At 72.1% G+C, this 57,671-nt stretch carries 39 protein-coding genes (2 of these 39 running past the window's edge); 21 read left to right on the plus strand and 18 right to left on the minus strand.

Annotated features, from left to right (window positions below; genetic code table 11):
* The 6 genes from QEZ54_RS19205 to QEZ54_RS19230 all read left to right on the plus strand — a co-directional run.
* Nucleotides 1–824: the 3' portion of an extracellular solute-binding protein gene (locus QEZ54_RS19205; protein ID WP_281306030.1), read on the plus strand. Its footprint begins 457 nt before the window's first position; only the last 824 of its 1,281 coding nucleotides appear in the window; the start codon falls outside the window, past its left edge; the stop codon is at nucleotides 822–824.
* Nucleotides 825–886: 62 nt separating this feature from the next.
* Entirely contained in the window at nucleotides 887–1,816 is a 930-nt protein-coding gene (locus tag QEZ54_RS19210) for a sugar ABC transporter permease (RefSeq protein WP_281306031.1), read from the plus strand.
* On the plus strand, nucleotides 1,813–2,637 hold the full coding sequence (locus QEZ54_RS19215; RefSeq protein ID WP_281306032.1) for a carbohydrate ABC transporter permease: 825 nt from the start codon (nucleotides 1,813–1,815) through the stop codon (nucleotides 2,635–2,637). Before QEZ54_RS19210 ends, QEZ54_RS19215 begins: the two co-directional genes overlap by 4 nt.
* Nucleotides 2,638–2,944: 307 nt before the next feature.
* Complete coding sequence (locus tag QEZ54_RS19220; RefSeq protein WP_281306033.1) at nucleotides 2,945–3,598, plus strand: hypothetical protein; 654 nt, start codon at nucleotides 2,945–2,947, stop codon at nucleotides 3,596–3,598.
* A gap of 70 nt (nucleotides 3,599–3,668) precedes the next feature.
* The gene (locus QEZ54_RS19225; RefSeq protein WP_281306034.1) at nucleotides 3,669–3,923 is read left to right on the plus strand and encodes a hypothetical protein; all 255 of its coding nucleotides are present in this window, start codon (nucleotides 3,669–3,671) and stop codon (nucleotides 3,921–3,923) included.
* A 62-nt stretch (nucleotides 3,924–3,985) separates the two neighbouring features.
* Complete coding sequence (locus QEZ54_RS19230) at nucleotides 3,986–5,221, plus strand: mannosyltransferase family protein (RefSeq protein WP_281306035.1); 1,236 nt, start codon at nucleotides 3,986–3,988, stop codon at nucleotides 5,219–5,221.
* A gap of 9 nt (nucleotides 5,222–5,230) precedes the next feature.
* Here QEZ54_RS19230 and QEZ54_RS19235 read toward each other — a convergent pair whose 3' ends face one another.
* Nucleotides 5,231–6,109 carry an alpha/beta hydrolase gene (locus tag QEZ54_RS19235; protein WP_281306036.1) on the minus strand — a complete coding sequence of 293 codons (879 nt, stop codon included), beginning with the start codon at nucleotides 6,107–6,109 and terminating at the stop codon, nucleotides 5,231–5,233.
* Nucleotides 6,110–6,150: 41 nt separating this feature from the next.
* On the opposite strand from QEZ54_RS19235, the gene QEZ54_RS19240 reads away from it, so the two are divergent.
* Nucleotides 6,151–6,717 carry a TetR/AcrR family transcriptional regulator gene (locus tag QEZ54_RS19240; RefSeq protein WP_281306037.1) on the plus strand — a complete coding sequence of 189 codons (567 nt, stop codon included), beginning with the start codon at nucleotides 6,151–6,153 and terminating at the stop codon, nucleotides 6,715–6,717.
* Between the two features lie 82 nt (nucleotides 6,718–6,799).
* A complete protein-coding gene (locus tag QEZ54_RS19245) occupies nucleotides 6,800–7,576 on the plus strand; it encodes a DUF6193 family natural product biosynthesis protein (RefSeq protein WP_281306038.1) in 777 nt (258 codons plus the stop codon).
* A 37-nt stretch (nucleotides 7,577–7,613) separates the two neighbouring features.
* Here QEZ54_RS19245 and QEZ54_RS19250 read toward each other — a convergent pair whose 3' ends face one another.
* The 7 genes from QEZ54_RS19250 to QEZ54_RS19280 all read right to left on the minus strand — a co-directional run bounded on the left by QEZ54_RS19250 (nucleotide 7,614) and on the right by QEZ54_RS19280 (nucleotide 12,534).
* Nucleotides 7,614–8,159, minus strand: a complete 546-nt coding sequence (locus QEZ54_RS19250) for a hypothetical protein (protein WP_281306039.1) — start codon at nucleotides 8,157–8,159, stop codon at nucleotides 7,614–7,616.
* Between the two features lie 58 nt (nucleotides 8,160–8,217).
* Nucleotides 8,218–8,967: a hypothetical protein gene (locus QEZ54_RS19255; protein ID WP_281306040.1), complete on the minus strand. Its 750-nt coding sequence runs from the start codon at nucleotides 8,965–8,967 to the stop codon at nucleotides 8,218–8,220.
* Nucleotides 8,960–9,475: a SigE family RNA polymerase sigma factor gene (locus QEZ54_RS19260; RefSeq protein ID WP_281306130.1), complete on the minus strand. Its 516-nt coding sequence runs from the start codon at nucleotides 9,473–9,475 to the stop codon at nucleotides 8,960–8,962. The genes QEZ54_RS19255 and QEZ54_RS19260 overlap by 8 nt, the downstream gene beginning before the upstream one ends.
* An 11-nt stretch (nucleotides 9,476–9,486) precedes the next feature.
* Nucleotides 9,487–10,122 (minus strand): hypothetical protein, encoded by a 636-nt coding sequence (locus QEZ54_RS19265; protein ID WP_281306041.1) that lies wholly within the window; start codon nucleotides 10,120–10,122, stop codon nucleotides 9,487–9,489.
* 154 nt (nucleotides 10,123–10,276) lie between these two features.
* A complete protein-coding gene (locus tag QEZ54_RS19270) occupies nucleotides 10,277–11,116 on the minus strand; it encodes a hypothetical protein (protein ID WP_281306042.1) in 840 nt (279 codons plus the stop codon).
* The gene (locus QEZ54_RS19275; protein ID WP_281306043.1) at nucleotides 11,113–11,628 is read right to left on the minus strand and encodes a SigE family RNA polymerase sigma factor; all 516 of its coding nucleotides are present in this window, start codon (nucleotides 11,626–11,628) and stop codon (nucleotides 11,113–11,115) included. The genes QEZ54_RS19270 and QEZ54_RS19275 overlap by 4 nt, the downstream gene beginning before the upstream one ends.
* A gap of 144 nt (nucleotides 11,629–11,772) precedes the next feature.
* Nucleotides 11,773–12,534 carry a maleylpyruvate isomerase family mycothiol-dependent enzyme gene (locus tag QEZ54_RS19280; RefSeq protein WP_281306044.1) on the minus strand — a complete coding sequence of 254 codons (762 nt, stop codon included), beginning with the start codon at nucleotides 12,532–12,534 and terminating at the stop codon, nucleotides 11,773–11,775.
* A 158-nt stretch (nucleotides 12,535–12,692) separates the two neighbouring features.
* Here QEZ54_RS19280 and QEZ54_RS19285 point away from each other — a divergent pair, with 158 nt between their 5' ends.
* Entirely contained in the window at nucleotides 12,693–13,196 is a 504-nt protein-coding gene (locus QEZ54_RS19285; protein ID WP_281306045.1) for an NUDIX domain-containing protein, read from the plus strand.
* 20 nt (nucleotides 13,197–13,216) lie between these two features.
* On the opposite strand, the gene QEZ54_RS19290 is transcribed toward QEZ54_RS19285, so the two are convergent.
* The 6 genes from QEZ54_RS19290 to QEZ54_RS19315 form a co-directional block, all read right to left on the minus strand.
* On the minus strand, nucleotides 13,217–13,450 hold the full coding sequence (locus QEZ54_RS19290) for a hypothetical protein (RefSeq protein ID WP_281306046.1): 234 nt from the start codon (nucleotides 13,448–13,450) through the stop codon (nucleotides 13,217–13,219).
* 70 nt (nucleotides 13,451–13,520) lie between these two features.
* Nucleotides 13,521–14,537, minus strand: a complete 1,017-nt coding sequence (locus tag QEZ54_RS19295) for a BadF/BadG/BcrA/BcrD ATPase family protein (protein WP_281306047.1) — start codon at nucleotides 14,535–14,537, stop codon at nucleotides 13,521–13,523.
* A gap of 167 nt (nucleotides 14,538–14,704) precedes the next feature.
* A complete protein-coding gene (locus QEZ54_RS19300) occupies nucleotides 14,705–16,780 on the minus strand; it encodes a DUF4185 domain-containing protein (RefSeq protein WP_281306048.1) in 2,076 nt (691 codons plus the stop codon).
* Nucleotides 16,777–18,888, minus strand: coding sequence for an N-acetylmuramoyl-L-alanine amidase (locus QEZ54_RS19305; RefSeq protein WP_281306049.1), 2,112 nt, complete (start codon nucleotides 18,886–18,888; stop codon nucleotides 16,777–16,779). The genes QEZ54_RS19300 and QEZ54_RS19305 overlap by 4 nt, the downstream gene beginning before the upstream one ends.
* Before the next feature lie 47 nt (nucleotides 18,889–18,935).
* On the minus strand, nucleotides 18,936–20,375 hold the full coding sequence (locus tag QEZ54_RS19310; RefSeq protein WP_281306050.1) for a VCBS repeat-containing protein: 1,440 nt from the start codon (nucleotides 20,373–20,375) through the stop codon (nucleotides 18,936–18,938).
* Nucleotides 20,376–20,643: 268 nt separating this feature from the next.
* Nucleotides 20,644–21,648 (minus strand): LacI family DNA-binding transcriptional regulator, encoded by a 1,005-nt coding sequence (locus QEZ54_RS19315; protein WP_281306051.1) that lies wholly within the window; start codon nucleotides 21,646–21,648, stop codon nucleotides 20,644–20,646.
* 274 nt (nucleotides 21,649–21,922) lie between these two features.
* Here QEZ54_RS19315 and QEZ54_RS19320 point away from each other — a divergent pair, with 274 nt between their 5' ends.
* The 8 genes from QEZ54_RS19320 to QEZ54_RS19355 all read left to right on the plus strand — a co-directional run bounded on the left by QEZ54_RS19320 (nucleotide 21,923) and on the right by QEZ54_RS19355 (nucleotide 31,741).
* Nucleotides 21,923–24,514, plus strand: a complete 2,592-nt coding sequence (locus QEZ54_RS19320; RefSeq protein ID WP_281306052.1) for an FG-GAP-like repeat-containing protein — start codon at nucleotides 21,923–21,925, stop codon at nucleotides 24,512–24,514.
* A 229-nt stretch (nucleotides 24,515–24,743) separates the two neighbouring features.
* Nucleotides 24,744–25,424, plus strand: a complete 681-nt coding sequence (locus QEZ54_RS19325) for an SIS domain-containing protein (RefSeq protein WP_281306053.1) — start codon at nucleotides 24,744–24,746, stop codon at nucleotides 25,422–25,424.
* Entirely contained in the window at nucleotides 25,421–26,449 is a 1,029-nt protein-coding gene (locus QEZ54_RS19330) for a ribokinase (RefSeq protein WP_281306054.1), read from the plus strand. Before QEZ54_RS19325 ends, QEZ54_RS19330 begins: the two co-directional genes overlap by 4 nt.
* A 109-nt stretch (nucleotides 26,450–26,558) precedes the next feature.
* Complete coding sequence (locus QEZ54_RS19335) at nucleotides 26,559–27,923, plus strand: sugar ABC transporter substrate-binding protein (RefSeq protein ID WP_281306055.1); 1,365 nt, start codon at nucleotides 26,559–26,561, stop codon at nucleotides 27,921–27,923.
* Nucleotides 27,924–27,963: 40 nt separating this feature from the next.
* The gene (locus tag QEZ54_RS19340; protein WP_281306056.1) at nucleotides 27,964–28,953 is read left to right on the plus strand and encodes a sugar ABC transporter permease; all 990 of its coding nucleotides are present in this window, start codon (nucleotides 27,964–27,966) and stop codon (nucleotides 28,951–28,953) included.
* Nucleotides 28,943–29,776, plus strand: coding sequence for a carbohydrate ABC transporter permease (locus QEZ54_RS19345; protein WP_281306057.1), 834 nt, complete (start codon nucleotides 28,943–28,945; stop codon nucleotides 29,774–29,776). Before QEZ54_RS19340 ends, QEZ54_RS19345 begins: the two co-directional genes overlap by 11 nt.
* A 21-nt stretch (nucleotides 29,777–29,797) precedes the next feature.
* Entirely contained in the window at nucleotides 29,798–30,889 is a 1,092-nt protein-coding gene (locus tag QEZ54_RS19350) for a glycoside hydrolase family 172 protein (RefSeq protein WP_281306058.1), read from the plus strand.
* A gap of 210 nt (nucleotides 30,890–31,099) precedes the next feature.
* Nucleotides 31,100–31,741 carry an HAD family phosphatase gene (locus tag QEZ54_RS19355; protein WP_281306059.1) on the plus strand — a complete coding sequence of 214 codons (642 nt, stop codon included), beginning with the start codon at nucleotides 31,100–31,102 and terminating at the stop codon, nucleotides 31,739–31,741.
* A 10-nt stretch (nucleotides 31,742–31,751) separates the two neighbouring features.
* Here QEZ54_RS19355 and QEZ54_RS19360 read toward each other — a convergent pair whose 3' ends face one another.
* Both QEZ54_RS19360 and QEZ54_RS19365 read right to left on the minus strand, forming a co-directional pair.
* Nucleotides 31,752–32,159, minus strand: a complete 408-nt coding sequence (locus QEZ54_RS19360) for a nuclear transport factor 2 family protein (RefSeq protein WP_281306060.1) — start codon at nucleotides 32,157–32,159, stop codon at nucleotides 31,752–31,754.
* Nucleotides 32,160–32,602: 443 nt separating this feature from the next.
* Complete coding sequence (locus QEZ54_RS19365; protein WP_281306061.1) at nucleotides 32,603–35,860, minus strand: DUF2961 domain-containing protein; 3,258 nt, start codon at nucleotides 35,858–35,860, stop codon at nucleotides 32,603–32,605.
* A gap of 274 nt (nucleotides 35,861–36,134) precedes the next feature.
* Here QEZ54_RS19365 and QEZ54_RS19370 point away from each other — a divergent pair, with 274 nt between their 5' ends.
* From QEZ54_RS19370 to QEZ54_RS19385, 4 genes are all read left to right on the plus strand, one after another.
* Nucleotides 36,135–44,126 carry a SpvB/TcaC N-terminal domain-containing protein gene (locus QEZ54_RS19370; protein ID WP_281306062.1) on the plus strand — a complete coding sequence of 2,664 codons (7,992 nt, stop codon included), beginning with the start codon at nucleotides 36,135–36,137 and terminating at the stop codon, nucleotides 44,124–44,126.
* A 24-nt stretch (nucleotides 44,127–44,150) separates the two neighbouring features.
* Nucleotides 44,151–50,951 carry a neuraminidase-like domain-containing protein gene (locus QEZ54_RS19375; RefSeq protein WP_281306063.1) on the plus strand — a complete coding sequence of 2,267 codons (6,801 nt, stop codon included), beginning with the start codon at nucleotides 44,151–44,153 and terminating at the stop codon, nucleotides 50,949–50,951.
* A 10-nt stretch (nucleotides 50,952–50,961) separates the two neighbouring features.
* Nucleotides 50,962–54,240, plus strand: coding sequence for a hypothetical protein (locus tag QEZ54_RS19380; RefSeq protein WP_281306064.1), 3,279 nt, complete (start codon nucleotides 50,962–50,964; stop codon nucleotides 54,238–54,240).
* A gap of 98 nt (nucleotides 54,241–54,338) precedes the next feature.
* Nucleotides 54,339–55,085: a hypothetical protein gene (locus QEZ54_RS19385; RefSeq protein WP_281306065.1), complete on the plus strand. Its 747-nt coding sequence runs from the start codon at nucleotides 54,339–54,341 to the stop codon at nucleotides 55,083–55,085.
* 139 nt (nucleotides 55,086–55,224) lie between these two features.
* On the opposite strand, the gene QEZ54_RS19390 is transcribed toward QEZ54_RS19385, so the two are convergent.
* Nucleotides 55,225–56,757, minus strand: coding sequence for an alkaline phosphatase D family protein (locus QEZ54_RS19390; RefSeq protein WP_281306066.1), 1,533 nt, complete (start codon nucleotides 56,755–56,757; stop codon nucleotides 55,225–55,227).
* On the minus strand, nucleotides 56,757–57,671 hold the 3' portion of the coding sequence (locus tag QEZ54_RS19395) for a hypothetical protein (RefSeq protein WP_281306067.1). It continues 204 nt past the right edge of the window; 915 of the gene's 1,119 nt are visible here — the last part of the coding sequence; its start codon lies off the right edge, out of view — the gene reads right to left on this strand; its stop codon occupies nucleotides 56,757–56,759. The genes QEZ54_RS19390 and QEZ54_RS19395 overlap by 1 nt, the downstream gene beginning before the upstream one ends.

Below are 57,671 nucleotides of genomic sequence, written 5' to 3' on the forward strand. Positions count from 1 at the left end.
TCATCTACCGCAAGGACCTGCTGGCCGAGGTGGGCGTCACCGAGCCGCCGACCACGTGGGCCGGGCTGATGGAGCTGGTGAACAAGCTCAACGCCAAGCACGCGGGCGACCCGACGTTCAGCTCGTTCTTCCTGCCCGGCCAGCACCAGTACGCCGCGATGCCGTTCATCTACGACGCCGGCGGCCAGGCCGCCAAGCTCGGCGCCGACGGCAAGTGGGACGCCACCTTCAGCACCCCCGAGGGCATCACGGGCCTGAAGAACTGGAAGTCGCTGATGGACGCCGGCTACAAGGGCGACCGCACCATCAACGACCTCACCGCGTTCAGCACCATGGTCGCGGGCAAGGCCGCCATGTTCTACGACTCGGCCGGCCAGATGAAGAAGGTCTTCGGCGCCGACGGCGACCCGAAGCTCAAGGAGCAGATCGGCACGTTCCGGCTGCCCAGCCCCACCAAGGCCGACGGCTTCGTGCCGGCCTTCATGGGCGGCTCCGACATCGCCGTGACCGCCAAGAGCAAGCACCAGGAGTGGGCGCGCGCCTGGATCGCGGCGTACCTGGGCAGCGCCTCGCAGCAGGCGTTCGTCGACGCCGGCTTCCTGGCCAACACCAAGGGCATCGTGCCCAGCGACCCGCAGATGAAGGGCTACGTCGACAGCCTCGCCGACACCTGGACGCTGCCGCCGGCAAAGAACTGGGCGGCCGTGGAGAAGAACAAGATCGTGCTTAACATGCTCGTGGACATCGCCACGGGCAAGCAGACCGTCGAAGCCGCCACCGACGCGGGCGACAAGGCCATCGAGGCGTTGCTGAACGCCGCCTGATCCACCCGATGCGGCGGGCGCGGATCGTCCGTGCCCGCCGCATCACCGTACGAAAGGAAGCCGTGGCCGTCACCGTCGCCACCCACGCCGCCGCCGGTCCGGCGCCCGCGCCGCGCCGACCGCGCCGCCCCCGGCTGCCGTTCCTGCTCATCGCGCCCGCCGCGGTCATCCTGCTGCTGGTCCAGGCATACCCGCTGGCCCGCGTGGCCGCCCTGTCCTTCCAGAGCTGGGGCCTGGCCCAGATCTTCTCCGACGAGGCCGCCCCGTTCGTCGGCCTGGAGAACTTCCAGCGCATCCTGTCCGACCCGTTGTTCTGGGCCGCGCTGCGCCGCACGCTGGTGCTCACCGCCGCCATGGTCTCCCTGACCATGCTGTTCGGCGTCGGCATCGCGCTGCTGATGGAGCGCCTGCCCGCCTGGCTGCGCCGCGTGGTCATGTCGGTGCTGGTCATGGCCTGGGCGGTGCCCACCTTCGTGTCGACCCAGGTGTTCGCCTGGATGACCCAGCAGAACTTCGGCGTCCTCAACCACCTGCTCGGCCTGGGCCAGCACAACTGGTACGTCAACCCGGTGGAGGGCCTGTCGGTCGCCACCGCCGTGGTCGTCTGGGGCGCCGTGCCGTTCATCGCCGTCACCACCTACGCCGGGCTCACGCAGGTGCCCGGCGAGCTGGTCGAGTCGGCGCGGATGGACGGGGCGTCCGGGCTGCAGGTGCTGCGCCGGGTCACGCTGCCGCTGCTCAAGCCGGTGCTCGGCATCCAGATCGTGCTGTCGGTCATCTGGGACTTCCAGGTGTTCAACCAGATCTGGCTGCTGCGCAACGCCTCGCCGGAGCCGGAGTACCAGACCATCGGCATCTACGCCTACATGCAGGCCTACCAGGGCCACGACTACGGTTACGCGGGCGCCGTCGCGCTGGTGAACGTGCTGCTGCTGGCCGTCGTGCTCGTCGTGTACGTCCGCCAGCTCATCCGGATGGGAGATCTCGCGTGAGGCGGGTGCGCAACGGCGTCTACATCCTGCTCGGGCTGCTGGTGGCCGCCGTGTGGCTGTTCCCCGTGTACTGGATGGCCACCACCGCGATCAAACCCGGCCGCGACATGTACTCCGCGCAGCCGCAGCTCATCCCCCTGCACCCGACCATGCAGCACATCAACCGGGTGCTCGACGACCCCGCGTTCTGGCAGGCGCTGCGCAACAGCGCCACGGTCACCGCGATCACGGTCGTGTTCGCGATGGTGGTGGCGTTCCTGTCGGCGGTGGCGGTGGCGCGGTTCGACTTCCGCGGCCGCAAGGCGTTCCTGGCCTCGGTGCTGGTCGTGCAGCTGGTGCCGCACGTGGCGCTGATCATCCCGCTGTTCCTGGCCCTGAGCGGTCTCGGCTTCGCCGACACCCTGACCGGGCTGGTCATCGCGTACCTGGCGTTCGCGATGCCGTTCGCGGTGTGGACCATGCGCGGCTTCGTCGCCGGGGTGCCCCGCGAGCTGGAGGAGGCCGCGATGATCGACGGCTGCACGCCGCTGCAGGCGTTCCGGCGGGTGACGCTGCCGCTGGTGCTGCCCGGCCTCATCGCCACCTCGATCTTCACGATGATCCTGTCGTGGAACGAGTACCTGGTGGCGTACTTCCTGACCAGCAGCCCCGACCGGTACACGCTGCCGCTGTGGCTGACCCACTTCATCACCTCGGAGGGCGCGGAGTTCGGGCCGCTGATGGCCGGGTCGACGCTGATCGCGCTGCCGGTGGCGATCTGCTTCGCCCTCGCCCAGCGCAACCTCGCCCACGGCCTGACCGCGGGCGCGGTCAAGGGCTGACCCGGTACCGCAGTCTCCACCGCCGCAGCCCGCGACCAAGGTCGTGGGCTGCGGTTCTGTCGCGGGCTGGCAGGCGCGCGGCAGCGGTGCTGTCGGCTCGATCGCCGTCTGCGGTCATATCGGACGGTTCAGGCCCACGTCGTGACCGCAGACGGTGATCCACCGGGGTTCGAGTCGCGATGATCGCCGCCGCAGATCGTAGGCGCGGGTGCCGACAGATCGCCGGGAACCAGCGGTATCGATGGGACGACTACCCGTGACAGGGCGCTGACCGGCCGGTGACGATGGACGGCGGAACGGGGGTGGCATGACCGCGTGGCAGTACGTCGTGCTGGCCGGGCTGGGCGCGTTCCACGGCCTCAACCCCGGCATGGGCTGGCTGCTCGCCGTCGCCGCCGGGCTGCGGGAGCGCAACCGGGTCGCGGCGCTGCGGGTGCTGCTGCCGGTCGCCGTCGGGCACGCGCTGTCGGTGTTCGCGGTGGCGACCCTGGTGGGCCTGGCGGTGTCGGTCGGCGGGGCGCAGCAGGCGGCGGTCGTCGGCGGGGTGCTGCTGCTCGGGTTCGGCCTGTGGCAGCTGCGGGCCGGGGGACACCTGCACTGGCGCGGGCTGCGCCCGACCGGGCGGCACCTGCTGGGCTGGTCGTTCCTGATGTCCTCGGTGCACGGGGCCGGGCTGGTGCTGCTGCCGGTGCTGGTCGCGGTGCCGGTGGCCGCACCGGCAGGGCATCACCACGCCGGGGCGGCGGCCGGGCAGGTGTCGGCGCTGACCGGGCTGGCCGCGACCGCGGTGCACACGGCGGCGATGGTCGCGGTGTCGGCGGTGATCGCGCTGGCCGTGCTGCGGGTGCTGGCGGTGCGCGCGCTGCGGGTGTCGTCATGGCTGGACCTGGACCGGGTATGGGCGGTGGCGCTGATCGGCTCCGGCGCGATCACGATCGCGCTGGTCCTGCTGGGGCACTGACACCAGAATGCCATGATTTATAACCATTAGAAGGATTCCATGGGCGTCGATGGCGGGTACGGTTGGCGGCATGTGTGATCTGAACGAGCAGGAGACCGCCACCGTCGTCGAAGCGCTCACCGGCATCCGCGCCCTGGCCGACCGGCTGGGCGAGCACGTCACCTCGATCACCGCGACCAACTACATGCGGCACGAGGAGCTGGCGGTGCTGCTGGCCGAGCTCAGTGCCGCCGCCGAGTCCGCCCGCGAATGGGTCGCCGCCAAACCCCTCGCGCACGCCGGCCACGAGCACCACCAGCACGAGGGGCACGACCACCACCACTGACGCGGCCCCGATCGGCCGTTCGTCTATGTCCAAAAGCGATGATCGCCGCTATCGTCGCCGACATGTCTGAAGCGACAGCGGTCGATGCGGCGGCCGCCCCGGCGGAGCAGCCGGCCGCCGCCGAGGTGGAGCACCCGGTGGCGGCGGGCTGGCGGGAGTCGGTCCGGGCCGGGCTCGCCACCTGGGCGGCGGGCCTGCTGCTGTACGCCGCGACCACCTACGTCGCCTGGCTGCCGGTGCAGGACCTCCCGGCCAAGGCGGGCAACCCGCCGACCGGGCTCGACGGCGCGCTCGACGCCTGGAACCGGTGGGACGTCGCCTGGTACCTGCCGATCGCCGAGACCGGCTACCAGCCCGATCCGCTGCGGGCCGCCTTCTTCCCGCTGTACCCGATGCTGGTCCGCGCCGTGAAGACGGTGACGACGCTGACCACGTTCCATGCCGCGATGCTGGTGTCGGTGCTCGCGTGCCTGGCCGCGCTGATCCTGGTGCACCGGCTCGCCACCGACCTGCTCGACGCCGGGCACGGCCGCCGGGCCGCGTTCTACCTGCTGGCCTTCCCGACGGGGCTGTACCTCGTCGCCGCGTACAACGAATCGCTCTTCCTGGCGCTGTCGGTGGGCGCGCTCTACTGCATGCGGCGCGGCCGCTGGTGGTACGCGGGCCTGCTGTGCTGCCTGGCCGGCGCCACCCGGCTCACCGGCCTGCTGCTGGGCCTGGCCTTCGTCTACGAGTACCTGCGCCAGCGCGACTGGTCGATCCGCCGGGTCCGCTGGGACGTGCTCGCGGCGCTGCTCGTGCCCGTGGGCGTCGGACTGTACGCCCTGCACCTGCACAACGTGCTCGGCAACGCGACGGCGTTCCTGGACGCGCAGAAGCACTGGTTCCGCGACGGCTACCAGGCGCCGTGGACCACGTACCGCGAACTGCTCCGGCTGATCTCCGAGGGCACGGCGTACCACCCGGACACGGTCCGCAACACGGTGAACCTGGTGGTCTCGCTCGGTTCGCTGGTGCTGCTGGCGCTCGCCGTCGCCGGGCCGTGGAAGCTCGGGCGGGGCGGGCACTACCTGGTCGCGTTCGCGCTGCCCGCGATGCTGCTGCCGGTGGTCAACCCGGTCCACAACTACTACCCGCTGGCCTCGGTCTGGCGGTACTTCCTCGAATGCGTGCCCGCGTTTCTGGTGCTGGCCAGGATGGGCCGCAGCGGGAACTTCGACCGGATCTACCCGGCTGTCGCGATCGGACTGCAGGGGGTCATGGTCGTGGCGTTCGTCCAGAACAACTTCGTCGGCTGAACGCGAGCCTCACCGCTGGGCCAGGGCCCGCATCTCGCCGACGAGCTCGGCCCACTGCGGTTCGGGCAGATCGTGACCCATGCCCGGGTACCCGACCAGGCGCGACCCAGGGATCGCCCGGGCCAGTGCTTTCGGGCCGCTCGGGCGCACCAACGGATCGTCCTGCCCGTAGACGATCAGTGTGGGCGCCTTTAGCCGGCCCAGGTCCAGCTTCTGCCGCCGGCTCCGCCCGGCCGCCAGCTGCCGCCGCTCGGCGCGCGGGTCGAACGGCCGCCGGTCGTAGCCGCGGGCCGCCACCTCGCGCGCCCACGTCTCGTCGAAGGCGCCCCGGGGTGAGGCGAGCATCCGCAGCAGGTCGACTATCCGCTGCTCCTGGCCCGCCCGGTCGGTGCCGTGCCGCATGCGCCCCATCCGCAGCACCGACCCGAACCTGATGTGGCGCAGGGCCAGCAGGCTGCCGGAGGCGGGCATGCTCATCAGCGCGGTCAGGCTGCGCACGCGCTCGGGGTGGCGTACCGCGATCATCTGGCCGATGGCCGAACCCATCGACGCTCCCGCGACGTGGGCGGACTGCCAGCCCAGGGCGTCCATCACGGCGACCGCGTCGTCGACGAAGGCATCCGAGGTGTACGGCGGACGCCCGCCCCCCAACAGCGCCTGCCACCACCGCTGGTCGGGGCTGTCGAGGTAGGTCGACATGCCGGAGTCGCGGTTGTCGAACCGGGCGACGTGGAAGCCGGCCGCGACCAGGGCCTCGCAGAAGCGGTCCGGCCACAGCAGCATTTGGTGTCCGAGCCCGGTGATCAGCAGCAGCGGTTCGCCGGAGGCGTCGCCGAACGTCTCATAGGCGAGCTGGATTTCGCCGTTGCTCGCGAACTCGACCGCCATGCCGCACCTCCATTTTTCCGATACGAACGTATCATATAAGCATGCCGAAGATCGTCGACCACGAAGCCCGACGCGCACTCGTCGCCGAGACCGCCGTACGGATCATCGGCACGCGCGGCATCGAGGCGGCCTCGGTGCGCGTCGTCGCCGCCGAGGCGGGCGTCTCCGCCGGTGCGGTGCAGCGATGCTTCGCCACCAGGCAGGAGCTGCTGCGGTTCGTCCTGCACCACCTGAACGCGCGCTTCACCGCCCGCGTGCTCGCCCGGATGGCCCGCACCCCGGACCCGGCCGACCAGGCCGTCGGGCTGCGAATGATCATCGACGAGATGCTGCCGCTGGACGACGAGCGGCGGCTGACCTCCGCGGCCACCACGGCCCTGCTCGCCTACAGCGCCACCGAGCCGGCCGCCGCCGACATCATGCGCGCCGCGTACGCCGGGGCCTACACGTTCTTCGAGCGGGCCTTCGACCGGGAGGCCGCGATCACCCTGTATGCCCTGGTCAGCGGCCTTCAGGGGCCGCTGTTGGTCGGGGCGGTGACGCCCGCTCAAGCGTGGTCCATCGTCGACTCGGCGGTGTCGTCCGCCCGGTCCACCACGCCGCGGTGAGATCCGTAGCCGGCCGACCCGCGGCAATTCCACCCGGGGGTGGGCCGTGACCAGGCGGAACCATGCGGCAGACTCGCCAGTCATGTCGACGCCTCCGGACCGGGCCACGCTCTATCCCGAAGTGGCCGCCGAAGGCAGCCTGGCCGCGTACCTGCGGACCGAAGCGCTCGCGCAGGGGCTCGATCTCGTCGCCGTCCCCGACGCGTCCGACCCCGTCGGCCGAGCGACGGTGGCCTCGACGATCCCCGGTCGCGAGCCGCTGACGGTCCAGGCCTGGCTTCGGGAGAGACAGTGGTCCGTCAACGGCGAGAGCCGCGGCCTGGGTGCCCGCATCCCGCTGAGCATGATCGAGGGGCGGACCCGGCGGCTGAGCGACGTTCCGGCGCTGGCCGTGGCCTGGCGGGACGGCGGGACGTTGGCGCAGGTCGCCGACGCCGCCCCGTTCGCGGCGCTGACCGGGCACTACGAAGTGCCGGACGACAGCCCCGGGCACTACGTCGCCTCCCAGTGGGGACGGCTCCGCAGAGAAGCGCAGGATGTCAGCCGGTCGACCTATCGGGAATTGATCGAGGCAGCCTACGCCCAGCCCGTGCTACGTGGTCTGTTCGCGTTCAACAGCATGTGGACCCTGCGGTTCACCACCGAGGTGCCGACCGGCCTCGGCCGGTCGACCCCGCGTGCGGACACGGGCGGGTTCCAGGTGGAGAAGGTCATGTTGAACACCACCCGCCAGGGTACGTTCACGCTGCGGCTGGGCTGGGAGGAGCCGGTTCTGGCTGAGGCTGGGACGGCGGAACAGATCGTGGCGTACGTGGTGGACAGGCTTCCGGCCGACCTCGGCCCGGCGGTGTGGGCATGACCGGGGCGTGACCCGAGAAGATCCGGCGCGGCGGCACTCACGGCTGCGGATCATCGGCACCGAGCATCCAGGCCCAACCGGGGTCGGCATCCAGCGCCTCGGGCTCGGCCAGCGTCGCCTCGTACGCCGCGCGATCGAAGGTGAAGGGCCCGATCGGCAGCTCACCCCACTCCTTCCGGTGCGGCTGGACGAATGCCGACCATGTGACAGTGCGCTCGTCGACCCTGATCGCGGCCAGCAGCGGCCAGCACTCCCAGTCCCCGCAGGTGCTGCAGCCCAGCAGGGGCACTCGGCCATCCCACAGGCCGTGCGGGCGCCGGTGCTCGTCGTCCGGCTCGCCGAGCAGCAGCCGCGACGGCGCACCCAGCTCGGCGGCCCAGAGGTGGCAGTGCTGGTCAAGCACGAACCGCCACGCCAGCTCCGGATCGTCCTCGCTGGTCAGCTCGGCCAACCAGAGGTCGCGAGTCGCCTCGGCCGCCACCAGCCGCAGGTCCTCGCCGTTGACCCGGAAACCCAGGCGCCGTGGGGCGGAACCCGCGCGGCGCCTGCGGTTCGGGTGGGTGAACAACACGACCTGGTCCACCCGGCAAGCCAACCAGCCGCGCCGGGCGCCTGTCGAACCGGATTCGCAGGGGCCGGCTTCAGTCGAAGGGGTCCTGGGCCTTGCCGCGCACGATGAACGTCAGCGGAGTGCCCTGGCCGGGCGCGACAGCGGCCACGCCGGTGCCGGTCACCGCCAGCGCCCGGCCGCCGAGCAGCACCTCGAACGGCGGTCCGCCCCGACCGAGGGTGACCCGCTGCTCGTCGCGTGCCGCATCGCAGGCGACGATCGCCACCCTGGCCGCCTCCAGCGCCGCGCAGCCCGGCTCGCCCCAGGTCGCGATGGTGCCGGTCTTCAGAAGGTACTCGTCGGCGCCGGGGGAGAGAGGAACGAGCGCGAACAGGGCGCCGTCAGTCGCGCCGTCCATCGTCGTGGTCGACACCGTGCCGTCGGGCAGGGCCGTGAGCAGGGGATATCCGGCGGTCGCGGTCGCCTGCAGCCAGACCGCCCGGTCGCGGGCCGGAATCCCGGCACCGGGCACTGCCGACGGGTCGACCCTCGGTGTCACCGAAGGAGACGGCACCGCGGAGGGCGAGGCCTGTGGGGGTGCCGTGGCCACCGGTACGCCCTGCCCGCCGGGCTGCCCCTGCCAGGCGAACACCCCGGCCGTCAGGGCCGCCACAGCCAGACCGGAAGCCACGACGCCGAGCCGGGCGTTCCGGCGCCGCCGCTCGCCCCGGTGCCGGACCTGCTCGGCCGGGCGCAGCCGACCGATGCGGGTGCCGTGCCCGGCGAGCGCCGCCAGGCCCCGGCCGAGACCTGTCTCGTCGTCGCCGTGCTGCTCAGCCATGTCTGCTCTCCTTTCCTCGGGACTGTCGCGGGTCGTCGTCGGTCAGCCGGGCGGCCAGGGCGCGGCGTCCCCGCAGCAGCCACGCCTTGACCGTGTTCGGTGGGGCGCCGACCTCGGCCGCGATCTCGGCGACGCTCAGGCCGACCAGGTGGTGCAGCACCACCGCGCGACGCTGGTCGGGCGGGATCTGGCGCAGCGCGTGGACCAGGGCCACATGGTCGGGGCCGAGACCGGCCAGGTCCTGGTCGGGCGTGGCGCGGTGGTGTGCGCGGATCCGGTTGACGGCCTTGCGCCAGGCGCTGATCGCGATCCGGGACGCGGTACGGCGTACCCACGCCTCCGGGCTGTCGCAGGCGCGGACCTGGCGCCAGCGCTGCCAGGCCCGGGCGTAGGCCTCCGCGACCGCGTCCTCGGCCTCGACCCGGCTGCCGGTCATCGCCCACAGCTGCCCGAGCACCCGCCACGACGTGTCCGCGTAGAAGGCGTCGAACTCCCCGGCGTCGTCCATCCCGATCCGATCTACGGCCACTGGCCCACGGTGCCCGCCGCGATGAACCGGAACACGGTCTTCGCGCCGGTACGGTGCCGCACCAGCGAGATCTTGCCATCCTGGCCCACCTCGACGTCGTACTGGCCGAGGACGAGCCCGTACGTCGCCGCGGTCGCACCCGGCGGCAGGGTCACCCGCTGGTCGCGGTCGGCGGCGTCACAGGCCATGGTGTACGGCTGGTCCCCCTTGACCCCGACGCACCACGGCTCGCCGCCGACGCGCAGCACAGCCGTCTTCAGCAGGTACGTCGTCGCGCCCGGCGACAGCGGGGACAGCACGAACCGCTCGCGGTCGCCGGTGTCGGCTCCGCCCGGGTACGTGCCGATCCGGCCGCTCGCGGTCACCGTCAGCACGGGATCCTCGACCCGGTCCACCGCCTGCAGCATGAACGCGTGGTCCGGGGGCGGGACGGCGGCCGGGCTCGGGGCAGCCGCGGACGGGCTGGGGGAGCCGGGGGCGGACGCGGTCGCGGAACTCGGGGCCGACGCGCCGGCCGGGGCCGACGCGGGGCCGTCGGCGGCCTGTCCGGCGCAGCCGGTGAGCGCCGCCAGCATCATCGTGCCCAGCCACAGTAGCGTGACCGGGCGTTGCGGGGTGCGGGCCATCTTCGTGTCCTCCTGGGGTCGGCCGGTGCCGTCATGAGCGCACCACTGACGCCTGTACCCGGTCGGCGGTTGCACCCACTCGCGGAGAATCACGGCGGGTGCCCCCGGGTGACCCGCTGGGCGGGCGGCCACCGCGCGGTGACCGCCCGCTCCGTCACTGCTTGGCGGGTGCGGACGCCCCGGCCTCCGGCGGGGCCGCCGCCGACGTCGGCAGCGGAACGGCCGAAGTCGGGATGAGGTTCAGCAGACCCTGGTCGGTGACGACGGCCTTCAGGTCGTCGATGCTGATCTCCGAGACCGCCTCCAGACCGTTGCGCTCCAGCACCACCCCGCGGTGGTCCGGGTAGACGGCGCCGACGGTGACGGTGGTGTTCGAGTACGCGGTTCCGTAGAGCAGGGGCTGGGAGCCGGCGGCCTCCTGGCAGAACAGGACGCTCTGGTCCGCCGTGGGAGCCGTGGCGTTGAGGTCGGCGCAGGAGCCGGGCACCCAGGCGGCGGTCTCGTGGACGTACAGGTTCACGGTCAGATGCCCGTGCTCCCGGCCGTGGCCCAGGTTGATCACGGCGTACGCGTTGGAGATCCCGGACTCGCCCCAGTTGCAGAGGTCGTAGGTGTTCTGCACGACGTAGTCGCTCCGGGCGGGCAGCAGGTCGAGGACCAGCTGCACGTACTGCGGCCAGTGCTCGGCCGCGACCTCCTTGGTCGTGGGGTTGACCATGGGCGCGTCCTGGCATTCGCCCAGAATCGGCGGCGTGGCGGCGAAGTCGACCGGAACGGCGTCGACCGGCGAAGCGGCGGGCGGACCCTGGCGGAGCGCGAAGGGAACGGACAGGGCGGCCACGACGCCGACCGCGGCCAGTGCCGTCACCGCACCGCGCACGCGCCGCCTGCTCCGGGCGCCCCGCAGCGCGGCGTCGGAGAGGTCGGCGGGTCCGGCGACGTCCGACAGCCGCTGCAGGGCGGCTTTCAGCTCAGGTTCGTTCGGTGAGTTCATACCAGTTCCTCCATGGTTCTCAGCTCCGGACACAGCTCACGAAGGCGGGTCAGCGTGCGATGGACCTGACTGCGCACGGTCCCGACCGAGGTGCCCATCAGCGCGGCCACCTCGGCCTCGGGCAGGTCCTCGTAGTAGCGCAGGACCACCACCGCCCGCTGCTTGCGGGTCAGTTCGCCCAGCACCCGCGACATCGCCAGCTTGAGGACCGCCGCCCCGGCCGGGTCCTCAACCGATCTCGGCTCGGGCAGCTGCCCCGTGGCGTGTTCGCGGCGGTTCCTGGCGACCCGCCAGACGCTGATGTGCTGCCGGTACAGGACCTTGCGGATGTATCCGTCCGGCGAACCTGAGCGATGCACCCTGGACCAGTGCAGGGCCAGCTTCGTCAGCGCGACCTGGAGCAGGTCCTCGGCGTCCTGGTGGTGCCCGGTGAGCAGGTAGGCGACGCGGTAAAGCGACCCCTGCCGCAGTGCCACGTACTCCCGGAACTCCCGCTCGGCGAGTTGGTCCATCAGGCTCCTCCCTCGTGTCTACCCACCTACACGCGGCCGCGGGGGCGCCGCTATGTCGTTGGAGGGAGCCGATTCCGGGATTCGGTGCGCGGTGAGCGGTGATCAGAGTTTCGAGGGCCGAAGTGGTACCGCGGCTACGTCCGACTACTCCGGTTCCCAGGCGATGAGCTGCTCGAAGACGCGCCGGTCGCCGTCGAAGGGCATCAGGTCCAGCGGAGTGCGGCCGTACATGAAGAGGACCAGTTCGCCGGCCGTGCCGGTGGCCGAGACGTCGGCCTTGTCGGCGTACGGCTCGGTCAGGTGCGTGACCTGGGCGCCGTCGGCGGACAGGAGCACGCGCCAGGAGCGGCCCTCGGTGGCGTGGTAGTGCACCGTGGCGGGCTCGTGCGGCCAGGGGCTCGTGGTCGCGCAGCAGGTGAACAGGAAGTCCTCGACGCCGTCGAGGGCGACCTCGGCGGGCAGCGGCTGGCTGTCGCCGACGGTGAGCTGCGCGTCGTAGGTGTGGACCGTGACCTCCTGGAGCTGGTGCCGGGCGACCGCACCGCAGGTCTGCGGCGACTGCGAGGTGTCCCACCACGTCCAGCAGGCCCGGTCCGGACCGGCCTCGCGCAGCGCGTCCAGCAGCTGCCGCGTCGAGGCGGCCAGCCAGGCGAGCAGGGCTTCCCGCTCCCTGGGCGCGGCCGATTCGACCTTCACGCGGCCGGTGGCGGCGGGGCCCGCGGCGACGGTGGCGGCCCAGGAGCGCCGGCCCCCGCCCAGATGCTGCGCCAGGTCGAACAGCGTCCACTCGGGGCAGGTCGGCACCTGCGCATCGAGGTCGGGCGCGGCGGCGATGGCGGCGCGGAAGGCGGCCGACCGCTCGTCGATCAGCCGCAGGAGGTCGGTGAACTGCAGAGTGTTGTGCACCCGGGCTGTCTACCACCATGATCCGGTGAGCGACAGCGATTTCGGCCGCGGCCGGGCCGGGTCGTGTCCGTCGGCGTCTGGTACGGAAGGGCAGAACAGACGCGGTAGTCTGCTGCGGTGCTGATCGTCATGCGTCCTGCCGTCGCGTCCGGTACGCCATGACGCCGAGCCTGCGCCGGTCCGTACGCGCGATCATCCTGGATGAGGACGACCGCATCCTGCTGTGCCGGTTCGTCTTTCCGCACCCGGCGGTGCCGAATTCGGCGAAGGTCGTCTGGGCGGCCCCGGGCGGCGGCATCGAAGCCGGTGAGGACCGGCTGACGGCGCTGCGCCGCGAACTGCGCGAGGAGACCGGTCTGGCGGTCACCGCCGATGTGCCGCACGTCTGGCACCAGGAGGTCGTGGCCGTCGACCACGCGCCGGGCTTTGACGGCATCGTCAACGACTACTTCCTCGTCCGCACGAACCACTTCCAGCCCCGCGGCGAGCTGACCGACGACCAGCTCGCCGCCGAGAACCTGGACGCCTTCCGGTGGTGGCGGCTCTCGGAGATCGCCGGATACACGGGACCTGAGCTGTTCTCGCCTCGTGACCTCGCGACGCCGCTGACGGCGCTGCTGGCAGCGGGGGCGCCGGACCAGCCGGTCCGACTCGGCCTCTAGGCCGCCGCCTGACCGGTGGTCTACCGGGTCGACCCGGCCGGCGCATCCTCGTGCCGTGTCAGCCGTCGCCATCGGGCCCAGGCGACGAGCGACGAGCTCAGCGCGAAGTGGATCCCGATCAGACCGCCCGCGGGCGAGGCCGATCGGCTGCCTCTGTCCATGGCGTCTCCGGGCAGGGTCAAGAATGCCGCGATGAGGGCGACGAACGCCAACCCCCACAGCGCCGAGGCCCAGCGCGGCACGGCGGTCAGCATGTCCGGCAGGAGGCGAAGGCGCCAGCCCCGCCCGGACCGGGCACGGGACGCACGAGGCGCTGCCCCGGTTTCACGAGCGGGCAGACCACGGCAGCAGGTCGGCGTGGATGCGGGCGAGGGCCGAAGCGTGGCCGGTGCGTCGCAGTGCGACCATGGCCGCACCCAGCTCGCCCGGTCCGGCCAGGGACACCGCGTATGCCGGTTCGGCTGCGGTGAACCCGGCGGTCACCAGCTCCGCCAGCAGGGTCGGACCGGTGAGGATGCCGCCGGCGAAGACGAGGGCCTCACCCGGGCTGGGCGCCAGCGCACGCACCGACGCCACGAGGTGGTCGGCGGCTTCCGCGACGATCGTTCGGGCTGTCTCGTCACCGGCTCGGGCGGCGGCGTCGACGACCGGGCTGAGCGCGGCCAGCGCGGCGGGCGGGGAGCCGTAGACGGCCCGCACCAACCGCTGCGCCAGGGCATGCGCCTCGGCGCTGCCCGGTTCGTGGGCGGTGTGCGCGAGCTCGTCCAGCAGCGCAGCGGGCACGGTACGGGTCAGCGCTGTCGTCGGGCCGCGTCCGTCGAGGGCGTCGAGGACCGCCGTGACCGCCATGCGGCCCAGCCACGTGCCGGAGCCGCGGTCGCCGACCAGCCACCCGTACCCGTCGCAGCGGCGCACCACGGCCCCGTCGGCGATCCGCCCGGCGATCGCTCCGGTCCCGGCGACCAGGACCAGCCCTTCGGACTCGGGCGTACCGGCGGCGAAGTTCACCACCAGGTCGCCGACCACCTCCGGCGCTCCGGCCAGCCCGGCCGCCCGCCAGGCGGCGGTGGCCCGCGCCAGCGCGTCGGCGTGCCCGGCCCCACCTGCTCCGGCCAGCCCGAACACGCCCGCTGCCACCCGGTCCGCGACGCCGGGTTCGGCGGCGGTGGCCTGGGCGACCGCGCCCCGCAGGGCTTCGGCCAGGGCGCCGACGGGGTCAGGGGAGCTGTTCGGGTTGGCGCCGCCGGCCTCGGCCCGGCCCAGCACCCGGCCATCGGTGTCGACCACCACGCACCGGGTGCGGGTGCCGCCGCCGTCGACCCCCACCACGACCGTGTCCATATCCGGCTCCTCTCGCCGTACCCGGAGAAAGCATGATGCCGCAGGCGGGCCTCGTTGCCCGCCTGCGGTCTTCGATCGCGGTCCGCGGTCGGCTCGCGTATTCCGGCCGCGGGTACCGACCCCGGACCGCGATCATGCGGCGGCACCGCCGCCGCACCGGGGTGAAACTAGAAGGTCCGCTCCCCGGTCAGGCCGAAGAAGTCGTGCCACTTCGCGCCGGCGGTGAAGGAGCTGCCGGTGGAGAGGCCGACGTAGACGTCGTTGGCGGTGCCCTGGGTGAAGACGAGGATGTCGTCCTTGCCGTCGGCGTTGGCGTCGGCCAGGTACGGGAACTCTCCGGCGGTGCAGAAGAAGTCGTTCCACTTGACCGTGGTGCCGGTGAAGCCGGAACCGTTCGACAGGGCCACGTAGACGTCGGCGTCGGCGTTGCAGGTGAAGACCACGATGTCGTCGCGGCCGTCGCCGTTGACGTCGCCGACGCGCGGCGACTCGCCGGTGACGCCGAAGAAGTCGTGCCACTTCTGGCCCGCGCCGAACGAGGTGCCGTTGGACAGCGCCACGTACACGTCGTTGGTGGTGCCCTGGGTGAACGTGATCAGGTCGGCCTTGCCGTCGCCGTTGACGTCGCCCAGGGCCGGGAACTCGCCCCAGGGGGCGAAGAACTCGTGCCACCTGGCGGCGGTGCCGACGAAGGAGGTGCCGTTGGACAGGGCCACGTACACGTCGCCCTCGCCGTCGTGGGTGAAGGTGACGATGTCGTCCCTGCCGTCGCCGTTGACGTCGCCGACGGCGGGGATCTCGTTGCCGCCCGCGAACCAGTCGTGCCACTTGACCCCGGCGCCGAAGCCGGAGCCGGTGGACAGGGACACGTAGACGTCGTTGAGCGGCGAGTGCGTGAACGTGGCGATGTCGTCGCGGTTGTCGCCGTTGAAGTCGCCGGTCAGCGCCGTCTCGTTGAACGGGGCGAACCAGTCGTGCCACTTGCCGCCCCCGGCGAAGGCGCCGCCGGTGGACGGGGCGACGTACACGTCACCGAGGTCGTTCTGGGTGAAGGTGACGATGTCGGCGCGCCGGTCGCCGGTGAAGTCGGTGGACGAGCCGCCGAACATGCCGCCGCCGGTGAGCCTGGTCCGCATCAGCCAGACGTTGTACGGGTCCCACTGCGCCATCGTGAAGTACAGGTACGGGCTGTCGCTGTCGGCCGACCAGGGGTGGATGAACGCCCCGTACAGCCCCGGATACTGGGCCGTGGTGGCCAGCACCTCCTCGGCGCTCCACGGGCCGGTCGGCGTCGGCGCCGTACGCAGCACCAGCGCCCCGCGCGACTCGTTGAGGTAGGTCATCACGAACCGGCCGAGGTAGCGGCTGTGGTACACCGACAGCTCGCCGACCGGGCCGGTGGCGACCGGGACGGTGGCCCACTGGTCGGTGGTCCAGGCCGAGCCGTTCCAGTACCGGTAGGCGGTCGGTTCGAGCAGCGAGCCCTCGGGTACGCGCGACAGCCAGGTGCTGCCGAAGCGGCCGTTCATGGTGCCGTACAGGTAGACGAAGCCGCCCTGCCGCAGCATGGCGCCCATTTGGAACCGGTTGTCCCAGGCGGGGGTGTTCTGCCACCGGGCGTCGGCGTCCTTGATCCACGTCTGCCCGTTGTCGTCGGAGTACGCGATGCCGCTGTAGTTGGTGTACCAGCGCCCCGCGTCGCCCCAGTGGTTGACCGACATGTAGTGGATGAACTGCCGGTTGCCCACCGAGATCGCGGCGGTCGGGATGACCGTCATCTCGTTGTTGTCGATCTGCTTGCAGGGCAGGATCGTGCCGGCGTGCCCGGCCCGGTCCAGCACCGCGTTGTCGAAGATCATGCCGTCGGCGAGGTTGCGGTCGGCGCTGCGGACCAGCACGTTGCAGCGCCAGTCGATGGTGGCGCCGTTGCCGACGCCGCCGCCCGGGCCGGTCCAGCCGTTGCCGAACGTGTCGCCGAAGACGGTCAGCACCTGGCCGCTGCCGTTGTCCCACATGATGCCCAGGTCGGTGGCTTTGAGCTGCCACCTCGTGTCGGTGGCGTTGATGGAGCCGGGACCCGTCAGCTTGGCGACCTTCTCGGCCGGGCCGGTGACCGCCGCTGCCGCGGCCGGGGCCGCGGCGGGGCCGGAGACCCCGGGCGGGGCGGCCGAAGCCGCCCCGCCCAGCCCGGCCAGTACGAGCGCCGCGATGCCCGCGGCGATCGGAAGCCGGGTCGTTCTCACAGTGTGACCTCTCCGTTCAGGCCGAAGAAGTCGTGCCACTTGGCGCCGCCGAGGAAGCCGGAGCCGGTGGACAGCCCGACGAACACGTCGTTGGTGGCGCCCTTGGTGAAGACGATGATGTCGTCCTTGCCGTCGCCGTTGTAGTCGCCCACGTACGGGAACTCGCCGGCGATGCAGAAGAAGTCGTTCCACTTGACGGTGGTGCCGACGAAGCCCGCGCCGTTGGACAGCGCGGCGTACACGTCGGCGTCGGCGTTGCAGGTGAAGGTGACGATGTCGTCCTTGCCGTCGCCGTTGAAGTCGCCGACGCGCGGCTTCTCCGCGCCCACCGCGAACAGGTCGTGCCACTTCTGGCCGGCCCCGAACGAGGAGCCGTTGGACAGCGCCACGTATACGTCGGCGGCGGTGGCCGCACCCTGGGTGAACGTGATGATGTCGTCCTTGCCGTCGCCGTTGACGTCGCCGACGGCCGGGAACTCCCCGGCGGGGGCGAAGAACTCGTGCCACTTCACGCCCGCGCCGAAGCCGGTGCCGGTGGACAGGGCCACGTACACGTCGCCCAGGCTGTCGTGGGTGAAGGTGATGATGTCGTCCTTGCCGTCGCCGTTGAAGTCGCCGACTGCCGGGACCTCGGCGCCGGGGGCGAACCAGTCGTGCCACTTGGCGCCGCCGAGGAAGCCGGTGCCGGTGGACAGGCCGACGTACACGTCGCCGAGCGTGCCGCCGGTGAACGTGATGACGTCGTCCTTGCCGTCGCCGTTGAAGTCTCCGGTGAGCAGCTTCTCGCCGTTGAGGCCGAAGAAGTCGTTCCACTTCACCGACGTGCCCGCGAAGGCCGAGCCGGTCGAGGTCGCCACGTACGCGTCGTTGAGCGAGCCCAGGTTGAACGTGACGATGTCGTCCTTGCCGTCGCCGTTGAAGTCGGTCGGCGAGCCGCCGGGGGTGACCCCGCCGCCGCCACCGGAGTTCACCAGCGACATGTAGTAGTTCCAGTTCCAGTTCGGGCCCGGGTCGGTGTGGTCGTTGCCCGGCATCTCGTTGTGGCCCTTGATGTTGGTACGGGACTTCGGCAGGCCCCACTTCTCGCACAGGTAGCGGGTCAGGTTCGCCGACGAGCGGTACATGGCGTCGGTGAACCACGCCGGGTTGTCGACGAAGCCCTCGTGCTCGATGCCGATGCCGTACGAGTTGGCCGACCGCGCGTGGTAGGCGGTGTCCTCCTCGCGCACCATCTGGGTGACCTCGCCGTCGCTGGAGCGCACCACGTAGTGGGCGCTGACGCCCGCCGACGGGTTCTGGAACCAGCTGACCGTGCCCGCGTAGGAGCCCTGGGTCACGTGGATGACGACCGTGGTGATCCCCGCCGAGCGGCCGGGGGAGTAGTTGTTGCCGTTGGCGGCGATCCAGCGCGCACCCGGGTACTGCGGGACGGGCGCGGCCAGGGCGGCGACGCCCTGCGGGGCGGCGGCCGGCTTGGCTGCCGTGGACTGCTCGCCCGCCATCTGGATCTTCGCGAACCGGCCGAGCTCGGGGCGGACCTTGTCCGGCGCGGCGGTGACGGTGCCGCCCTCGGTGCGGACGGCGACGCCCTGCTGGACGACCTGGTAAACGTAGTCGGCGTACAGCTTGGCGGTGGCGTCGCTGCCGGCGCCCGCGTACTCGGCGACGGCGGAGAACCAGGCGCCGGTGCGGGCGCGGTCGGCAGCGGTCAGCCCCGCCTTGTCCGCGTACGAGCGCAGTACCGCGGCCGCGCCCTTGACGTTGGCCCTGGCGTCGCTCTTGAGCACGGCCTCGTCCAGGCCGGTGAGCTGCGACGCCAGTGCCAGGCTGCGGTTGCGCGGGTTGTCGGCCAGGTGCATGATCCCGTAGCCGTTGTCCTGGCTGGGCAGCCCGTCGTGGTCGATCAGCCGGGTCTCGCCGTAGCCGACGGCCACGAGCAGGCCCTTGGGCACGCCGTAGGACCTGGCCGCCGCGGTGAACACGGCGTCCATCCCGGCGGCCAGGGCCGGTTTCGCGACGGCGGGTGCCGCCGACAGCAGCAGTGCGCCGGTGAGGGCGGCGCCGAGCAGGGTCGCTGCCCGGACGCGCCGGTAGGGCAGGGGTGTCACGGATTCCTCCAGTACGCGAGGGGTGGTCGCGGATCGGGTGGAGCGGGTCACAGCGTGGTCTCGCCGTTGAGGCCGAAGAAGTCGTGCCACTTGGCGCCGCCGAGGAAGCCGGTGCCGGTGGACAGTCCGACGTAGACGTCGTTGGTGCCCGCCTTGGTGAAGACCACCGCGTCGTCCTTGCCGTCGCCGTTGACGTCGGAGAGGTAGGGGAACTCGCCCGCGGTGCAGAAGAAGTCGTTCCACTTGACGGTGGTGCCGACGAAGCCCGCGCCGTTGGACAGCGCGGCGTACACGTCGGCGTCGGCGTTGCAGGTGAAGGTGACGATGTCGGCCTTGCCGTCGCCGTTGACGTCGCCCACGCGTGGCAGCTCGTTGCCGACGGCGAACAGGTCGTGCCACTTCTGGCCCGCCCCGAACGAGGAGCCGTTGGACAGCGCCACGTACACGTCGGCGGCGGTGGCCGCACCCTGGGTGAACGTGATCAGGTCGGCCCGGCCGTCGCCGTTGACGTCGGCCACGGCCGGGTACTCCCAGGCGGGGGCGAAGAACTCGTGCCACTTCACGCCGGGCGCGAAGGAGCTGCCGGTGGAGAGGCTCACGTACACGTCGCCGCGGGCGTCGTGGGTGAACGTGATGATGTCGTCCCGGCCGTCGCCGTTGACGTCGCCGACGGCCGGGATCTCCGCGCCGGGGGCGAACCAGTCGTTCCACTTGGCGCCGCCGAGGAAGCCGGAGCCGGTGGACAGGCCGACGTACACGTCGCCGGCGGTGCCGCTGCCGTGGGTGAAGGTGACGATGTCGTCCTTGCCGTCGCCGTTGAAGTCGCCGGTCAGCGGGGTCTCGCCGCCGACGGCGAAGAAGTCGTTCCACTTCACCGAGGTGCCGGCGAAGGCGCTGCCGGTGGAGGGCGAGACGTACACGTCGGCCAGGGTGCCCTGGTTGAACGTGACGATGTCGTCCTTGCCGTCGCCGTTGAAGTCGGTCGGCGAGTTGGCGTGGATCTCGGCGGCCCGGCGGGCGGTGGCCAGCAGGCCGCCAGCGGTGCCCTGGACCTGGTCGTAGCGGTCCGGGAAGCCGGAGCGCTGCACGCACTGGGCGACCTGTCCGGTGGTGTAGCCCGGGTGGTCCCGGTCGCACACGATGGCGCGCACGAAGTACTGCGTGGCCGAGTAGACCGGGTCCATGATCTGCTCGGGGGTGCCCCAGCCGTAGTCCCAGCGCTGCTGGAACACGCCCAGGGAGGACTTGTCGCCGCACGGCAGGTTGTTCATGTGCGACTCGACCCAGCCGGTCTCGAAGCCCGAGAGCATGACCTTGTCGTTGACGTTGTTGGCCTTGCCGACCCGGTAGACGATCACGAGGACCGACGGGTCGGCGGTGGCGGGGATGGAGGTGCAGGCGGCGTTCGCCGGGGAGGCGAAGCCGACCGCGGTGAGGACGGGGGCGATCAGTAGGGGGGTGAGGAGGATCGCGAGCTTGCGTCGCATGGCCACTCCTGGTTCGGGGGGAAGCCCGCCACGGTGCGGGCAGGTTCGGCTGGCCGTCCCGGTAGGACAGCCTGTGACCAGGTGATTCGGGGTTTGCCTAGCGCGTGGACCGACGCGTTCGGTGCAGCGCGTGATGGACGGCTATGAATTTCGTGCTGGCGAAAATATCAACCACCCGAAAGCGTCGTCAAGTAAATCTTTTTCATATATCCGGTGACCCGATCACCGGATGTCCAAACCGCGCAGCTCGTCGCGGGTGCGGCCGTCCTCAGGCGACGGACGGCCGGTTGGAACTGGCGCGCACCTTCAGCTCGGTACGCAGAGTGACCGTCGACGGCGGACGCGACGGCTCGGCGATCCGCTCGGCCAGCAGCAGCGCCGCCGTGCGGCCCAGCTCGTAGGTCGGCTGCGCGACCGTGGTCAGCGACGGCCGCACCAGGTGCGCCCACGGGATGTCGTCGAAGCCGACCACGCCCATCCGGTCCGGCACGCTGATGCCCCGGTCGGCCAGGCACTCCAGGGCCCCGATGGTCATCAGGTTGTTCGCCGCGAAGATCGCGTCGGGCCGCTCGCCCTCGTCCAGCAGCGCGGCCATCGCCTGGTAGCCGCCCTCCTGCCGGTAGTCGCCGTGGCGGACCAGCTCGTCGTCGGCCGGGCGCCGGTGCGCCCGGAGCGCCCGCTGGTAGCCGCGCAGGCGCTGCTGGGCGGTGGGCAGCCTGCGCGGGCCGCCGATGCAGGCGATGCGCTCGTACCCGGCCTCGATCAGGTGCTCCACGGCCAGCTCGGCGCCGTGCTCGTTGTCGACCAGCACCGTGTCGACGGCCGCGCCGCGCACCTCGCGGTCGATCGCGACCACCGGCGTACCGGCCTCGATCAGCCGGTTCACGTTGGCGGCCCTGCCCGCCGACGAGATGATCACGCCCGCCATCTGCTCCTCGAGCGCCGCGGCCACGTAGCGGGCCTCCTTGGCGGCGTCCTCGTCGCTGTTGCACAGGACCACCGAGTAGCCGGCCCCCTGGGCCACGTCCTCGATGCCGCGCACCATGGAGGTGAAGAACGGGTTGCCGATGTCGGAGATGACCACGGCCCAGATGCTGGTCTGGCGGCGGCGCAGGTTGCGGGCCAGCGCGTTGGGGCGGTAGTCCAGTTCCCGCATGGCCTGCTGCACCCGGGCGGCGAGCGCGGTGTCGACGCTGGCCCGGCCGTTGACGACCCGGGACACGGTGGCGGCGGAGACCCCGGCCTGCTTGGCCACGTCGTAGATGGTCGCCATCGTTCCTCGCTCTCGGCCGCGGCCCCGCCTGCTCCGGTCGACATCATCCTCGGTGACGGCGTCGCTGCGGGTGCCGGGCTGTGCGCGAGCCTAGCAGGAGAAATCGAATTCCTGGACGCGCGAAGATTTCCGCCACGTTGAAGCGGTGTCTTGACGACGATATTCGGTCGATGTACGTTCCCGGCAAGAAATCGATTGCTCAACCGTGTCTTCTGAACCGTCCTGAGCAGACCTTCGCTTCCGGACGCCGACCAACCGTCCCCGGGAGGGTGCGATGCGCCTGAAATCCCAGCTCCTGCCGACCGTGCTCGCGGTCGCCCTGGTGGCCGCGAGCGCCGCGGCCGCCTCATCCGCCACCACCGCCGCGCCGAGGCTGCAGCCCGTCGCCTACACCCCGCCGGCCAGCACCTTCTTCGCCACCACCAGCATCGCCAGCCACGCCACGACCCAGGCCAACGGCGACGGGGACCTGTGGGCCAACTGCTGGTCCGACGACGACCACGTCTACGCCGCCCACGGCGACGGCAAGGGCTTCGGCCCGAACTTCTCCGACATCGGCGTCAACCGGATCACCGGCATGCCGGGCTCGCTGGCCGGCACCACGCTGGCCCTGGGCGACCAGGTCGGGCAGGTCTGGACCGCCAACCACACCCGCAAGCCCACCGGTATGGCCTGCGCCGACGGCTCGCTCTACCTGGCCGTGCAGGACCTCGCGCTGGACTTCGACGACGCGCCCGCGGCGACCGTCGCCCGCTCGACCGACCACGGCCGCACCTGGTCCTGGAACCGGTCGGCGCCGATGTTCGGCAACGGCGTGTTCACCACGATCATGTTCCTGGACTACGGCAAGAACTACGCCAACGCCGTCGACGGCTACGTCTACGCGTACGGGCTGGACGGCAACTGGCGGGACTCGTTCGCCAACCGGGTGCCCGACCCGGTCGACGTCTACCTGGCCCGGGTGCCCCGCGCGTCGGTGCAGAACCGGTCCACCTGGCAGTTCGTCTCCGGCTTCGACGCCGGCGGCACGCCGCAGTGGTCGTCGGACATCAACCGCCGCGTGGCGGTGCTGCACGACGACCGGCGCGTCTACCCCGACGTGTACACCGCCAACCGGGTGCGCAACCTGAGCGTGATCAGCCAGGGCGGCGTGGTCTACGACAAGCCCCTCAACCGGTACCTCTACACGTCGTGGACCGAGTACACGTTCGAGTTCTACGAGTCGCCGACGCCGTGGGGTCCGTGGAAGCCGTTCGCGACCAAGGACTTCGGCGGCTACCCGTGGACCACGGCCAAGCACGGCGGCTACGCCACGACGATCCCGTCGAAGTACATCAGCGCCGACGGGCGGTCGGTGTGGCTGCAGTCCAACGTCTGCCCGTGCGGCGGCGGCGGGACGGCGGTGTACACGTACTCACTGCGGCCGATGTCGCTGGTGCCGTACACGGCCACCACCGCGGCCAACGCCTACGACCCGGCGCGCAACCTGGCCCGCGAGCCGGGCACGGTGCCGGTCGAGCGGGTGGCGCACTACGGCAACTACGGGTTCTACAACGACGGCAACCGCGGCGTCAGCGAGGACGACTGGAACGACGAGCGCAAGGGTGAGAGCTGGTGGGGCTACACGTGGCCGCGCCGGTACGCGATCAACAAGGTCGTGTTCACCAGCGGCGCGACGTTCGCCGACGGCGGCTGGTTCGCCGCGAATCTGCGGGTGCAGGTGCGGCGCAACCACGTGTGGAGTGACGTGCGCGGGCTGAAGACCGCGCCGCTGTACCCGTACAGCAACGCCGCGGGGCCGTACAAGACCTACACGCTGGGCTTCGACCCGGTCGACGCCGACGGCGTGCGGATCATCGGGGCGCCGGGCGGGACCCGGACCTTCACCTCGATCGCCGAGCTGGAGGTGTACTTCGGCACGTACGCCGGAATGCCGCTGGGCGGGTCGTCGACCGATCTGACCGGCGACGGCAGGGACGACGCGGTGGTCTTCACCCAGAACGCGCTGGCCGACCTGTACGTGGGCGCCTCGACCGGCAGCTCCTTCGCCGGTGGCGTGAAGTGGCACGACATGTTCTCGCTGCCGGGGGAGACGCCGCTGACCGGCGACTTCAACGGCGACGGCAAGGACGACGTGGTCACCTTCACCCGCGGCACCCTCGGCGACGTGTACGTGGCCCTGTCCAACGGCGGCGGCCTGGGGGCCGGCACCAAGTGGCACGACTGGTTCGCCCCGGCGGTGGAGACCCCGGCGGTCGGCGACTTCAACGGTGACGGCAGGGACGACGTCATGACGTTCGTCCAGGACGGCAACGGCGACGTGTTCGTGGCGCTGTCCAACGGCTCCTCGTTCGGCGCCGGGGTCAAGTGGCACGAGTTCTTCGCCCCGCCGGGCGAGTTCCCGGCCGTGGCCGACTTCAACGGCGACGGCAGGGACGACATCGTCACCTTCACCCAGGGCGGCGCGGGCGACGTGTACGTGGCGCTGTCCAACGGCTCCTCGTTCGGGCCGGGCGTGCTGTGGCACGACACCTTCGCCTGGGGCGGGCAGACCCCGCGCGTCGGCGACGTGAACGGCGACGGCAGGGCCGACGCGCTCGCGTTCGTGCAGGGCAGCGACGACGTGTACGTGGCCCTGTCCAACGGGTCCTCGTTCGGGGCGGCGCAGCTGTGGCACAGCGCGTTCGCGCCGCTGGGGCAGTTCCCGTACCTCTCCGACGTCAACGGGGACGGGAAGGCCGATGCCGTCGCGTTCTCCAGTGACGGCGACGCCGACGCGTGGGTGGCGCTGTCCACCGGCTCGGGCTTCGGCGCCGCGACCAAGTGGAACGACTTCTTCGGCCTGGCCGGAGAGACCGCGTTCTGACCTGAGACGACGGTAGGAACACCGAACACAGCACGCCGGACAGGGCGGATCCGCGGACGCGGCCGCTCTGTCCGGCGTGCCGTGTTTCCGCAGGTCACGGCGTGATTTCGATTGCTCGAAAGTCCGATCTGTCCCGTTGACAGGGTCGCGTTCAGAGGCCTAGTTTTCCGGAAATCGATTTCTCGTTCTGGGTACCCGCCCAGGGCAGGCAACCGACGAGAGGACCATCGTGACGACGCAATCGGCCGGCGAACCCGGCCAGCACGCGCCGGAACCGGGACGGCTCGCGCCTTCGCGGCCGCAGGACGCGGGCATGGACGCCGCCCGCGAGACGCTCATCCGCGAGGCGGAGGCGATCTCCGCGCTGGTGGAGCGGCTGGGCGACGAGTTCGGCGCGGTCGTGGACCTGATCCTGGCCTGCCGGGGCCGGGTCATCGTCTCCGGCCTGGGCAAGTCCGGCCTGATCGGACGCAAGATCGCCGCCACGCTGGCCAGCACCGGCACCCCCACCCACTTCGTGCACGCGGCCGAGGCGCTGCACGGCGACTCCGGCATGGTCGCCCCGGCCGACGTGCTCATCGCGCTGTCGGCCTCGGGCGAGACCGCCGAGGTCTGTGCCTTCGCCCGCATGGTCGCCGTCCGGGGCTGCCAGGTGGTCGCGCTGACCGGCCGGCCCCGATCGACCCTCGGCGCGATCGCCGGGTTCACCCTCGACGTCACCGTCGACCGCGAGGCCGACCCGCTCAACGTCGCCCCGACCGCGTCCACCACGGCCACCCTGGCCATGGGCGACGCGCTGGCCTCGGCGCTGATGGTGCGCCGGGGCTTCACCTCGGAGGAGTTCGCCGGATTCCACCCGGGCGGAACGCTCGGCCGGCTGCTGCTCGGCACCACGGAGGAGGACCGATGACCGCGGCCGAAGACCGGGCGTACGACGTGTGCGTGCTCGGCAGCTTCATGAAGGACCTGATCGCGCAGGCGCCCCGCAGGCCGGAGACCGGCGAGACGCTGCGCGGACACGGCTTCTACGAGGCGCTCGGCGGCAAGGGGCTCAACCAGGCCGTGGCCGCGGCCCGCGCCGGAGCGCGCGTCGCCATGGTGGGGCGCCTGGGCGCCGACCGGTACGGCGAGGAGTTCCTGCTCATGCTGGCCCAGGAGGGCATCGACGCCAGCCAGGTGCACCGCGACGCGGACCTGGGCACCGGCGTGGGTCTGCCCGTCGTGGAGCCCACCGGCGCGAACTCGATCATCATCGTGCCGCGCGCCAACGAGGCGGTCACCGCCGCCGACGTCGAGGCCGCGGCCGGGGTCATCCGGAGCAGCCGGATCCTGCTGGTGCAGCTGGAGCTGCCGGTCGAGGCGGTGGTGGCCGCGCTGCGGCTGGCCCGCGCGGCCGGGGTGTTCACCGTGCTCAACCCGGCGCCCTACGCCGATCTGCCCGGCGAGATCGCCGACCTGGTCGACGTGATCGTGCCCAACGAGGTGGAGGCCGAGCAGCTCACCGGGCTGTCCTGCCGCGGCGACGCGGCCCTGGGCGTGGCGCTGAAGCTGCGCCGGGACTTCGCCGGCACGGGTGCGGTGGTGACGCTGGGCGGCCGGGGCGTGGTCGTGGTCGACCGCGACACCGACGAGCCCGAACCCGGCTGGCGCATGAACGCCCTCAACGCGTACGACGTCGACGTGGTCGACACCGTGGGCGCCGGGGACGCCTTCTGCGGCGCGCTGACCGCACGGCTGGCCGCGGGGGACAGCCTGCTGGCGGCGACCGAGTTCGCCTCGGCGGCCGGTGCCCTGGCCGTCACCCGGCACGGTTCGGCCCCGGCGATGCCGGCGCTGGACGAGATCACCGCCCTGCTCCACGGGCCGGGCGGGGCCTGGTCATCGCGGCAGCCCGCCGCGGTGGCGTCCGCATCCGACACCGCGGGTGGTGCCTGACCACTCAGTCAGTACCGGTGCGAACCAGCACAGCCAAGAATCACTCGCGGCGCGGTATCCGTCCCACGTCCCCGTCGCGGTTCACCCCTCAATCAGGAGGAATACGAATATGGCGTACGACAACCAGCCGGGCGCGATCAGCCGCCGCTCCATGCTGCGGGCCGGTCTGCTCGGTGCGACGCTGCTGGGCTCCGGCGTGCCGCTGCTGTCGGCCTGCGGGTCCGGCGACCAGGGCAGCGGTGACGCCAAGGAGCTGGTGTTCTGGAACTTCTACGGCCCGAACCCGGACGGCAACGCCCAGAGCAAGTGGTTCGAGGACCTGGCCGCGAAGTGGAACGCGAACAACGACGTCAAGATCAAACTGCACTACCTGCCGGTCTCGGAGTACCTCGGCGGCACCGCGCTGCAGACGGCGTTCTCCTCCGGCGCCGGGCCGGACATCTTCATCATCAGCCCCGGTGACTTCCTGCGCTACTACAACGGCGGCGTGCTGACCGACCTCACTCCGCACCTGGGCGCGGGCGCCAAGGATGACTTCGTCGACGGGGTGCTGGACACCCGTACCGTCGAGGGCAAGGTCTTCGGCCTGCCGATGGAGATCGAGCCGCTGGCGATGTACTACAGCACCGACGCGTTCGAGAAGGCGGGCCTGTCCGAGGGCGACCTTCCGAAGACCTGGGACCAGCTGCTCGACGTCGGCCGGAAGCTGACCGACGACAAGCGCTTCGGCCTGCTGTTCGAGACCGCGCCCGGCTACTACCAGAACTTCACCTGGTACCCGTTCATGTGGCAGGGCGGGGCGGCCGCGGTCGGCCCCGACGGCAAGAGCGGCTTCAACAGCGACGCCGTGCACAAGGCGCTGGGCCTGTGGGGCGACGCGGTGAAGAACGGCATCGCCCCGAAGAAGACCCAGGGCGACGGCGGCGGCAACGCCGTGGCGAACCTGGCCTCGGGCTTCTGCGCCATGCAGCAGACCGGCATCTGGTCGGTGTCGCAGCTGGAGACCGACGCCAAGGACTTCAGGTACGGCGTGTTCCCACTGCCCACCCCCACCGGCGGCACCTACACCACCGACATGGGCGGCTGGGCGTTCTGCGCCAACGCCAAGGGCGGCAACCCGCAGGCCGCGGCGAAGTTCATCGCCTGGGCGCTGGGCTCGACCGACGCCGAGGGCGTCGAGCGGATGCGGCAGTGGAACACCGTCGTCAAGACCAACATGCCCTCGCGCAAGTCGGTCAAGGAGGCGGCGACCAAGGCCGGGGCGTTCGAGAAGCCGGCGCTGAAGACGTTCATGGAGCAGGTCGTGCCCGGTGGGCGGGCCGAGCCCCGGTACACCCCCGAGGTGTACAAGGCGATCTCCGACGCGATCCAGGCGACCATGCTGGGCGGGGCGGTCCCCGCCACGGCCGCCGCGGACGCCGCTGGGAAGATCGACGCCTTCCTGTCCGGGTACAAGGGCGCCGCGATCCTCTGATCCGGGCGCGGATCCACGTTACTGAAGAAGCGGAGTCACGGTGACAGTCGTACAACGACCGCAGCCGGGCCGCACGAGCCGGCCGGGGTTACCGCCCCGGCCGGCCGCGGCGCCTCGGGGGCGGATCAGCACGGGCGCGGCCGGCGCCCGCAGGCGCAAGGAGGCGCTGGCGGCGTACGCCTTCATCGCGCCCGACCTGCTCGGCCTGCTCGTCTTCGTGGTGCTGCCGATGGTGCTGGCCCTGGGCGTGTCCCTGTACGAGGTGGACGGCTTCGGCGGCTACACCTTCGTCGGCCTGGACAACTTCCGGCTGCTGGGCAGCGACGACCAGTTCTGGCAGAGCGTCAAGGTGACCGCCACGTACACGGTGGCGTTCGTGCCGCTGTGCTTCCTGGCCGGGCTCGGCCTGGCCCTGCTGGTGCGCGACCACTTCCCGGGCGTCGGCGCGGTGCGCACCGCCCTGTTCGCCCCGCACGTCATCAGCCTCATCGTGGTCGGCGTGGTCTGGCAGTTCCTGCTGGTCGACAAGCAGGGCGCGGTGCCCGGCCTGCTACGCCCGCTCGGCGGCGGCGACGTGTCGTTCCTGGGTGACCCGGAGCTGGCCCGGTGGACCCTGGTCGGGGTCAGCGTGTGGTTCCTGATGGGCTACCAGATGCTGATCTTCCTGGGCGGGCTCAAGGACATCCCGTCGGAGTTCACCGACGCGGCCATGATCGACGGCGCGGGGTCGTGGCAGCGGTTCCGCCACATCACCTGGCCGCTGCTCAAGCCGACCAGCTTCTTCGTGGCCGTCAACTCGACCATCGGCGCGGTCACCGGCCTGCAGGCCTACGACCTCGTGTTCGCCCTGACCAAGGGCGGCCCGGCCGGCCGTACCACCACGGTCGTCTACTACATCTACCAGCAGGCGTTCACGTTCAACCACTACGGCTACGCCGCCGCGCTGACCACCGCTGTGGTCGCGTTCCTGGTGCTGGCCACGGGGCTGATGTTCGCCGCCACCCGGGGAGGCCGGTTCCATGTCGACTGAGGCGCTCGGACGGACCGGGCCGCGCCGCCGGATCGGGGTACGGGCGGTGGTGGCGTACCTGCTCGCGCTGCTGACCGTGGCCCCGCTGCTGTGGCTGGTCATCACGGTGTTCAAGCCGTCCGGCGAGGTGTTCGCCGGCGGCCTGCCGACGGAGTTCACCCTCGACAACATCTGGTACGTGCTGACCGAGGTCCCGTTCGGCCGCTACCTGTTCAACAGCGCGCTGGTGTCGCTGGTGGTGACCGGGGCCGCCCTGATCCTGCACTCCATGGCCGCGTACGCCCTCGCCCGGCTGCGCTTCCCCGGCCGCGGGATCATCTTCTACGGCATCGTGTCCACGCTGCTGGTCTCGCTGCCGGTGATCCTGGTTCCGCTGTTCCTGGTGGTCCGCGAGCTGGGCCTGCTCGACACGTACGCCGGGCTGATCCTGCCCGCGATCTTCCACGCCTTCGGCATCTTCCTGCTCCGGCAGTACTACCTCAACCTGCCCCGGGAGCTGGAGGAGGCCGCCGACCTGGACGGCTGCGGCTACTTCCACCGCTGGTGGCGCATCGTGCTGCCGCTGAGCCGACCGGCCCTGGCCTCGCTGAGCGTGCTGTTCTTCCTGGCCAACTGGAACGCGTTCCTGTGGCCGGTCACCGCCACCCGCGACCCGGACCTGCGCATGGTCCAGGTCGGCATCGCGACCCTGCAGGGCCAGTACGGCTCGGCCTGGAACTACCTGCTCGCCGCGACGGTCATCGCCGCGGTCCCCACCGTCGTGGCGTTCCTGGCCGGTCAGCGTCGGCTGGTCGAGGCCATCAAGACGTCCGGCCTGAAGTAGCAAGAGATATAAGGAGAGACCATGAGTTACGGGCGATTCGGCTCCAGCCTGCGCGACCTGCCGCGGCTGCGGCACAGCAAGCGGCGGCGGGAGTCGAGCTGGGACCGCACCGGCGGCAACGACGACCGGCTGACCATCGCGCCGGGCGCCACGGCGGTGCTCGCCGACATCACCGGCCCCGGTTCGATCAACCACATCTGGTGTACGGTCGCCCTGCCCGGCAAGGACGTGCCCGACCAGACCGAGACCGACTACCTGCGGCGGCTGGTCCTGCGCATCACCTGGGACGACTCCGACGCCCCGAGCGTGCTGGCGCCGCTGGGCGACTTCTTCGGCATCGGCCACGGCAAGACCCGCAACTTCACGTCGGCTCCGCTGCAGATGAGCCCGCAGGACGGCAAGTCGTTCAACAGCTGGTTCCACATGCCGTTCGCGGGCCGGGCCAAGGTCGAGCTGATCAGCGACATGGCCGACCAGCCGGTCTTCTTCTACTACTACGTGGACTACGAGCTGTACGAGCCCGGCGCGGCCGAGGACATCGTCAGCGAGCTGGGCTACTTCCACGCCCAGTGGCGCTGCGAGCGGCCCACCGACGGGATCCCGCAGGGCACCGCCAGCCACCGCGCGCACCAGGTGGAGGGCGAGAACCTGACCGGGGACGGCAACTACGTCATCCTCGACGCGGTCGGCCGGGGCCACTACGTCGGCTGCGTGCTCAACATCCGCAACCTGCGCCAGACCAGCGACTGGAACTGGTACGGCGAGGGCGATGACATGATCTTCATCGACGGGGAGCAGTGGCCGCCGAGCCTGCACGGGACCGGCACCGAGGACTACTTCGGCACCGCGTGGTGCCCCACCCAGGAGCACCACGCGCCGTACCACGGCATCACCCTGCCGGGCGGGGAGAACTGGAGCGGCGACATCTCGCTCTACCGGTTCCACATCGAGGACCCGGTGACGTTCACCGAGTCGATCCGGGTGACCATCGAGCACGGGCACGCCAACAAGCGCTCCGACGACTTCTCGTCCACGGCGTACTGGTACCAGACCCTGCCGCACCGCCCGTTCGACCTGCCCCCCGTCGCCCAGCGGGCCGCCGTCCTCGGCTGAGCGCGGACCTGACATGCAGTTTCGGGGAAAGAGCGGGAATCGGGCCCGAGATTCGTGCACTTTCCCCGAAACTGCAAGATCGCGCGGAACGGTCACCGGCTCCACGTCAGCAAGCCGCCGCTGCCTAGGATCAGCCCGAGCCTGCACGGCGTGCTCGGATGCCTCTCGCGAACTCTTCCGGGGGTCGTGACCACCGGAGAGGATCAGGACGTGAAGAAGTATGTGCTCTTCGACCATGACGGTGTGCTGGTGGACACCGAGTACTGGTACTACCGGGCCGGGGAGCGCGCACTGGCCGACATCGGGCTGACGCTGGACAAGGCGCGGTACCTGCGGGACATGAGCGCGGGTGCGGGCACCTGGGCCCAGGCCCGGGCGGCAGGCGTCGACGAGCCGACCATCAACCGGCTGCGCGAGGTCCGCAACGGTTACTACCAGCAGTATCTGCGCACGGAGGCCATTGAGATCGAAGGCGTCGTCGAAACGCTCGCCGAACTGTCGAGACACGTCCGCATGGCCATCGTGACGACGGCGAAGCGCGCGGATTTCGAGCTCATCCACGAGCGGCGCCAGATCCGGCGGTTCATGGACTTCGTGCTCGTCCGCGAGGACTACCGGCTCGCCAAGCCGCATCCGGAGCCGTACCTGACCGGCTTGCAGCGTTTCGGAGCCGTCAAAGCGGAGGCGCTGGTGGTGGAGGATTCAGCCAGGGGGCTGAACTCGGCGGTGGCGGCGGGTGTCGACTGCGTCGTCGTCCATAACGCGTTCACGGCAGGGCAGGACCTCTCGCGGGCGAGCTGCCGGATCGGGACGCTGGCGGAGTTGAGGGGCGTCATCCTGGGCGACGTCTGATGATGTCGGATCATTCGTCTTCGGTGCGGGTGGCCTGGGACCACACGCAGCGCCATCGCCCGGATCGCTCGTCGTGCCGGTAGCAGTCCAGGTGCCACGCGTTCAGTGACACGTACTCGCCACGGTCGACGGCGATCTCGATCGCGGACCGGTACCGCACGACCGCGACGCCGTCGCCGGCGAGCACCTGTATCGCCGTCACCGCCTCGAATCTCCGGTAGTCGATCGATCCGTCGGTGACACCGCCGAGGTAGAACGCCCTGTCCCACACGCCGCCGCCCGGATTGACCAGGATGAAGTCGTCGGCGTGCAGCTCGTCCAGCAGCGCGGTGTCCGCTGCCACCAGGGCGGCCAGCCGCAGCAGTTCCTGTTCCGCGAGTCGGCCTGTGTCGGCTGTGCTTCCCGTGGTGTCATCCATCCGGCCACCCTAGGACATGAGCGGCCGGCACCACGTCCGTCACCGTCTGTTGAAGTCTATCTCGGGTGGTCCGGCGTTGATCGCCGTCGCGGGTCAGTGCACCGCCTGAACCGGGCCGTTCTGGCCGCCGACGGCGATCAACGCGGGTCGGGTCTTCGAAGATCACGGCTGGCGGTCATGCTCCGGGCGCCGTCCAAGGCCGATTCCAGGATCCGGACCGCTGGCGGCGATCATGCCGAGGGCCCGGCGCGCAAGATCGCCACTAGCGGTCATTCACCGGGCGAGAACGCGGACCCGATCTGCAGTTTCGGGGAAAGTGCAGGAATCCGGCCCAAGATTCGTGCACTTTCCCCGAAACTGCACCGACGCCCGACGCCCGACGCCGACGCGCATGCGGAAGGGGCGGCTCCCGTGCGGGAGCCGCCCCTTCCGCATGCCCTCGATCAGGGCTGGTAGAGGCTCGGGCGGGGGAGGTCGGTGTCGGGGGTGAGCTGGTCGGACCACTTCCAGCCGGACTGGACGTACTTCGTGCCGTCGGACAGGGACACGAATACGTCGGCGGTGGTGCCGCCGGTGTAGGTGGCCACGTCGGACCGGCCGTCGCCGTTGAAGTCCCCGACGCCGGGCGTCTCGGCGTTGATCGCGAACCCGTCGTGCCACTTCACCGCGTTGGCGAAGCCGCTACCGCCGGAGCGGTAGACGTACACGTCGGCGGTGCTGCCCCGGGTGAAGGTGATGACGTCGTCGCGGCCGTCGCCGTCGGCGTCGCCGACGCCGGGCAGGTCGGTGCCGGGCGCGATGCTGTCGTGCCACTTCCAGGCGTCCTGCACGAACCGCGAGCCGTCGGACAGGGACGCGTACACGTCCGCGCCGCCGCCCCGGGTGAAGGTCAGGATGTCGTCGCGGCCGTCGCCGTCGACGTCGCCCACGGCGGGCAGTTCGGTGCCGTAGCCGAAGTTGTCGTGCCATTTAACGCCCGCCCCGAACGAGGAGCCGGTGGACAGGGCCACGTACACGTCGCCGGTGGAGCCGAGGGTGAAGGTGATGATGTCGTCGCGGCCGTCGCCGTCGACGTCGCCGACGGCCGGGGTCTCGGTGCCCGCCGCGAACCAGTCGTGCCACTTCGCGCCGCCGCCGAACGCGGTGCCGGTGGACAGGGCCACGTACACGTCGGCGGTGCTGCCCCGGGTGAACGTGGCGATGTCGTCGCGGCCGTCGCCGTTGAAGTCGCCGGTCAGCGGGATCTCGGTGTCCACGGCGAAGAAGTCGTTCCACTTCGCGGCCGCGCCGAACGCGCTGCCGGTGGACAGGCCCGTGTACACGTCGGCCAGGGTGCCCCGGGTGAAGTCGACGACGTCGTCGCGGCCGTCGCCGTTGACGTCGCTGACCGTGCGGGCCCTGGTGGTGCCGCCCGCGACCGCCGAGGCCGGACCGGTGTTGCCCGCCCCGTCGACGGCGACGATCCGGTAGTACCAGGTCTGCCCGGCGCGCAGCGGGCCGTGCCGCCAGGCCGGGGCGGTGACCGTGGCGCGCAGGTTGCCGGAGGTGAGGGGCACGTCGGAGGTCTGCGCCGCGTACACCCGGTAGCCGGCGATGCCGGTGTTGTCGACCGGCTCGTTCCAGCTCAGCGCCAGCGCGTGCACCCGCGAGCCGCCGACGGTCAGCCCGGTGACCGCGCCGGGGGTGCCGACGTCGGTGAAGCCGGGCAGCAGGCTGAGCGCGGTGTAGCGGCTCGCCGTCCAGGCCGGTGCCCCGGCCGCCGGGGTGAGTGTGACGGTGATGCCGCTCTTGCCCGCGGTCAGCGCCGGGGGCAGCGGGAACTCGTCGTCGAGCCAGCGCTGCCGGTCGTTGCCCAGCGGCTGCGACCAGGTGCCCGCGCCGGATCCGTCGACGCCCACGGTCGCCTGCTGGTAGGCCTGCGCCTGGTCGCCGCTGCGGCGCAGCCGTACCCCCTGGTTGTTCGGGTCGATCGCGAGCCGGAACGAGATCGGGCCGCTGCCCGCGCGCACCGCGCCGCTGACCGTGGTGACGTCGTCGTCGCCCTCGTAGACCGAGGTCAGCGTCGACTGGGTGCCGCTGTCGCTGTAGGAGTGCGCCGTGCGGCTGGCCGCGTCGCCGGTGAGCACCGTGTCGCTGCGGGCGCTGCCGTAGGTCGGCTGGGTGTAGAGGAAGGCGGTGGAGCTGTACTCGGCGGGCATGTCGGCGAACGGGCCGTGCTCGATGCCGAACCGGAAGGCCGAGGTGTACGCCATCGAGTCGCCGATCATCAGCCGGTACGTCGCGTCGCACTCGTCGGCGCAGGTGCCGCTGCGCAGCAGGTGGCCGGGGTTGCCGGTGAACACGCCGCTGTAGGCGCCCCGGTTGAAGTACCACCCGGACTCGTAGAAGTCCTCGGTGCCGGTGCCGTACCAGGCGGGGCTGGCCGCGCCGTCGACGTAGGCCCGCTCGTCGCCCTCGAGGTAGTTGCGGGTGTTGCCGCTGGTGATGTGGCCGCGCATGGTGTGCGAGACGCCGACGAACCGGCCCCGGCCCGCCGCGTCGGCGAAGATCCAGTCCTTGCCGTTGACGGTCTCGGCGCGCCGCGACTGCGTGGTGAAGTAGCCCGCGCCGCCGGTGGCGGCCAGCAGGTCGGTCCAGGTGCTGTCGGGTGCCGAGGTGATCTCGGCCTGCACGCCGGAGACGGCACCGCCGGTGCTGGCCAGGCTGACCGTGGCCGAGGAGCGGAACGGCATCGGCCACCACGCGCTGTACCAGCCGCCGGTGGCGGTGTCCATCGCCGACATCAGCGAGCGCACCTGCCGCTCGCCCAGGCCGGAGCCGAAGAACTCGCCGACCGGCGCGTCCACGGTCTGCCGCCCGTCGAAGGTGATCCGCACCCGCAGCGAGTTGAGGATCGCCTCGGTGGCGGTGCCGTCCGGCACGCGCAGGCGCAGCGCGCTGATGGCGCGGGGCCCGGTCAGGGTGGCCAGCGTCGCCGAGCCCAGCGCGGGCACGTTGACCGTGGTCGCGGCGGTGGTGGCGCCGGCCGCGGCGGGCTTGGGGTCGCGGGTGCCCGCCGCGCGCAGCAGGGTCAGCACGTCCTGGGCCTGGTCGGCCGGGTTGAAGGTGCTGACGCCGCTCGCGTCGGCGAACTCGCGGTAGCCGACGTGGTGGAACAGCGGGTTGTTCTGGGTGGTGATGCGCATCGACTGCCGGTAGGGCATCGGCACCTTGACGGTGACGCCGCCGGAGGTCTGCGTGGCGTTGGTGACCAGCGGGAACGCGAACGGTGCGCCGAGGCCGCCGTTGACGAGGTGCTGCAGGCCGGTGTTGACGACGGTGACGCCGTCGAGTTCGATGCGGATCCAGCCGGTGGCGCTGACGTCGCCGCCGTCGCGGGTGAACCAGATCGACTGGATCTCGCCGGGGCCGGTGTCCTCGGCGATGACGCAGCCGCCGGACTGGCGCAGGCAGGACCAGTCGCCGCCGAAGCCGTCGTTGTTGGAGCCGCCGCGGTCGAAGCTGGAGAACTGCCGCGTCTGGCTGCCGGCGGCCAGGTAGGGGAGCCGGTCGAGGCGGCGGTAGACGTCCCAGCCGACCGGACCCTTGTCCGCGGCGGCTGCGGCCGCGTCGGCGCGGCCGGGTGCCAGCGGGTTCGCGGTGATCGAGACGGCGGCGACCAGGGTCGCGGCCAGTAGTGAGCGCAGGGTGGTGGCGCGCATGGCGTCCCCTCGGGGGGTATGGGTGGACCTTGCGCGCGACCGTACTGTGCGATGACCGTGAATGTCAATAAATTCCGATCATTCTATCTGTACTGGAGATTGTCTTCACTTGATCCACCTCCGGTTGCTCCGTCGTCACCTTCCGTGTTTGACGGATCTCCGTCCCGCCGACGTTCGCGCAGGTGGCACGGCCGCTGTCGGTTTGCCGACGTTGCCGCTGCTCAATGGCCGTGCTTCTAATCAAGCGCTGGTCCGGACGGGTGTCGGAGGTCACATGGAGTCGAAGCAGGTGGGCACCGTACCGGCCGCCCCCGCGCCGCGTGAGCACGCGGCCCCGGCCGGGCCGTCGCTGCCGCCGCTGCCGACCGCCCCCGCGATCAGCATGCCCAAGGGCGGCGGCGCCATCCGGGGCATGGGCGAGAAGTTCGCCGCCAACCCCGCCACCGGCACCGGCTCGTTCACCGTCCCGCTGCCGCTGAGCCCCGGCCGCGACGGCTTCGGCCCCAGCCTGGCACTGGCCTACGACAGCGGGCACGGCAACGGCCCGTTCGGATTCGGCTGGGGCCTGTCGGTCCCGTCGATCACCCGCAAGACCGACAAGGGCCTGCCCACCTATACCGACGAGGACGTCTTCCTCCTCTCCGACGCCGAGGACCTGGTCCCGGTGCACGACCCGGACGCGGACTGGGCGCGCACCACGCGGACGGAGGCGGGGTGGACCGTCGACCGGTTCCGGCCCCGGATCGAGGGCCTGTTCGCCCGGATCGAGCGGTGGACCGCCGACTCCGGGGACGTGCACTGGCGCAGCACCACCCGCGACAACATCACCACCGTGTACGGCCTGGACAGCGCCTCCCGGGTGCACGACCCCGCCGACCCGTCCCGGGTGTACTCCTGGCTGATCTGCCAGACCTGGGACGCCAAGGGCAACGCGGCGGTCTGGTCGTACCTGCCCGAGGACGGCACCGGCGCGCCCGTCGGGCAGGTGCACGAGCGGCACCGCACCGGGGCCGGGCGGGGCGCGCACCGGCACCTCAAGAGCGTCCGCTACGGCAACCGCGTGTCCACGCTGGTCCAGCCGGACCTGTCCGCCCAGGACTGGCTGTTCGAGGTGGTCTTCGACTACGGCGAGCACGACGCCGACCGGCCCACCCCGGGCGACACCGGCGACTGGACCTGCCGCCACGACCCGTTCTCCAGCTACCGGCCCGGCTTCGAGGTGCGCCAGTACCGGCTGTGCCGCCGGGTGCTGATGTTCCACCACTTCCCCGACGAGCCCGGCGTCGGGCGCGACTGCCTGGTCCGCTCGGTCGAGCTGACGTACCAGGGCCCGGCCGGGACCGCCGCGCCCGCCGACGCGGCCACCCGGGGCGCCCCGCTGGGCACGTTCCTGGCGCGGGCCACGCAGCACGGGCACCGCCGCGAGGGGACCGGCTACCTCACCCGCTCGCTGCCGCCGGTGACCCTCGGCTACAGCCAGGCCGTGCTGGACGCGCCGATCCGCGAGGCCGACCCCGACAGCCTCGCCGGGGTCCCGGCCGCGCCGGAGCAGGCCGGGCTGCGCTGGGCCGACCTGGACGGCGAGGGCCTGTCCGGGCTGCTGGCCGAGGCGCCGGGCGGCTGGTGGTACAAGCACAACCTCGGCGGCGGCCGCTTCGACCGGCCGGTGCCGGTGGCGACCCTGCCCAGCCCGGCCGGGCTGGGCACCAGGCGGCTGCTCGACCTGGCCGGGGACGGCACCCAGGACGTGGTCGAGTTCGGCGGGCCCACGCCCGGGTTCTTCGAGCGCGAAGGCGGCGGCTGGGCCGCCTGGCGGCCGTTCGCCCGGCTGCCCCGGGTGGACTGGAACGACCCGAACCTGCGCTTCGTCGACCTCGACGGCGACGGCCGCGCCGACGTGCTGATCACCGACGCCGACGTGTACACGTGGTATCCGGCCGAGGGGGAGGACGGGTTCGGGGCGGCGCGGCGGGCGTACACGGCGCCGGACGAGGACCGGGGTCCGCGGGTGGTGTTCGCCGACCGTACCCAGCAGGTGCTGCTGGCCGACATGTCCGGCGACGGCCTCACCGACCTGGTCCGCGTCCGCAACGGCGAGGTCAGCTACTGGCCCAACCTCGGCTACGGCCGCTTCGGCGCCCGCGTGGTCATGGACGGCTCGCCGCTGCTGGACCACCCCGACCTGTTCGACCACCGCCGGGTACGGCTGGCCGACGTCGACGGCTCCGGCGTCACCGACCTGCTCTACCTGGGCCGCGACGGCGTGACGGTGCACCTCAACGAGTGCGGCAACGGCTTCGCCCCGGCCCGGAAGCTCACCGCCCTGCCGGTCGCCGACGGCGCGCTGGCGGACGTGGCCGCGATGGACCTGCTCGGCACCGGCACCGCCTGCCTGGTGTGGACCTCGGCGCTGCCCGCCGACGCGCGGCGCCCGCTGCGCTACCTCGACCTGACCGGCGGCGTGAAGCCGCACCTGCTGGTCGAGATGGCCAACGGCACCGGCGCGGTCACCCGGGTGCACTACACCGCCTCGACCGCCTTCTACCTCGCCGACCGGCTCGCCGGACGCCCGTGGGTCACCCGGCTGCCCTTCCCGGTCCAGGTCGTCGACCGGGTCGAGGTGCACGATCTCATCGGCAGGCAGGTCTTCACCAACCGCTACGCCTACCACCACGGCCACTTCGACGGCGCCGAGCGCGAGTTCCGGGGCTTCGGCATGGTCGAGCAGTGGGACACCGAGGGCTCGTCCGCGACCGTGGTCGCCGCCGACGGGCTGCCGCTGGTGGCGCCGCCGCCGGTGTACACGCGGACCTGGTACCACACCGGCTGCTGGACCGAGGGCGAGACCGTGTCGGCGCAGTTCGCGCACGAGTACTGGCGCGAGGGCGACCCCGGCGAGCCGGACGCGCCCGGCCAGCCCGACGACCGGTTCGCCGCGCTGCTGCTGCCCGACACCGTGCTCGCGGGCGGGGTGCTGCACCCCGGCGGCGCCCGGACCGCCCGCACCTGGACCACCGGCGAGACGCGGGAGGCGTGCCGGGCGCTGAAGGGCTCGCTGCTGCGGCAGGAGGTGTACGCCCTCGACGGCACCGCCGCGCAGGACCGGCCGTACACCGTCTCCGAGCGGGACTACACCGTCGAGCTGCTGCAGCCGGTGCTGCCCGGCACCCGCCACGCCGTGCTGCTGGCGCACGCGCGCGAGGCGGTCACCTTCCACTACGAGCGCGCGCTGTACCCGGTGGCGCAGGGCGCGCAGACTGTGCTGCGCGCGGACCCGCGCGTGGCGCACGAGCTGACGCTGGCCGTGGACGGGTTCGGCAACGTGCTGCGCAGCGCCGCCGTGGCCTACCCGCGCCGCTACCGCGCCCCGGAGCCGCCGGCCGGTGGCGCGGCGCTGCCCGAGCACGCCCGCGCCGCGCTGCGCGACGAGCAGGCCCGGGTGCACGTCAACGCGGTCGAGCAGCAGCTCACCGACCCGGTGGACTCACCGGCCGCGTGGCGTGGCCCGGTCGGCTACCAGGTGCGCAGCTACGAGATCGGCAACGCCGTCCCGGCCGCCGCCGGGGCGCACGTGACGAACCTGTTCCGCTTCGACGAGCTGGCCGCGCTGCTGGCCGCCGTCGGCGACGGCGCGCACGACCTGCCGCTGACCGACGTGGACGGGGCCGGGGCGGCCCCGGGCGTGCCGTGGCGGCGGCTGGTCGAGCACAGCCGCCTCCTGTACCGCACCGACGACTTCACCGCGCCGCTGCCGCTGGGGAAGGCGGGCGTGCTGGCGCTGCCGTACGAGGCGTACAAGCTGGCCCTCACCGACGCCCTGCTCGACGACGTGTACCGCCGCGAGCGCCCCGGCGGCGCGGTCGAGCAGCTGGTGCCGACCGACCCGGCCGCGCGGGCCGCGCTGCTGTCGGCCGAGGCCGGTTACGTGCGCGGCGCCGACCGGGTCGCCGCCGGCCTGTTCCCGGCCACCGACCCGGCCGGGCTGTGGTGGTCGCCGTCGGGGCACATCGGCTACAGCCCCGCCGCGACCGACACCCCGGCGCAGGAGCTGGCGTACGCGAAGTCGCACTTCTTCCGGCCGCCCCGGTTCACCGACCCGTTCGGCAACCCGCACTCCGTCTCGTACGACGGCTACAGCCTGCTGCTGCGCCAGACCGAGGACGCGCTCGGCAACCGGGTGACCGCGGGCGTGCGCGCCCCCGACGACACGCTGACCGGGACCGGCCTGGACTACCGCACCCTGCTGCCGGTGCTGCTGATGGACGCCAACCGCAACCGCAGCGCCGCCCTGTACGACGCGCTCGGCCTGGTCACCGCCGTCGCCGCGATGGGCAAGCCGGAGACCGCCGAGGGCGACAGTCTCACCGGGCTGGTCGCCGACCCGCCGCCCGCGCAGATCCTGGCGCACCTGACCGACCCGTTCGCCGACCCGCACGCCCTGCTCGGCGACGCCACCAGCCGCTTCCTGTACGACACCGGCGCCTTCGCCCGCACCGCCGCCGACCCGCAGCCGCAGCCCTCGGTGGCGTGCACCATCGTCCGCCAGACGCACACCTCCGAGCTGGCCCCGGGCGAGCAGAGCCCGGTGCGCCAGTCGCTGGCGTATACCGACGGGCTGGGCCGGGCGATCCAGTCCAAGGGCCAGGCCGAGGCCGGTCCGGTCGGCCCGGACGCGGTCTACTCGACCCGCCGCTGGACCGGCACCGGCTGGGCGATCCTGAACCAGAAGGGCCTGGCCGTCCGCGAGTACGAGCCGTTCTTCAGCACCCACCACCGGTTCGAGTACGCCCCGGTCACCGGGGTCAGCCATGTGCTGTGCCACGACCCGCTGGGGCGAGTCACCGCACGGCTGCACCCGCACGCGGCGTACGAGAAGGTGGTCTTCGACCCGTGGCGCAGCGCCACCTGGGACGGCAACGACACGGTGCTGCTCGACCCGCGCACCGACCCCGACACCGCCGGAGTGCTCGGGCCGTACCTGGCCGCGGTGCCCGGCTGGCAGACCTGGCACGCCCGCCGCGCCGCCGGTGCCCTGGGCACCCGCGCGCAGGCCGCGGCGGTGCAGACCGAACAGCACGCGGCCACTCCGGCCGTGGCGCACCTGGACCCGCTGGGCCGCGCCTTCCTGTCGGTCACCCACAACCGGTACACCAGGCCTGACGCGTCCACCGCCGAGGAGCTGCACCCGGTGCGGACCGTCTTCGACGGCGACGGCAACCGCCGGGCGGTCATCGACCCGCTCGGCCGGACCGTGGTCCGCCGCCGCTTCGACCTGCACGCCAGCGTGCTGCGGGTGGCCAGCGCCGAGGCGGGCGAGACGCTGAGCGTGCTGGCCTGCGACGGCAAGGCGCTGCGCGGCTGGGACGACCGCGACCACGCCGTCACCAGGACCTACGACGCGCTGCGCCGCCCGCTCGCGGTGTACACGGCCACCGGCGGCGGGCCGCGCGCGCTGTCCGAGCTGACCGTCTACGGCGAGCACCACCCGCAGGCCCGCGAGCGCAACCTGCGCACCCGCTGGCACCTGCACCTGGACCAGGCCGGGATGGTGGTGGGGGAGCGCAACGACTTCAGCGGCTCGGCGCTGCGGGCCACCCGGCGGCTGGTCGCCGACCACCGGGCCGAACCCGACTGGACGCCCGTGCTGGGGCTGGTCACGGCCGAGCAGGTGGAGGCGGTCGCCGCGCTGACCGCCGACCGGTTCACCACCGTCACCGCGTACGACGCGCTGGACCGGCCGACCGCGATCGCGTCGTTCACCGCCACCAGCACCGTCGACGTGCCCGCCACCGCCGACACGGTGCGGCTGCGCTACAACGAGGCGAACCTGCTCGACCGGGTCGACGTGCGGCTGCGCGGCGAGTCCGACGGCGGCGGGCCGGTGTGGACCCCGTTCGTCACCGACGTCGAGTACGACGCCAAGGGCCACCGCACCCGCATCGCCTACGGCAACGGCGCCCGCACCGACTACCGGTACGACCCGGACACGTTCCTGCTGTCCGAGCTGGTCACGACCCGTTCCGCCGGGGCCTATCCGGGTGACTGGGCGGCGCCGCCGACCCCGCCCGGCGGGGTGCAGAACCTCAGCTACACGCACGACCCGTCGGGCAACATCACCGACGTGCGCGACGACGCCCAGCAGCGCGTCTTCTTCAACAACACGGTCAGCGACCCGCACACCGCCTACGTCTTCGACGCGGCGTACCGGCTGGTCCGGGCCACCGGCCGCGAGCATGTCGGCCAGGCGGCCGAGCCGTGGACCACGCGCACCGACGCCCCGCGCACCGGGCTGCCGCACCCGCACGACGGCCAGGCGATGCGGCCCTACACCGAGACCTACACCTACGACGAGGCCGGGAACCTGACCTCGCTGATCCACCGGGCCTCCGGCGGGGACTGGACGCGCACGTTCGAGCACGGCCACGCGAGCCTGCTCGACCCGGCCGCCGACGGCAACCGGCTGTCGGCCACGGTCACCGGCGGGCGGCCGCCCGAGACGTACGCCTACGACCCGCACGGCAACCTGCTGTCCCTGCTCGGCCTCCCGACCCTGGGCTGGGACCACGCCGACCGGCTGCGCAAGGTGGTCCGCGACGGCGGCGACACGATCTGGTACGCCTACGACGCCAACGGCCAGCGGGTCCGCAAGGTCGTCGAGCGCCCGGACGGCAGCAGGTCCGCGGAGCGGGTGTACGCGGGCGTGCTCGACGTCTACCGCGAGTACGCCGCCGCGACCGGCGCGGTCACCCTGGAACGGCAGACGCTGCAGGTCATGGACGACCGGCGGCGCATCGCGCTGGTCGAGCAGCGCACCGTCGGCGCGGGCGGGGGCGAGCCCCAGCGGCTGCTGCGCTACCAGTTCGACAACCACCTCGGCAGCGGCTGCCTCGAACTCGACGACCGCGCCCGCGTCATCTCGTACGAGGAGTTCCATCCGTACGGGTCGACGTCGTACCAGGGGGTGCGCAGCGGGCTGGAGGCGCCCAAGCGGTACCGGTACACCGGCAAGGAGCGCGACGAGGAGACCGGGTTCGCCTACCACGGGGCCCGCTACTACGCGCCGTGGCTGGGCCGGTGGCTGTCGGCAGACCCGGCCGGGCTGGCCGACGGCGTGAACGTGTACGCGTACGGCCGCGGCAATCCGATCGTGAACTCCGACCCGACCGGGCACCTGAGCTGGGGGCAGTGGGCCGGCATCGCCGCCGCCGTGGTGGTGGGCACGGTCGTCACCGTGGCCACGGCCGGGCTGGCCGGGCCGGTGGTCGGCACGGTCGCGGCAGGCATCATCGGCGGCATCGTCGGCGGCGCCGCCGGCGGCGCGGTCGGCGAGATCGTCGAGGCCAAGGTGGACAACCGGCCCGTCACCGCGGGCAACGTGCTGAAAGCCGCCGCGATCGGCGCCGTCGTCGGCGGGGTGTTCGCGGGTGCGGGCGCCGCCGCCGGGGCGATCGCTAAGAGCGCCTTCGGCAAGGCCGTCGGCAGCGCCATCGCAGGCAAGGTCGGCTCCACCGTCGTCGGGCAGACCGTGGCCGCGATCGGCAAGCGCATCGCCTCGTCCGGGGCCGCCAAGGTGGCGCAGAAGGCGCACCAGGCGATCCGGGAACCGGCCGAGCGCCTCGGGCAGAAGATCTCCGAGAAGCTCGGCGTCGGGCCCGGCGCGAAGATGGCCCTGGAGGCGCAGGAGCGCGCCGCCGCGACCCAGCTGAACGTCCAGGGTGCCGAGGGCGTCACCCGGGAGACCGCGTCGGCGGCGTCAGGCGACACGTTCAACCACAGCGTCGGCTGGCGCGGTACGCCGCTGGGGCCGGGCGTGACCGGTGCCCAGGTGGAGGCGGGGGCCAACCTGCGCGTCACCCCGGGCGGCATCAGCGGCCAGTGGGGCGAGGGCGCGTACGCGTTCGGCGGCGAGCTGCCGGCCGGGTCGACCGGGTCGCAGTTCCAGTTCAAGGTGCCGCCGCAGACGGCCGTCGAGGTCATCACCGTGCCCGGCAGCGCCAAGCCCATCATCCGGCTGGTGCCGCCGCCGGGGCAGACGTCGGTGCCGATCAGCATCACCGGCAACAACTTCCCGGCCGGGCAGCTGCAGCAGGGCGCCAAGCTGCTGCCGCCGAAGTTCTACGACCCGCGCAGCTTCTTCGGCTACCCGGGCGTGTCCGCCGACGTCACCGGCCTGGTCGGCGGCGCATCGGGCTCGCTGGGCGTGGTCGCACCGGACAGCGACGACAAGATCACCCCTACGCCGATGGTCACCGTCGGCACCTTCTGACCGAAACCGAGCACGGGAGCTTCGATGGACCACCAGCAGGGCAGCGGCCCCGACGACGCCGCGCGGGCGCGCGCCCAGCGGATCCCCGAGCACGAACCGACCGTCGTGCTCGGGGAGGAGCCGACCCTGATGCTGCCCCTGCAGCCGGACATCGTGCGGACGACCACGGTGCCGCCGGTCGGCGCGGTGCGCGTGCCGCCCGTGCGCGAGGGCGCGCAGATCCCGCCGAAGGTGCCCGCCCAGCCCTCGGGCAGGGGTGAGGAGCCCGGCTCGTACCGGGTGTACGGCACGGTCACCACCGACGAGCAGCGGGCGCTGCCCGGCGTACGGGTGCTGGTCTACGGCGTCGCCGTCGGCCGCGACACCGTCCTGGCCGAGGCGGTCACCGACCGGCGCGGCGACTACGCCGCCGGGTTCGAGCCGGCGCTGCGCGCCGGAGACGCCCCGGACGTACTGGTCCGCGTGCTGCCCGCCAAGGGCGACACGGTGCTGGCCGCCTCGGACGTGCGCTACAACATCGGTGCGGAGCTGCGCGTCGACGTGACCGTCGCCGCCGCCGCTCTCGGCCGCGCCGACGAGCACGGCCGCCTCACCAGCGTCCTGGACGCGCACCTGGCCGGGCTCGACCTGTCCGAGCTGCGCGAGGACGACGAGCGCACCGACCTGACCTACCTGGCGAACAAGACCGGGTGGGACGCGCGCCTGGTCGCGATGGCCTCGACCGCGCAGCGGCTCAGCCGCGGCACCGAGGTGCCCGCCCCGCTGTACTACGCGCTGTTCCGGGCCGGGGTGCCCACCACCGGCGCGGCCGTCGGGCGGCTGTCGGAGCGGCAGCTGACCGGCGTGTGGGAGCAGGCCGCCCGGACCGGCGTGATCGAACCGGAACTGGCCCGGATGATCCCCGACGCCGTCGGCCGCATCCGCGACCTGGGCGCGCGCGAGCTGCTCGACGACGACTCCTACCCCGGCCCGTCCACGCTGGCCGAGCTGCTGCGGGTGTCCGGGCTGGAGGGTGAGCAGCAGCTCGCCTACGCCCGGCTGCTGCAGGAGCACCAGTCGTCGCCGAAGGCGTTCTGGCGGCAGGCCGCCGAGGTGTTCGGCAAGGACACCGCGGCCCGGCTGCGGGTCGACAGCCAGCTCGCCGACCTGACCGTGAACAACGCCGAGCTGGTCGCCCGGGTGCGCGAGACGGTCGCCCCGTCGTCGACGGCCGACCTGGTCCAGGCCGGGCTGTACCGGGCCGAGGGCTGGGCGAAGGTCGCGGGCAAGGACCTGGCGGTGCCCGAGGGCATCCCGGGCGGCGACGCCGCCGCCAGGCGCGCCAACTACCTGGACCTGCTCGCGGGCCAGGTGCGGCTCAGCCACCCCACCGCCGTAGTGGCCGACCTGGTCCGGCGCGAGGAGATCCCAGTCCCCGAGCGGGCGCGCGGGGGCGTGCAGGAGTTCCTGGCCGCCAACGCGGGCGCCTTCGAGATCGGCGTCCACCCGGTCGACGGCTGGCTCGCCCGGACCGGCACCCGGGTCGAGGAGCCGGTGCGCGACGGGCTGCGCACGCTGCAGCGGGTCTACCAGATCAGCCCGTCCGACGAGGCCATGGCGCACCTGCTGCGCAACGACATCGACGCCGCCTACACCGTCACGCAGTACGACGAGGGCGAGTTCGTCGACGCGTTCGCCGAAGGGGTGGGCGGGGCGCGGGCCGCGAAGCTGGTCTACGCCAAGGCGCAGCAGGTCCGCCACGCGGTGCTCAACGTGACCACGCAGTACCTCTCCTGGCAGAGCAGCGCCGCGCTGACCGTGCTGCCGACCTCCTCGGCGCCGGAGACCGCCGTCACCGCGTTCGCCGCCGTGGCGGCCGCCCCGCCGGACCCGAACGCCGCCGACCTGATCGTGCAGCCGACGCTGGAGCAGCTGTTCGGCGAGATGGACTTCTGCTCCTGCGACCACTGCCGCTCGGTGCTCAGCCCCGCGGCGTACCTGGTGGACCTGCTGCAGTTCCTGGACCTGCGCCGCTACAACGCGGCCGGGGTCGAGCTGCCGAAGAACTACACCGGGGACAACCCGCTCGACGTGCTGCTCTCGCGCCGCCCGGACCTGGCCGAGATCGACCTGACCTGTGAGAACACCAACACGGCGCTGCCGTACATCGATCTGGTGAACGAGGTGCTGGAGCACTACGCCGTCGCCGGGTCGCTGACCGGGTTCACCGGGTTCAACATCGACGCCGACACCACCACCCCGCAGCTGCTGGCCGCACCGCGGCACCTGGACGAGGCGGCGTACGCCCCGCTCAAGGACGCGGTGTTCCCGATGACCATGCCGTTCCACCGGCCCCTGGCGGCGCTGCGGCGGCACCTGACCGCGTTCGAGACGCCGCTGCACCAGGCGATGGCGTCGCTGCGCCGGTCCGAGGCGCTGACCCCGCCCGGCGGCAGCCCGGCGGGCGCCTACGGGTGGCGCGACATCCTGATCGAGCGGCTGGGCCTGACCCGCAGGGCGTACCAGGTGCTCACCGACGGGTCGCTGAGCCTGTCCGATCTGTACGGCTCGACCGCCACCGGCGCCGCGCTGATCGCCGAGCTGAGCAACGCCAAGACGCTGTCCCGGCGGCTCGACCTGACCTACCAGGAGCTCATCGACCTGCTGCGCACCGACGCGGTCAACCCGGCCGCCCGGCTGCTGCCGTACGTGGAGGCGCTGCACGTCGGGTTCGGCGCGATCGAGGCGCTGCACGGCGGCACCATGACCCCGGCCGCGTTCACCGCGCTGCTGCCCGACGACCTCGACGCGGCCGACTACGGCGGGAACGTGCCCGGCTGGGTGCAGGCCAACCACGCCGAGATCATGTCGCTGCTGGTGCTGGTCGACCCCGACGGCGGCACCGACTCCTGCGCATTCGACCAGCTGGAGGTGCGCCACGCCCCGGCCGACATGGCCACCAACCGGATGACCGAACCGGACCTGCACCGGCTGCACCGGTTCGTGCGGCTGCGCCGGGCACTGGGCTGGACCGCCGCCCAGACCGACAAGGCGTACGCGGCGCTGTACCCGGCCGCCCAGCTGCCGCTGCCCGCCGACGCGCCCGCCGCCGCGCTGGCGAAGCTGGACCAGGGCTGGGCCACGCTGCTGGAACGGCTCGCACACGTGGTGGCGCTGTCGGCCGAGCTGCCCGCCGCGCCGAAGAAGGAGCTGACCAAGCTGCTGGCCTGCGTCGCCCCCATCGGCACCCGGGGCGCGGACTCGCTGTACCGGCAGCTGTTCCTCAGCCCCGGCATCCTCAACCTGGACCCGGCGTTCAAGCCCGGCCCGACCGGCGCGGTGCTCACCGACGCGACCGCGAAGCTGGCCGACCACGCCGTGGGCGTCACCGCCGCCGTCGGCGTCACGCCGGGGGAGTACGCGGCGATCACGGCCGCGCTCGGCTACACCGCCGCCACCCCGCTGACGCTGGACACGGTGTCGGCGGTGTACCGGTACGCCTACCTGGCCCGCAAGCTGAAGCTCAGCATCGCCGAGCTGGTGACCCTGCGCGACCTGTCCGGCATCGACCCGTTCGGCCCGCTGACCGCGGTCGACCCGCCGCTGCCCCGGTTCGTCGCGCTGGCCCGGCTGGTCGCCGAGGCGGGCGTGAAGCTGCCCCGGCTGGCGTACTTCCTGCGGCACGAGGACCCGACCGGCAAGTCGTCGCCGACCCCGGCCGACGTGCTCGCCTTCGCCCGGCGGCTGCGCGCCGACCTCAGCCAGGTCGAGCGGGACCACGCCGTGGGCGAGGACCCGACCGGCGAGGTCGCCAAGTCGAAGTTCGCCCTGGTGTACGGCGCCCCGACGGCCGACACGTTCTTCGGGCTGCTCACCGGCGCGGCGGCGGTGTCGGTGCCGTACGACAACGGCGGTGACCTGCCCGCCGCCACGACGGCACTGGCCCCCGCGCTGTCCTACGACGACTTCGCCAAGACGCTCACATACCGCGGCCTGATGACCGACGCCGCGCACACCGCGCTGCTGGCCGCGCCGGGCCTGCCCGCCGGGTTCGACGCGGCCGCCACCGCCCTGCGCGACGCCACCCGCGCCGGGTACGCGACGTTCTTTGCCCGCTACCCGGACCTGCGCCCGCTCTACGACACGTTCGCCGACGCGACCACCGCGCTGCCCGACCGGTTCGCGGCGCTGACCGCCTCGTTCCTGCCCACGCTGCGGCGGGAGCTGAAGCTGCGCCAGGTCCGGCAGACGATCGCCACGCTGGCCGAGACCACCCCGGCCGCCGCCCGCGCCCTGCTGGAGGACGCGGCGCTGCTGCACGGCGCCGCCGGCACCGGCCCGGCCGTGGACGACCTGCTCGGCGTCGAGCAGCCCGGCACCGCGGCCGCGCTGGCGCCGGGCACGCACCGCTGGCACCTGGACCCGCCCGCGTCCGGCTTCTACCACCTGCTGGTGCAGACCGCGGGCACGGTCACGCTGACCGTCGGCGGGGCGCCGGTGGCGGTCACCCAGACCGCCGGGGTGTGGCGCAACACCCAGCCGATCGAGCTGACCGCGGGCCTGCTCACCGAGGTCGCGGTCACCGTCGCCTCGGCCGACCCGACGGTACGGGCCACCGTCCGCTGGGAGAGCCCCGGCCTGGCCCGCGACGTCATCCCCGGCCCGGCCCTGTTCCCGGCCGCGCAGCTGGACCGGTTCTCCCGCACCTACCTGCGCCTGCTGAAGGTGTTCGGGCTGGCCGAGCTGCTGCGGCTGAGCCCCGCCGAGCTGCGCCACTTCGCCCTGGCGGGCGGCCCGAGCTGGCTGCCGGACGTGCCGGTGGCCGTGCAGTCCGGCCCGGCCGGGCTGGCCGCCGCACAGGCCCTGTTCCCGGCCGTGCGGCGGGTGCTGGTGTTCGGTGCCCTGCGCACCGAGCTGAAGGTGCGCGACGACTCGCTGGTCAGCGTGCTCGCCGACCCGGGCGTGACGGCCGCCGACGGCACGCTGCTGCGTACCCGGGTGACCGGCTGGGACGAGGGGGCGCTGGCGGCGGTGCTGACGCATCTGGGCCTGACCACCGCGTCGCTGTCGGACGTGGCCGCGTTCGCGCGGGTGCGGGAGGTGTTCGCGACCGCCGCGGCGCTGCGGCTGCCGCCCCAGCCGCTGCTGGCCGCGATCACCAACGAGCCCACCGGCCAGCACGTGCGCGACCTGCAGGGCGCCCTGCGCGCCCAGTACGACGACGCCGCCTGGTACGAGGTGCTGCGCCCCATCAACGACGACCTGCGCGACCAGCAGCGCGACGCGCTGGTGGCGCTGATCCTGGACCGGATGCGCCGGTCGCCGCTGACCGACCACATCGACACCCCGGACCGGCTGTTCGAGTTCTTCCTGCTCGACGTCGAGATGGAGCCGTGCATGCAGACCTCGCGGATCCGGCTGGCGCTGTCGGCGGTGCAGCTGTTCGTGCAGCGCTGCCTGCTGAACCTGGAGAGCCGGGTCGCGGTCTCGTCGATCAAGGCCAAGCGCTGGGACTGGATGAAGCGATACCGGGTGTGGGAGGCCAACCGCAAGGTCTACCTGTGGCCGGAGAACTGGCTCGACCCGGTGCTGCGCGACGACAAGTCGCCGTTCTTCAAGGAGCTGGAGAGCGAGCTGCTGCAGTCCGACCTGACCGAGGAGACCGCCGCCGAGTCGCTGCACCACTACCTGGAGAAGCTCGGCGAGGTCGCCCGCCTGGAGATCGTCGGCATGTACGTCGAGGAGGCCGAGTCCGGCACCCGCGCCGACGACGTCGTGCACGTCATCGGCCGCACCGCCGGGACCCGGCGCAAGTACTTCTACCGCCGCCAGGCCAACCTCACCTGGTCGGCGTGGGAGCGCATCGGCCTGGACATCGAGGACGCCCCGGTGCTGCCGGTGGTCTGGCAGGGCCGGCTGCTGCTGTTCTGGACCTCGGTCGCCCAGCGGCAGGTGGAGCAGGCCGCGCCGTCGACGGCCGCACCGGCCACCACGCTGGCCGACATGCCGGTGAGCACCCTGGTCACCGTCGCCAAGACGCCGGTCGGCGCGCAGCTCTACTGGAGTGAGTACTGGGGCGGCAAGTGGCAGGCGCCGCGCAGCTCGAACCCGGAGGAGCCGCTGTCGCTGGGCACCCACCCGGCCGGGCTGTTCGACCGGGCCAAGCTCGAACTCAGCTCCTGGGAGAAGGGCGGCTCGCTGCTGGTGCGGGTGCACTACGACAGCAGCTGGGGCGGCTACTTCAAGCTCTACCAGCCGCGGAGCATGCCGGTACGCAGCAGCGAGGACCCCGAGCCGCTGACCACGAGCGACTACCTGATGGACTACGTGCTGCGCCAGCGGGAGGTCAAGGTCGTCTCCGGCAGATTGAAGGCGTCCTACTGGGATCCGATGCACCTGTCCAAGGGGTACGACTCCGACGAGCACACGGTGCTGAACCGCTCGCCGCTGGCGGGCGTGGTGCAGCCGATGCAGCACGGCATGACCGAGCCGTACCAGGCGCCGTTCTTCGTACAGGACCGCCGGCACGTGTTCTACGTGACGCCGCAGGAGTCGTGGGTGCCGCTGGAGAAGAAGGCCCCGCACGGCCGGTTCGAGCGGCCGGACCGGTTCCGCGAGATCCCGAACCTCAAGCTCAAGCCCGACCCGCGCTACGAGGTGATCCCGGAGTTCACCCTGCCCCGGCCGCCGGAGCCGCTGGAGGGGCCGCTGAAGCTGCGCACCGACGTGCTGCAGGAGCACACCATCCGCACCGGCCTGCTGGACAAGTCCACCGTCATGTTCAACGGCCGCGCCGTCGGCGCCGCCAACTCCATCGGCGCCCAGCAGGCGCCCGGGCTGCGCTGAGGAGCGGGCGATGGCCAAGTACACCGATGTCGGCTTCCACGACCACCTGACGACCAAGGCCGTCAAGGCGATCGAGGTGCTGCTGGCGCAGGAGATGCGGATCTCCTACGACTTCGACAACCACTTCCACCCGTACGTCGACAAGCTGGTGGAGCTGCTGAACCAGGGCTCCACCGCCGGGATGCTCGACGTCAAGGCGCACGAGGCGCTGCACGAGTCGTTCTTCGCGGCCACGTACGCGCCGGTGGTCAGCGACAACACCGTCCGGGTGTCGTACCACGACAAGAACCTCGACGTGGCCGAGAGCGGGTCGTACGCCAACTACAACTGGGAGCTGTTCTTCCACGTACCGACGCTGATCGCGGCGCACCTGTCGTCGGTCGGCCGGTACCCGGAGGCGCAGCGCTGGTTCCACTTCGTGTTCGACCCGACCACCGACGACGTGTCCAAGCCCGCGCCCGAGCGGTATTGGCGGTTCCTGCGGTTCCGGCAGGGCGTCGGCGGCAAGCAGATCGAGGAGCTGCTGGAGCTGCTCGGCAAGCCCGCCGACCAGTGCACGCCCGCCGAGAAGGCCGAGAAGGAGCTGATCCTCGCCGGGTACGAGGCGGTGCGCAAGAACCCGTTCCAGCCGCACGCGGTCGCCCGCACCCGCCCGATGGCCTACGAGTACTGGGTCGTCATGCGCTACCTGGACAACCTGATCGCCTGGGGCGACAGCCTGTTCCAGCAGGACACCGTCGAGACCATCAACGAGGCGACGCAGCTCTACGTGCTGGCCGCGAACATCCTCGGGCCCCGGCCGCAGCGGGTGCCGCCGCGCGGCGTGGCCCGGCCGCGCAACTACCGGCAGCTCAAGGCCGCCAAGCTGGACCCGTTCAGCAACGCGCAGGTGACCCTGGAGGGCACCTTCCCGTTCAACCTGGTGCTGCCGTCGGGGTCCGGCGGCGGCGAGGCGTCCGGGCCGCTGTTCGGCCTCGGCACCACGCCGTACTTCTGCGTGCCGCACAACGACAAGCTGATGACGTACTGGGACACTGTCGCCGATCGGCTGTTCAAGATCCGCAACTGCATGAACATCGCCGGGGTGGTGCGCCAGCTCGCCCTGTTCGACCCGCCGCTGGACCCGGGCATGCTGGTCAAGGCCGCCGCCGCGGGCATCGACATCGGCTCGCTGGTCGCGGGCCTGCACCAGCCGCTGTCGCCGGTGCGCGCCACGCTGATGCTGCAGAAGTCCCTGGAGCTGGCCGGCGAGGTGCGCTCGCTGGGCGGCACGCTGCTGTCGGCGCTGGAGAAGAAGGACGCCGAGGCGCTGACCCGGCTGCGCCAGACCCAGGACATCGCGGTGCAGGAGCGGCTGCGCGACGTCAAGTTCCTGCAGTGGAAGGACGCCGAGGAGCCCGCCGCCGGGCTGCTGCGGTCCCGGGCGGCGATCTTCGACCGGTACCGCCACTTCCAGCTGCTGCTCGGCGGCGACGCCCAGGCCCTGGAGCAGCTGCGCACGGTCACCCTGACCCGGTCGGAGCTGACCGAGGAGAACTTCGACGAGGTGTACGGCAACCTCGTCGAGACCTACGACAAGGACGTGGCGCTGGCCGAGGACAACCCGCCGCCCCTGTTCGGCAACGCCGACCCGAAGTCCGACACCGGCGCGACCGGGGCCGGGCGGCTGCGCCTGATCGCCAACGAGCACACCGAGCTCAACGTCCACCAGCCCGCCGCGCGGGCCAAGCAGAAGTCGGCCACCGACAAGGACGAGCTGTTCGGCGTCCTGGGCATGCTGCCCAACCTCGGCGTCGACTTCGCGTTCTGGGGCATGGGCGGGCACCTGGAGTTCGGCGGCCCGGCCCTGGCCGCCGTCGGCCGGATCCTGGCCGGCAAGGACCGGGCCGAGGGCGACGCCGAGACCTACCAGGGCAACCGGGTCGCCCGCATCGCCGGGTACGAGCGGCGCGTGGGCGACTGGATCCAGCAGTCCAACGCCGCCGCCCACGAGCTGATGCAGAACGGCCGCCAGCTCGTCGGCGCACTGCTGCGCGAGCAGATCACCCGCCACGAGTACGAGACCCACAAGGCGCAGATCGACAACGCCAAGGCCGTCGACGCGTTCCTGGCCGACAAGTTCACCGGCACCGACCTGTACCACTGGATGCAGGGCGAGCTGTCGCGCCGCTACTTCGACGCGTACCGGATGGCCTCGGACCTGGCCCGCAAGGCCGAGCAGACGATGAAGCGCGAGCTGATGCGCCCCGAACTCGACGGGCAGTCGTTCGTCCGGTTCGACTACTGGGACGGCGGCCGCAAGGGCCTGCTGTCGGGCGAGGCGCTCTACCTCGACGTCAAGCGGATGGAGCTGGCCTACCACGAGCACAACAAGCGCGAGTACGAGCTGACCAAGCACGTGTCGCTGGCCCAGCTCGACCCGGTCGCGCTGCTGCGCCTGCGCGCCACCGGCAGCTGCGAGTTCACCGTCCCCGAGTGGCTGTACGACCTGGACACCCCCGGCCACTACCTGCGCCGCATCAAGAGCGTCGGCGTCACCGTCCCGGCGGTGACCGGGCCGTACACCAGCGTGCACTGCACCGCGTCGCTGCTGCGCAGCTCGGTGCGCACCTCGGCGCTGCTGAGCGAGGGCGAGTACGCGCGCCAGTCCGGGGAGGACGGCCGGTTCCTCGACTACGAGGGCACCGTGCAGTCGGTGGTGACCAGCGGCGCCAGCGCCGACAGCGGCCTGTTCGAGACCAACCTGCGCGACGAGCGGTTCCTGCCGTTCGAGGGCTGCGGCGCGGTCGGCACCTGGCGCCTCGAACTACCCGCGAAGTACCGCCAGTTCGACTACGGCACCATCTCCGACGTCGTGCTGACGGTGCGCTACACCGCCCGCGACGGCGGCGCGCAGCTGCGCGGCAAGGCCGTCGACCGGGTCGAGGAGCTGGTCACCGAAGCGTCGACCTCCGGCCTGGTCCGCCTGCTGAGCCTGCGGCAGGACTTCCCGGCCCAGTGGCACGCCTTCACCACCGGCGAGGCCGACTTCACCGCCGACCTGACCGCCGTCCACCTGCCCTACTTCGCCAAGGACGAGACGGTCCAGATCGACAAGGTCGAGCTGTACGCCGTCGACGGCACCGACCTGCTGGCCGCCCAGGCCCCGGCCGGCCTGGCCGCCGCCCTCACCGACGGCCTCGCCGACGACCCGGCCACCGCCGTCATCACCCTGCCCGCCGACGACGACGTGGTCCGCCGCGACCCCACCGCCGACGTCTACGTCCTGCTCCGCTACTCCTTCGCCTGACCCGAGGTAAGGAAGGGCCCCTTCTCATCGCATTGCGTAGTAGAAGGGGCCCTTCTTAACGACGCGCGTTCGCTGACCGGAACCGCTACCCTCCGTCCATGGTGAGGGTCACGAACCGGCCGATAATCGGCTGCTACCAGGGCGTCCGCGTCACCGTGGACGTCGAGCCCGCTGCCGAGAGCAGCCTCACCGTCGCCGACGACTTCCTCGACGCCCGCGGTCCCCACGAGGAGTCCCTGCGGGAGGACCTCGCCAACTCGAATTGGGTCGCCGAGTTGACCCGCGGGGCGCTCAAGGGTGCTCGCCACACCCTGGCCCACGAGGAGTACCGCACCGGGCCGCTGCGCGTCGTGCTGGTCAAGCACTACCTGCACATCGTCGACTCGGGCTGGGGCGCGATGCAGGCCGCGACCAGCCGGGCGATCCGCGAGGCGATCGACCAGCTGCCGCACCGCATGGTCGCCGAGTGGGTGACCTTCACCGAGACCGGTCCGGTGGTGCGGCTCAGCAACCCGGTGTCCAGCGACGGCTGGGCCGAGGTGGAGGTGACCATTGAGGTCACCCCCGCCGCAGCGCGTCACGTCGCCCTGGCCGACGGCTTCGCCAACGCCAGCCTGGCGCCGAGGCTGTCCCCGGCCGAGTCCGACGCCATCCCGGCGATCGCGCTTGCCGCTGCGCACAAGGCGCTCGACGAGTATGAGGCCCGGGTCGGCCCGCTCCAGGTCACGCTGCTCGGCCACGCCAGCGGCGACCTCCACCCGCGCGCGATGGACCACTACGAGTACGCCGTCGACGCGGCTGTGCGGATGGCCGTCGAGCAGCTTGAGTTCGCGCTGGCCGACTGACAGACGCCACCATCGGTCCACGACCTACACCGCATATGGTGTGGCCACACCATATGCGGTGTAGCCCAAATCAGATGAGGTCCATGAGGCGAGATCTCGGCCGGAACGTGGTGACCGGGATCTCGCCTCATCAGCGCAGCTACGGGTTGCGGCGGTACTGGGCGGCGGAGCCCTTCGTCGCCGGGTCCTCGTAGGCGCCGGCCCGGCCGCGGTCGACGTGCCAGCTGGTCAGGGTGGTGACGGCGGCGCTGGGGTTGGTGCGGTCGGCGACCATGCGCTGGCGGGTGGTCCAGCGCAGCGGGGTGACCTCGTACAGGTCGTAGCCGTAGCGGTTGCCCTCGAAGTACTGCAGGTGCGGGTTGACCTGGCCCAGGCGCGGGCCGTTGGTCGCGTTCCAGCTCGCCGAGTAGCCGCTGGACGTGGTCGAGTGCGCCACGAACTCGGTGCCGATCACGGGCGCGGCCAGGTTGTCGAAGTCGGGGCGTACGTCCTGGACGAAGGCGCTGTGCCAGTCGCCGGTGATGGTGACGAAGTCGGCGATGCCCGCCTGCTGGGCGTAGGTCAGCACCTCTTTGCGCTCCGCGAGGAACCCGTCCCACTGGTCGGTGAACAGGTACCCGCCGTCGGGGTTCCTCTGCTGGCTCAGGAAGATCGAGTTGACCCAGCAGTGCCAGCCGCCGCTGCGGCCGCTGATCCGGCTCTTGAGCCACTGCTTCTGCGCCGCGCCGAGGATGGTGCCCCCGGTGACGTTCTGCTCCGACCGGTACTGCCGCAGGTCCAGGATGACCAGCTCCAGCAGGTCGCCCCACTGGCGGTACCGGTACAGCTGCGGGTCGGGCAGCGCGGAGTCGGCGCCGTCGATGCGCAGCGGCAGGTGCTCGTACCAGCCCTGGTAGGCGGCGGCGCGGCGGGCGACGAAGGTGGCCGCCCCGCGCGAGCCGGAGTAGTCGTTGACGACCTCATGATCGTCCCAGGTCAGGTAGAACGGGTGGGCGGCGTGCAGGTCGCGCAGCAGCGGGTCGCCCTTGTAGAGGGCGTGCAGCTTGCGGTAGTCGGCCAGGGTGTAGGCGGTGCCGAGTTCCGAGCCCTCGTACACGTAGTCGCCGAGGTGGACGACGAAGTCCAGGTTGGTGTCGGCGGCCAGGTCGCGCAGGCCGGGGTACTCGCCGGACTGGTAGTGCTGGCAGTTCAGCGACGCGAACCGGACCGAGGCGACCGAGCCGGCCGGGGCGGTCCTGGTCCGACCGGTCCGGCTGTACTGCCCGAGCGCGCGGAACCGGTACCAGTAGCGCCGTCCCGGGGTGAGGCCGTCGACGGCCACGTGCACGCTGTGCCCCAGCGTCACCGACGCCGGGACCGAGCCGGACGCGACGATCGCGGACATGCCCGAGTCCGTGGCCACCTGCCAGTCGACCTGCACGATGTCGGGCAGCGGCTGTACGTCGGCCAGCGGATCGGGGGCGAGCCGGGTCCACAGCACCACGCTGGTGGGCAGCGGGTCGCCCGAGCCGACGCCGACGGTGAACGGGGCGGCGTCCCAGCTGGCGCCGAGCGCGGCTGCCGCGGCGTACGCGGCCTGCGGCCCGAGCTGCTCGAACAGCGGCCAGGCGGTGGTCAGCGCACCCGCGCCCAGCGCGGCCTGCAGCAGGGTGCGGCGGTCGAGCGTGGGCATCAGGCACCTCCGGGGGTGACGGTCAGGGACAGGGAGTCGGCGTAGCCGTCGTTGGAGGTGCCGCCGGCACGGGTGAACAGCAGCTCCACCTGCGCGGTGCGGCTGCCGACGGGCACGGTGCCGGTGGCGGTGCGCTGCAGCAGCGCGGTGGCGTTGCCGCGCTGGGCGGCGGTGACCGGGCCGAGCACGACCGTCGCCAGGGTGGTCCCGGCCGCGTTGCGGAACGCGACGGACAGCTGGGCGGTGTCGGTCTGGTCGAGGTATCCGCCGAGCCAGGCGGCGGCGTCGTAGCGGGTGGTGCCCGCGTCGATCGCGGCCGGGTCGGGCAGGCTCACGGTCTGGCCGAGGCGGCTGCGGGCGGAGTTGCCGCCGCCGAAGAAGTTCGCGCCCCGGTCGCTCGGGCCGGGGGTGCCGCTGGTGGGGTAGCCGCCGCCGGTGGCGTACGCGATGACGGCCGCGCCGCCTTCGAGGTGGGTCCAGCCGGGGACGGTGGCCGTGGGCGCGCCGGTGCCGCCGGGTCCGGCGTCGCCGCCGGGGTTGGCGATCAGGTTGGCGCTGGGCTGCGCGGCGGTCGACAGGGTGAGCCACAGGCTGTCGGCGTAGCCGTCGTTGGCGGTGCCGCCGTCGCGGGTGAACAGCAGCAGCACCCGGGCGGTACGGCTGCCCGGCGGCACGGTGCCGGTCTGGCCGCGCCGCAGCAGGCCGGTGGCGCTGCCCCGCTCGGCGGCGGTGACCGGGCCGAGCACGACCAGGGCCAGGGGCTGCCCGGTGGCGGACAGGAACTCCACCGACAGCCGTACGCCGTCGTCCTGCGCGGCGTAGCCGCCCAGCCAGCCGCCGGTGTCGAACCGGACCGCGCCCGCGTCGATCTGCGCCGTCAGCGGCAGCGTGACCGTCTGGCTGAGCCGGGTGCG

This window comes from Catellatospora sp. KI3 (assembly GCF_029948125.1).
Taxonomy (GTDB): Bacteria; Actinomycetota; Actinomycetes; order Mycobacteriales; family Micromonosporaceae; genus Catellatospora.

Coding starts and splice junctions, on each gene's coding strand:
- QEZ54_RS19220 (WP_281306033.1), top strand. CDS start 2,945: ATGACCGCGTGGCAGTACGTCGTGCTGGCCGGGCTGGGCGCGTTCCAC.
- QEZ54_RS19225 (WP_281306034.1), top strand. CDS start 3,669: ATGTGTGATCTGAACGAGCAGGAGACCGCCACCGTCGTCGAAGCGCTC.
- QEZ54_RS19230 (WP_281306035.1), top strand. CDS start 3,986: ATGTCTGAAGCGACAGCGGTCGATGCGGCGGCCGCCCCGGCGGAGCAG.
- QEZ54_RS19235 (WP_281306036.1), bottom strand. CDS start 6,109: ATGGCGGTCGAGTTCGCGAGCAACGGCGAAATCCAGCTCGCCTATGAG.
- QEZ54_RS19240 (WP_281306037.1), top strand. CDS start 6,151: ATGCCGAAGATCGTCGACCACGAAGCCCGACGCGCACTCGTCGCCGAG.
- QEZ54_RS19245 (WP_281306038.1), top strand. CDS start 6,800: ATGTCGACGCCTCCGGACCGGGCCACGCTCTATCCCGAAGTGGCCGCC.
- QEZ54_RS19255 (WP_281306040.1), bottom strand. CDS start 8,967: ATGGCTGAGCAGCACGGCGACGACGAGACAGGTCTCGGCCGGGGCCTG.
- QEZ54_RS19260 (WP_281306130.1), bottom strand. CDS start 9,475: ATGGACGACGCCGGGGAGTTCGACGCCTTCTACGCGGACACGTCGTGG.
- QEZ54_RS19265 (WP_281306041.1), bottom strand. CDS start 10,122: ATGGCCCGCACCCCGCAACGCCCGGTCACGCTACTGTGGCTGGGCACG.
- QEZ54_RS19270 (WP_281306042.1), bottom strand. CDS start 11,116: ATGAACTCACCGAACGAACCTGAGCTGAAAGCCGCCCTGCAGCGGCTG.
- QEZ54_RS19275 (WP_281306043.1), bottom strand. CDS start 11,628: ATGGACCAACTCGCCGAGCGGGAGTTCCGGGAGTACGTGGCACTGCGG.
- QEZ54_RS19285 (WP_281306045.1), top strand. CDS start 12,693: ATGACGCCGAGCCTGCGCCGGTCCGTACGCGCGATCATCCTGGATGAG.
- QEZ54_RS19290 (WP_281306046.1), bottom strand. CDS start 13,450: ATGCTGACCGCCGTGCCGCGCTGGGCCTCGGCGCTGTGGGGGTTGGCG.
- QEZ54_RS19295 (WP_281306047.1), bottom strand. CDS start 14,537: ATGGACACGGTCGTGGTGGGGGTCGACGGCGGCGGCACCCGCACCCGG.
- QEZ54_RS19310 (WP_281306050.1), bottom strand. CDS start 20,375: ATGCGACGCAAGCTCGCGATCCTCCTCACCCCCCTACTGATCGCCCCC.
- QEZ54_RS19315 (WP_281306051.1), bottom strand. CDS start 21,648: ATGGCGACCATCTACGACGTGGCCAAGCAGGCCGGGGTCTCCGCCGCC.
- QEZ54_RS19320 (WP_281306052.1), top strand. CDS start 21,923: ATGCGCCTGAAATCCCAGCTCCTGCCGACCGTGCTCGCGGTCGCCCTG.
- QEZ54_RS19330 (WP_281306054.1), top strand. CDS start 25,421: ATGACCGCGGCCGAAGACCGGGCGTACGACGTGTGCGTGCTCGGCAGC.
- QEZ54_RS19335 (WP_281306055.1), top strand. CDS start 26,559: ATGGCGTACGACAACCAGCCGGGCGCGATCAGCCGCCGCTCCATGCTG.
- QEZ54_RS19345 (WP_281306057.1), top strand. CDS start 28,943: ATGTCGACTGAGGCGCTCGGACGGACCGGGCCGCGCCGCCGGATCGGG.
- QEZ54_RS19350 (WP_281306058.1), top strand. CDS start 29,798: ATGAGTTACGGGCGATTCGGCTCCAGCCTGCGCGACCTGCCGCGGCTG.
- QEZ54_RS19360 (WP_281306060.1), bottom strand. CDS start 32,159: ATGGATGACACCACGGGAAGCACAGCCGACACAGGCCGACTCGCGGAA.
- QEZ54_RS19365 (WP_281306061.1), bottom strand. CDS start 35,860: ATGCGCGCCACCACCCTGCGCTCACTACTGGCCGCGACCCTGGTCGCC.
- QEZ54_RS19370 (WP_281306062.1), top strand. CDS start 36,135: ATGGAGTCGAAGCAGGTGGGCACCGTACCGGCCGCCCCCGCGCCGCGT.
- QEZ54_RS19375 (WP_281306063.1), top strand. CDS start 44,151: ATGGACCACCAGCAGGGCAGCGGCCCCGACGACGCCGCGCGGGCGCGC.
- QEZ54_RS19380 (WP_281306064.1), top strand. CDS start 50,962: ATGGCCAAGTACACCGATGTCGGCTTCCACGACCACCTGACGACCAAG.
- QEZ54_RS19385 (WP_281306065.1), top strand. CDS start 54,339: ATGGTGAGGGTCACGAACCGGCCGATAATCGGCTGCTACCAGGGCGTC.
- QEZ54_RS19390 (WP_281306066.1), bottom strand. CDS start 56,757: ATGCCCACGCTCGACCGCCGCACCCTGCTGCAGGCCGCGCTGGGCGCG.